The 56123-nt window shown below is 72.0% G+C and carries 47 protein-coding genes and 6 tRNA genes (1 of these 53 running past the window's edge); 24 read left to right on the top strand and 29 right to left on the bottom strand.

The annotated features are described in order from the left end of the window. The 3 genes from PSEJ35_RS0105750 to PSEJ35_RS15515 all read left to right on the top strand — a co-directional run. Positions 1-4, top strand: a tRNA-Ala gene (locus tag PSEJ35_RS0105750); it begins 72 nt to the left of the window's first position. 310 nt (positions 5-314) lie between these two features. Next, positions 315-1328 carry an SGNH/GDSL hydrolase family protein gene (locus PSEJ35_RS15520; protein WP_198014154.1) on the top strand — a complete coding sequence of 338 codons (1014 nt, stop codon included), beginning with the start codon at positions 315-317 and terminating at the stop codon, positions 1326-1328. A 22-nt stretch (positions 1329-1350) separates the two neighbouring features. Continuing rightward, positions 1351-1578, top strand: a complete 228-nt coding sequence (locus PSEJ35_RS15515) for a hypothetical protein (RefSeq protein ID WP_037082526.1) — start codon at positions 1351-1353, stop codon at positions 1576-1578. Between the two features lie 57 nt (positions 1579-1635). Here PSEJ35_RS15515 and PSEJ35_RS15510 read toward each other — a convergent pair whose 3' ends face one another. The 3 genes from PSEJ35_RS15510 to PSEJ35_RS15505 are packed head-to-tail and all read right to left on the bottom strand — an operon-like array spanning position 1636 to position 6532. Further along, complete coding sequence (locus PSEJ35_RS15510) at positions 1636-2319, bottom strand: phosphatase PAP2 family protein (protein WP_051412530.1); 684 nt, start codon at positions 2317-2319, stop codon at positions 1636-1638. Next, positions 2300-3568, bottom strand: a complete 1269-nt coding sequence (ispG, locus tag PSEJ35_RS0105735) for a flavodoxin-dependent (E)-4-hydroxy-3-methylbut-2-enyl-diphosphate synthase (RefSeq protein ID WP_028916957.1) — start codon at positions 3566-3568, stop codon at positions 2300-2302. The genes PSEJ35_RS15510 and ispG overlap by 20 nt, the downstream gene beginning before the upstream one ends. Before the next feature lie 57 nt (positions 3569-3625). Next, on the bottom strand, positions 3626-6532 hold the full coding sequence (locus PSEJ35_RS15505; RefSeq protein ID WP_084635448.1) for an EAL domain-containing protein: 2907 nt from the start codon (positions 6530-6532) through the stop codon (positions 3626-3628). Positions 6533-6729: 197 nt separating this feature from the next. On the opposite strand from PSEJ35_RS15505, the gene PSEJ35_RS0105725 reads away from it, so the two are divergent. The 4 genes from PSEJ35_RS0105725 to PSEJ35_RS0105710 are packed head-to-tail and all read left to right on the top strand — an operon-like array spanning position 6730 to position 10717. Next, on the top strand, positions 6730-7284 hold the full coding sequence (locus PSEJ35_RS0105725; protein WP_028916956.1) for an RNA polymerase sigma factor: 555 nt from the start codon (positions 6730-6732) through the stop codon (positions 7282-7284). Further along, the gene (locus PSEJ35_RS0105720) at positions 7281-8303 is read left to right on the top strand and encodes a hypothetical protein (RefSeq protein WP_028916955.1); all 1023 of its coding nucleotides are present in this window, start codon (positions 7281-7283) and stop codon (positions 8301-8303) included. The genes PSEJ35_RS0105725 and PSEJ35_RS0105720 overlap by 4 nt, the downstream gene beginning before the upstream one ends. A gap of 51 nt (positions 8304-8354) precedes the next feature. Further along, positions 8355-8960: a YigZ family protein gene (locus tag PSEJ35_RS15500; RefSeq protein WP_037082523.1), complete on the top strand. Its 606-nt coding sequence runs from the start codon at positions 8355-8357 to the stop codon at positions 8958-8960. Further along, complete coding sequence (locus PSEJ35_RS0105710) at positions 8960-10717, top strand: ABC transporter transmembrane domain-containing protein (RefSeq protein WP_028917040.1); 1758 nt, start codon at positions 8960-8962, stop codon at positions 10715-10717. Before PSEJ35_RS15500 ends, PSEJ35_RS0105710 begins: the two co-directional genes overlap by 1 nt. Positions 10718-10726: 9 nt before the next feature. On the opposite strand, the gene PSEJ35_RS0105705 is transcribed toward PSEJ35_RS0105710, so the two are convergent. Further along, positions 10727-12358 (bottom strand): acyl-CoA dehydrogenase family protein, encoded by a 1632-nt coding sequence (locus PSEJ35_RS0105705; protein ID WP_028916954.1) that lies wholly within the window; start codon positions 12356-12358, stop codon positions 10727-10729. A 58-nt stretch (positions 12359-12416) separates the two neighbouring features. Continuing rightward, positions 12417-14483 carry an EAL domain-containing protein gene (locus tag PSEJ35_RS0105700; RefSeq protein WP_028916953.1) on the bottom strand — a complete coding sequence of 689 codons (2067 nt, stop codon included), beginning with the start codon at positions 14481-14483 and terminating at the stop codon, positions 12417-12419. Between the two features lie 165 nt (positions 14484-14648). Between PSEJ35_RS0105700 and PSEJ35_RS0105695 the strand changes: the two genes are divergently transcribed. The 6 genes from PSEJ35_RS0105695 (at position 14649) to PSEJ35_RS0105670 (ending at position 18769) form a co-directional block, all read left to right on the top strand. Then, positions 14649-15158 (top strand): CYTH domain-containing protein, encoded by a 510-nt coding sequence (locus PSEJ35_RS0105695; RefSeq protein WP_028916952.1) that lies wholly within the window; start codon positions 14649-14651, stop codon positions 15156-15158. A gap of 48 nt (positions 15159-15206) precedes the next feature. Then, complete coding sequence (locus PSEJ35_RS0105690) at positions 15207-15899, top strand: DsbA family oxidoreductase (RefSeq protein ID WP_028916951.1); 693 nt, start codon at positions 15207-15209, stop codon at positions 15897-15899. Between the two features lie 128 nt (positions 15900-16027). After that, positions 16028-17044 (top strand): beta-N-acetylhexosaminidase, encoded by a 1017-nt coding sequence (nagZ, locus tag PSEJ35_RS0105685; protein WP_028916950.1) that lies wholly within the window; start codon positions 16028-16030, stop codon positions 17042-17044. Between the two features lie 47 nt (positions 17045-17091). Then, on the top strand, positions 17092-17676 hold the full coding sequence (locus PSEJ35_RS0105680) for a hypoxanthine-guanine phosphoribosyltransferase (protein ID WP_028916949.1): 585 nt from the start codon (positions 17092-17094) through the stop codon (positions 17674-17676). Beyond that, positions 17673-18422, top strand: a complete 750-nt coding sequence (locus PSEJ35_RS0105675) for an S-methyl-5'-thioinosine phosphorylase (RefSeq protein WP_028916948.1) — start codon at positions 17673-17675, stop codon at positions 18420-18422. The genes PSEJ35_RS0105680 and PSEJ35_RS0105675 overlap by 4 nt, the downstream gene beginning before the upstream one ends. 140 nt (positions 18423-18562) lie before the next feature. Continuing rightward, positions 18563-18769, top strand: a complete 207-nt coding sequence (locus PSEJ35_RS0105670; RefSeq protein ID WP_013535008.1) for a cold-shock protein — start codon at positions 18563-18565, stop codon at positions 18767-18769. Between the two features lie 81 nt (positions 18770-18850). On the opposite strand, the gene PSEJ35_RS0105665 is transcribed toward PSEJ35_RS0105670, so the two are convergent. From PSEJ35_RS0105665 to PSEJ35_RS0105640, 6 genes are all read right to left on the bottom strand, one after another. Continuing rightward, positions 18851-23794: an alpha-2-macroglobulin gene (locus PSEJ35_RS0105665; RefSeq protein WP_051412529.1), complete on the bottom strand. Its 4944-nt coding sequence runs from the start codon at positions 23792-23794 to the stop codon at positions 18851-18853. Positions 23795-23891: 97 nt separating this feature from the next. Then, the gene (locus tag PSEJ35_RS0105660) at positions 23892-25403 is read right to left on the bottom strand and encodes an ATP-binding protein (protein ID WP_028916946.1); all 1512 of its coding nucleotides are present in this window, start codon (positions 25401-25403) and stop codon (positions 23892-23894) included. A gap of 3 nt (positions 25404-25406) precedes the next feature. After that, positions 25407-25850: a response regulator gene (locus PSEJ35_RS0105655; protein WP_028916945.1), complete on the bottom strand. Its 444-nt coding sequence runs from the start codon at positions 25848-25850 to the stop codon at positions 25407-25409. A gap of 1 nt (position 25851) precedes the next feature. Continuing rightward, positions 25852-27633 carry an ATP-binding protein gene (locus tag PSEJ35_RS15495; RefSeq protein WP_051412543.1) on the bottom strand — a complete coding sequence of 594 codons (1782 nt, stop codon included), beginning with the start codon at positions 27631-27633 and terminating at the stop codon, positions 25852-25854. A 233-nt stretch (positions 27634-27866) separates the two neighbouring features. Next, positions 27867-27941, bottom strand: a tRNA-Val gene (locus PSEJ35_RS0105645). A 168-nt stretch (positions 27942-28109) separates the two neighbouring features. Continuing rightward, entirely contained in the window at positions 28110-29732 is a 1623-nt protein-coding gene (locus PSEJ35_RS0105640; protein ID WP_028916944.1) for an FMN-binding glutamate synthase family protein, read from the bottom strand. Between the two features lie 104 nt (positions 29733-29836). Between PSEJ35_RS0105640 and PSEJ35_RS0105635 the strand changes: the two genes are divergently transcribed. Then, a tRNA-Leu gene (locus PSEJ35_RS0105635) sits at positions 29837-29920 on the top strand. Between the two features lie 62 nt (positions 29921-29982). Further along, positions 29983-30999: a LacI family DNA-binding transcriptional regulator gene (locus tag PSEJ35_RS15490; RefSeq protein ID WP_037082518.1), complete on the top strand. Its 1017-nt coding sequence runs from the start codon at positions 29983-29985 to the stop codon at positions 30997-30999. A 61-nt stretch (positions 31000-31060) separates the two neighbouring features. Here PSEJ35_RS15490 and PSEJ35_RS0105625 read toward each other — a convergent pair. From PSEJ35_RS0105625 to PSEJ35_RS0105565, 13 genes are all read right to left on the bottom strand, one after another. Then, a tRNA-Cys gene (locus PSEJ35_RS0105625) sits at positions 31061-31134 on the bottom strand. A gap of 106 nt (positions 31135-31240) precedes the next feature. Continuing rightward, positions 31241-31316, bottom strand: a tRNA-Gly gene (locus PSEJ35_RS0105620). Positions 31317-31437: 121 nt separating this feature from the next. Further along, positions 31438-31513, bottom strand: a tRNA-Gly gene (locus PSEJ35_RS0105615). Between the two features lie 37 nt (positions 31514-31550). Then, positions 31551-32192, bottom strand: coding sequence for a CDP-diacylglycerol--glycerol-3-phosphate 3-phosphatidyltransferase (pgsA, locus tag PSEJ35_RS0105610; protein WP_028916943.1), 642 nt, complete (start codon positions 32190-32192; stop codon positions 31551-31553). 11 nt (positions 32193-32203) lie between these two features. Next, positions 32204-34066, bottom strand: coding sequence for an excinuclease ABC subunit UvrC (gene uvrC, locus PSEJ35_RS0105605; protein ID WP_028916942.1), 1863 nt, complete (start codon positions 34064-34066; stop codon positions 32204-32206). Further along, the gene (locus PSEJ35_RS0105600) at positions 34063-35478 is read right to left on the bottom strand and encodes a redoxin domain-containing protein (protein ID WP_028916941.1); all 1416 of its coding nucleotides are present in this window, start codon (positions 35476-35478) and stop codon (positions 34063-34065) included. The genes uvrC and PSEJ35_RS0105600 overlap by 4 nt, the downstream gene beginning before the upstream one ends. Further along, complete coding sequence (locus tag PSEJ35_RS0105595; RefSeq protein ID WP_028916940.1) at positions 35475-35963, bottom strand: low molecular weight protein-tyrosine-phosphatase; 489 nt, start codon at positions 35961-35963, stop codon at positions 35475-35477. The genes PSEJ35_RS0105600 and PSEJ35_RS0105595 overlap by 4 nt, the downstream gene beginning before the upstream one ends. Positions 35964-35986: 23 nt before the next feature. Further along, a complete protein-coding gene (kdsB, locus tag PSEJ35_RS0105590; RefSeq protein ID WP_084635456.1) occupies positions 35987-36766 on the bottom strand; it encodes a 3-deoxy-manno-octulosonate cytidylyltransferase in 780 nt (259 codons plus the stop codon). A gap of 141 nt (positions 36767-36907) precedes the next feature. Beyond that, positions 36908-37912 (bottom strand): tetraacyldisaccharide 4'-kinase, encoded by a 1005-nt coding sequence (gene lpxK, locus PSEJ35_RS0105585; protein ID WP_028916938.1) that lies wholly within the window; start codon positions 37910-37912, stop codon positions 36908-36910. Between the two features lie 64 nt (positions 37913-37976). Further along, positions 37977-39725: a lipid A export permease/ATP-binding protein MsbA gene (msbA, locus tag PSEJ35_RS0105580; protein ID WP_028916937.1), complete on the bottom strand. Its 1749-nt coding sequence runs from the start codon at positions 39723-39725 to the stop codon at positions 37977-37979. After that, a complete protein-coding gene (locus PSEJ35_RS0105575; protein ID WP_024868035.1) occupies positions 39722-40141 on the bottom strand; it encodes a biopolymer transporter ExbD in 420 nt (139 codons plus the stop codon). The genes msbA and PSEJ35_RS0105575 overlap by 4 nt, the downstream gene beginning before the upstream one ends. Positions 40142-40149: 8 nt before the next feature. Further along, the gene (locus PSEJ35_RS0105570; RefSeq protein ID WP_037082556.1) at positions 40150-40845 is read right to left on the bottom strand and encodes a MotA/TolQ/ExbB proton channel family protein; all 696 of its coding nucleotides are present in this window, start codon (positions 40843-40845) and stop codon (positions 40150-40152) included. Positions 40846-41110: 265 nt separating this feature from the next. Next, positions 41111-43408 carry a DNA internalization-related competence protein ComEC/Rec2 gene (locus PSEJ35_RS0105565; protein WP_028916935.1) on the bottom strand — a complete coding sequence of 766 codons (2298 nt, stop codon included), beginning with the start codon at positions 43406-43408 and terminating at the stop codon, positions 41111-41113. Between the two features lie 576 nt (positions 43409-43984). Between PSEJ35_RS0105565 and PSEJ35_RS17580 the strand changes: the two genes are divergently transcribed. Both PSEJ35_RS17580 and PSEJ35_RS16595 read left to right on the top strand, forming a co-directional pair. After that, a complete protein-coding gene (locus PSEJ35_RS17580; protein ID WP_028916934.1) occupies positions 43985-44299 on the top strand; it encodes a SelT/SelW/SelH family protein in 315 nt (104 codons plus the stop codon). Between the two features lie 124 nt (positions 44300-44423). Beyond that, positions 44424-44696 (top strand): PspC domain-containing protein, encoded by a 273-nt coding sequence (locus PSEJ35_RS16595; protein WP_084635446.1) that lies wholly within the window; start codon positions 44424-44426, stop codon positions 44694-44696. A 35-nt stretch (positions 44697-44731) separates the two neighbouring features. Here the strand turns inward: PSEJ35_RS16595 and lolD are convergent, their stop codons facing one another. The 5 genes from lolD to PSEJ35_RS0105530 form a co-directional block, all read right to left on the bottom strand. Then, positions 44732-45463: a lipoprotein-releasing ABC transporter ATP-binding protein LolD gene (lolD, locus tag PSEJ35_RS0105550; protein WP_051412526.1), complete on the bottom strand. Its 732-nt coding sequence runs from the start codon at positions 45461-45463 to the stop codon at positions 44732-44734. After that, entirely contained in the window at positions 45456-46697 is a 1242-nt protein-coding gene (locus tag PSEJ35_RS0105545; protein WP_028916932.1) for a lipoprotein-releasing ABC transporter permease subunit, read from the bottom strand. The genes lolD and PSEJ35_RS0105545 overlap by 8 nt, the downstream gene beginning before the upstream one ends. Positions 46698-46742: 45 nt before the next feature. Beyond that, positions 46743-47141, bottom strand: a complete 399-nt coding sequence (locus tag PSEJ35_RS0105540) for a hypothetical protein (protein WP_232207584.1) — start codon at positions 47139-47141, stop codon at positions 46743-46745. 22 nt (positions 47142-47163) lie between these two features. Further along, positions 47164-47442: a succinate dehydrogenase assembly factor 2 gene (locus PSEJ35_RS0105535; protein WP_084635445.1), complete on the bottom strand. Its 279-nt coding sequence runs from the start codon at positions 47440-47442 to the stop codon at positions 47164-47166. Between the two features lie 90 nt (positions 47443-47532). Then, on the bottom strand, positions 47533-48864 hold the full coding sequence (locus PSEJ35_RS0105530; RefSeq protein ID WP_051412525.1) for an MFS transporter: 1332 nt from the start codon (positions 48862-48864) through the stop codon (positions 47533-47535). Between the two features lie 176 nt (positions 48865-49040). Between PSEJ35_RS0105530 and cyoA the strand changes: the two genes are divergently transcribed. From cyoA to PSEJ35_RS0105495, 7 genes are all read left to right on the top strand, one after another. Continuing rightward, positions 49041-50099: a ubiquinol oxidase subunit II gene (gene cyoA / locus PSEJ35_RS0105525; RefSeq protein ID WP_028916928.1), complete on the top strand. Its 1059-nt coding sequence runs from the start codon at positions 49041-49043 to the stop codon at positions 50097-50099. A gap of 56 nt (positions 50100-50155) precedes the next feature. Beyond that, the gene (cyoB, locus tag PSEJ35_RS0105520; protein ID WP_028916927.1) at positions 50156-52168 is read left to right on the top strand and encodes a cytochrome o ubiquinol oxidase subunit I; all 2013 of its coding nucleotides are present in this window, start codon (positions 50156-50158) and stop codon (positions 52166-52168) included. Beyond that, the gene (gene cyoC, locus PSEJ35_RS0105515; RefSeq protein ID WP_028916926.1) at positions 52161-52796 is read left to right on the top strand and encodes a cytochrome o ubiquinol oxidase subunit III; all 636 of its coding nucleotides are present in this window, start codon (positions 52161-52163) and stop codon (positions 52794-52796) included. Before cyoB ends, cyoC begins: the two co-directional genes overlap by 8 nt. Continuing rightward, a complete protein-coding gene (cyoD, locus tag PSEJ35_RS0105510; RefSeq protein ID WP_028916925.1) occupies positions 52793-53209 on the top strand; it encodes a cytochrome o ubiquinol oxidase subunit IV in 417 nt (138 codons plus the stop codon). The genes cyoC and cyoD overlap by 4 nt, the downstream gene beginning before the upstream one ends. Positions 53210-53288: 79 nt before the next feature. Beyond that, a complete protein-coding gene (locus tag PSEJ35_RS15480; protein ID WP_232207583.1) occupies positions 53289-54041 on the top strand; it encodes an SURF1 family protein in 753 nt (250 codons plus the stop codon). Continuing rightward, a complete protein-coding gene (locus PSEJ35_RS0105500; protein ID WP_028916924.1) occupies positions 54019-55398 on the top strand; it encodes an ATP-binding protein in 1380 nt (459 codons plus the stop codon). The genes PSEJ35_RS15480 and PSEJ35_RS0105500 overlap by 23 nt, the downstream gene beginning before the upstream one ends. Next, positions 55391-55951, top strand: coding sequence for a response regulator transcription factor (locus PSEJ35_RS0105495; protein WP_051412524.1), 561 nt, complete (start codon positions 55391-55393; stop codon positions 55949-55951). The genes PSEJ35_RS0105500 and PSEJ35_RS0105495 overlap by 8 nt, the downstream gene beginning before the upstream one ends. The last annotated feature ends 172 nt before the right edge of the window (positions 55952-56123 follow it).

Here is a 56123-nt window from a genome sequence, read left to right as displayed (position 1 = left end):
ACCAAATACCAGAAGGCCCGGGCATTGCCCGGGCCTTCGTCTTTTCCGGCGTCCGCACCGCACGGGCATGCACGCCGCTGATGCAGGATGATGCGCCGGTCACCGGCCATGCCCCTGCCCGCATGAAGCACCTGCTCCTTGCCCTGCTGCTTGCCGCCCCGGCCGGTTTTGCCACGCCGGCGCCGGAGGATGCTCCGGAGTCCGCCCCTGCAGCCCGGCCAGGGCCGCAGGCCGCTTCCGGGGTCGTGGTTTCGCCATGCGCCGATCCCGGGTGCGCTGCGCTTGCCAGGGCTACGGAGGCTGCAGCGGCGCCTGTGCACACCCGCGGTCGCGTGTTGCGCGATGGGCACCGGTACAGCTACCAGTGGCCCGGGCTTTATTTCGAGACCGCATTCCATGGCCGGGCGATCGCTTTCGCCATCGGGCAAGGCGAAGTGATCCTGCACGTGCGCGTCGACGGGGAATCCGTGGCGACCCTGGTCCGCCCCGCGCCCGGGCTGTACCGCGTGGACGGACTGGCCGACGCGGCGCACACCCTGCGCATCGACGTGGCCACCGAGCACCAGGCCGGCCCGCAGCGCTTCGACGGCTTACTCCTGCCCCGGGGAAGCCACGCCCGGCCCCTGCCCCGCCGCGAGGCGCGGATCGAATTCGTCGGCGACTCGCACACCGTCGGCTACGGCAATCTCTCCGGCACCCGCGAATGCAGCGGGGCGGAGGTCTGGGAACGCACCGACAACACCCGCGCCTTCGGCCCGCTGCTGGCGCGCCACTACGACGCCGACTACCGGATCAGCGCCATCTCCGGCCGCGGCGTGGTCCGCAACTACAACGGCGGTCCGGGCCGCACGCTGCCGCAGGCCTGGCCCCATGCGCTGCTGGACGGCGAAGCGGTCGTGGAGGACGACTGGGATCCACAGGCGATCGTGGTCGCCCTGGGCACCAACGACTTCTCCACGCCGCTGCATCCGGGCGAGCGCTGGCCGGACGCGGAGGCGCTGCGCACGGACTTCGTCGCCGGCTACGCCGCGTTCCTGGGCGCGTTGCGCGCGAGGCACCCGGACGCCTACGTGCTGGTGTGGGCGACGTCGCTGCATGAAGGCCGGATCAGCGCGGCGGCGCAGGCCGCTGTCGCGGAGCTGCGGAATGCGGGCGAAGGGCGGATCGGTTTCGTCGAGGTCGACGGCCTGGACATGGGCGGCTGCCACTTCCATCCATCCCTGGCCGACCACGCCCGCATTGCCAGCCTCCTGCGCGCCCATCTCGACGCCCACGCCGGTCCGTGGACATCCGCGCCCGACACCGGGAACTCCCGCCCGGGCCGTTGAGCGTCCACGCCTGACCGGCCTGTTGGTCGCGGGCAACCGCGCTACCCCTCCCCCGGATCCGGTCCTCAACGCCACCTTCGTGCAGTTCGAGGACCTGGGCCAGGGCCGCATCCGCAAGGTCCGCGACTTCCCGGTCGCCTTCACCAACGTCGGCGCGAATCCGGGTGGATCCGCCGCGCTCTCCGGCGCGAAGGCCCCGGCCCTGCTCGACAGGGCGACCGACAAGCTGCTCGACCGCTTCGGCCGCTAGGCAGCGGAAGCCGTGCCCGGTGCAACGCATCGGGCACGCGTCCATCCGGCGGTGGCGCTAGTGGCGCCGCCACGGCCGGCGCGCGCGGAACAGCACCAGGTACACCCCGGAGGTCCAGGCCAGGCCGGCGGCCCAGCCGCCGAGCACGTCGGACGGGTAATGCACGCCCAGGTACATGCGCGACACCCCGACCATGCCGGTGAACAGCGCGGCCACCAGCAGCACCGGCCAGCGCCAGCGCGTATGCCAGGCCAGCAGCACCACGACCGCGGCCAGCGTCGCCGAACCCATCGCGTGGCCACTGGGGAAGCTGAAGGTGGTTTCCGGGGCGATCGAGTCCCACAGCGAGGGCCGCTCGCGCTGGAAGAACTGCTTGGTGCCCAGGTTCAGCAGCGCCGAACCGATGAAGGACACGCTGGCGAACGCCGCCTCGCGCCAGCACCTCGCCAGCAGCAGGCCCAGCGCGATGGCGATGTCCAGCGGCACCACGCCGTAGCGGTAGCCGGCCAGGCTGAACCAGACGAACATCCGGTCCAGCAGCGGCGAGGTCCAGGCGTGCACGCGCAGCAACAGCGCGTCGTCGAAGACCAGCGCCTCCATTTCGTGGATCTCGTCGGCCAGCTCGGCGAACAGCCACAGCGGCAGGAGCACGCCGACGAACAGCAGGAGCAGCGAACGCCAGCGGCCGCGCAGCGCGGCCAGGAGCGACCGGGCCTGAGGCTCAGCCGGCCTTCCGGGCATAGCGCGTGTCGACGTACTCGTCGATCAGGGCCACGAACTCGGCGGCGATGTTCTCGCCCTTGAGCGTGACCTTCTTCTCGCCGTCGACGAACACCGGCGCCGACGGCGCCTCGCCGGTCCCCGGCAGGGAGATGCCAATGTTGGCGTGCCGCGACTCGCCCGGGCCGTTGACCACGCAGCCCATCACCGCCAGCGACAGGTTCTCCGCGCCCGGGTGCGAGATGCGCCATTCCGGCATCTTCGCCCGAACGTGCTCCTGCACGGTCTTGGCCAGCTCCTGGAAGAAGGTGCTGGTGGTGCGGCCGCAGCCCGGGCAGGCGGTGACCATCGGGGTGAAGGCACGCTGGCCGGTGGTCTGCAGCAGTTCCTGCGCAACCACTACCTCGGCGGTGCGCGGCTGGCCCGGTTCCGGGGTCAGCGAGATGCGGATGGTGTCGCCGATGCCTTCCTGCAGCAGCACCGCCAGCGCCGCGCTGGAGGCGACGATGCCCTTGCTGCCGATGCCGGCCTCGGTCAGGCCCAGGTGCAGGGCGTAGTCGCTGCGCGAGGCCAGGTCGCGGTACACCGCGATCAGTTCCTGGACGCCGCTGACCTTGCAGCTGAGCACGATGCGCTCGGCCGGCAGGCCCAGCTCCACCGCGCGGTCGGCCGAGTCCAGCGCCGAGCGGATCAGCGCCTCGCGCAGCACCCGCCCGGCGTCCCACGGTTCGGCGCGCTGGCTGTTCTCGTCCATCAGCCGCGCGGCCAGGGCCTGGTCCAGCGAACCCCAGTTGGCGCCGATGCGCACCGGCTTGCCGTACTCGATCGCCTTCTCGATGATCGAAGCGAACTGGGTGTCCTTCTTCTTGCCGAAGCCGACGTTGCCGGGGTTGATCCGGTACTTGGCCAGGGCCTCGGCACAGGCCGGCTCGGCGGCCAGCAGCTGGTGGCCGTTGTAGTGGAAGTCGCCGATCAGGGGCACGTCGATGCCCATCATCAGCAGCTTCTCGCGGATCCGCGGGATCGCCGCGGCCGCCTCCGGGGTGTTCACGGTCAGGCGCACCAGTTCCGAACCGGCGCGCCACAGCTCGGCCACCTGCTTCACCGAGGACGCCACGTCCGCGGTGTCGGTATTGGTCATCGACTGCACGACTACCGGCGCGCCGCCACCGACGGCGATGCCGCCGACCATGACCTTGCGGGTGGAACGGCGCGGCCAGGGGCCGATCGAGGCGGGGGGCGTGGGCTGGGTGACGGCGTCGTGCTGCATGTGCGCATTCTAGACGCCCGCGGGCAACGGCGCCCGAACCGCGGCTTCCCCGGCGGCTCAGCCCTGGCGGCGCGGCGAGGGCCGGCCGAGCAGGAAGCCCTGCCCGCAGCGACAGCCCAGCTCGGCCAGGATGTCGCGCTGGGCCGCGGTTTCCACGCCCTCGCCCACGGTCTCGATGCCGAGGGTGCCGGCCAGGGCCAGGATCGCGCGGACCAGGGCGAGGCTTTCCTGGCGGCCGCCCTCCCCGTCCAGCCCGGCGACGAAGCTGCGGTCGATCTTCAGGCCGGAGATCGGGAAACGGTGCAGGTAGGACAGCGCCGAGAAGCCGGTGCCGAAGTCGTCCAGCAGGGCCAGCACGCCGTGCTCGCGCAGGGTGTTGAGGATGCGCAGGGTGCGCGGGGCGTCGTCGAGCAGCGCCACCTCGGTGATCTCCACGCGCAGCCGCGCCGGGTCGGCGTCGACCGCGTGCAGCAGGCCGAGCAGGCGGTCGGCGAAGTCCGGCGAGCGGAAGTGCCGCGGCGAGACATTGACCGAGACGTAGCCGGAGCCGTCGCGGGCCAGTTCGCTGATGACCTGTTCGTAGAGCTGCCAGTCGACCTGCTCGATCAGCCCGCTCTCTTCGCCCAGGGCGATGAACCCGGCCGGCGGCAGCAGCCCGCGGCGCTCGTGCTGCCAGCGCAGCAGCGCCTCGTGGCCGACCACCACGCCGTCCTCCAGGCGCACGATCGGCTGGTAGTACGGCAGGAAGTCGCGGTTCTTGATCGCGCGGCGCAGGTCCGCCTCCAGGTCGAGGCTGCGCACCGCCTGCTCGCGCATGGCCTCGTCGAAGATCGCGTAGCAGTCGCGGCCCTCGTTCTTGGCGCGGTACATGGCCGCGTCGGCGTCGCGCAGCAGTTCCTCGCCCGAGTCGTAGCGCGGGTGCCACAGGGCGATGCCCATGCTCGCCGAGGGGAACAGCTCGCGCCCGGCCACCCACAGCGGGCGGCCGATCAGGGCCAGCAGCCGCGGCGCCAGGTCGCGCACGCTGTCGCCGCCGTCGGGGCAGCTGACCAGGATCGCGAACTCGTCGCCGCCCAGGCGCGCGACCACGTCGTCGGCGCGCATCGCCGAAACGATGCGCTTGGCCACCTCCACCAGCAGCTCGTCGCCGGCGGCGTGGCCGATGGAGTCGTTGACCAGCTTGAAGCGGTCCAGGTCCAGGAACAGCACCGCGAACGGCATGCCGTCGCCGTGGCGGGCGCGGTCGATCGTGCTGGCCATGCAGTCCAGCAGGCAGGCGCGGTTCGGCAGCCCGGTCAGCGCGTCGTGCAGGGCCTGGTGGGTGAGCCGCTGTTCGGCGCGCACGCGCTCGGCGATCTGCGCGACCAGCTGCTCGTTGGCCTTTTCCAGCTCCATGGTGCGCTCGATCACGCGCCGTTCCAGCTCGGCGTGGGCGGCGCGCAGGCGCTCCTGGGCGCGCTGCCGGGCCAGGCCGTTGCTGATGTTGTGGGCGACGAACGCCAGCAGCCGCTGGTCGTCGGCGGTGAAGCGGATCCCCGGCGTGTAGCTCTGCACCACGATCACGCCGACCACCTCGCCGTCGCGGTGCAGCGGCACGCCCAGCCAGCTGTAGGCGCGGATCCCGTACCCCTGGACCTCGCCGGCGGCGACCAGGCGGTCGATGCTGTCGCGGTCGGCCAGCAGCGCCTCGCGCTTGCGCAGCACGTATTCGGTCAGGCCGTTGCTGAGCCTGCGGGTCGGGCGGTGGTCGCCGTTCTCGTCGACCGAGTACACGAACTCGATCGACTGCTGGTCCTCGGTGAACAGCGCGATGTAGAAGTTGCGCGCGTAGATCAGCTCGTCGACCGCGGCATGGACCTTGGCGTAGTACTGGTCCAGCGAGTCCGAGCTCATCGCCATCTCGGTGATGCGGAACAGCGCATGCTGCAGGCGTTCGGCGCGCTGGCGCTCGACCACCTCGTCCTGCAGCTCGCGGTTGGCGTACTGCAGCTCGAGGGTGCGCTCGCGCACGCGCCGCTCCAGCTCGGCCTGGGCCTGGCGCCGGTCCAGGGTGGTCAGCACGTGCTGGGCGACGTAGCCCAGCAGGGCGCGATCCTCGTCGGTGTAGCTGGCCGGGCGGTCGTAGCTCTGCACCACGATCGCGCCGCAGACCCGGTCGCCGCGCTTCATCGGCACGCCCAGCCAGTCCTGGCTGTCCGGGCCCTGCGCCTCGCTGGGCGGCATCTGCAGGGTGCGCCGGATCAGGCTGGACGGCCCGCGCAGCGCGCTGCCGTGGCGCAGCAGGGCGAAGGTGAGGCTGTTGGGCATCTCCCGCTCGGTCCACTCGCGCTCCGGGTCGGGCTGGTAGTCGTCGACCTCGTCGGCGAAGTAGATGAAGCGGACCGACTCGCGCTCCTCGTCGTAGGTGACGATGTAGCAGTTGGGCGCGTACATCAGCGAGCCGATGATGTCGTGCAGGCGCTTTAGCATCTCGCCCATCTCGACTTCGGCGCTGGCCAGCTCGGCGATCTCGAACAGCGCCTGCTGCAGGCGCCGCGAGGTCTCCAGCCGTTCCATCCGCGCCCGCGCGCGGGCCGCGTCCATCGTCGAGTCCAGCAGGGCGCGGGCGCCGGCCATCCACGCGGTGGCGCGCGATCGCTCCATCGGCACCGGCAACCGGGCCAGCAGGCACAGGCGCGCGCCTTCCTCGTCGCTCCACGACAGCGCCAGGCTGTCCGGGCCGCCTTCCAGCGGCGAGACCCCGGCCAGCGCCAGTTCCATGCGTTGCGTGGCGCCGGCCAGCGCCGGCGGTTCGGTCAGCACGTGGGTGCCGAGGACGCCGTCGGACCAGCCCAGCGCCACCTCGGCGTCGTCCGGCAGCTGCGCGTGCAGCACCGCCAGCGCGCGCAACAGTGGCGCGCGCGCGGTCGGATACGCCTGCAGCACCGTTCCCGGCGCGTCTTCGGCTGTGCTGGCCTGGTTCATTCAGGTCTGGTCCGGGAACCCCAGCCCCCAGCATAACGTTCCGGCGGCAACTTGCGTGGGGCGGACCCCGTCTCGCCTCCCCGCACGTTGTCCCTCGCATGGAACAGGCCTGCCTTACCCCGTCCCGCCCGCGGCGGCGGCGACCCGGCCGCGCGCCGGCGCTTGCGCGCCGCGTCGCGTCCCGTAGTCTGGTCGCCATGGAGCAGACGGCCGCCGCCGAAGACGAAACCCTGATGCTCGCCTGGGCCGGCGGCGACGCGGCCGCGTTCGAGGCCCTGTACCGGCGCCACCGCGATCCGCTGTTCCGCTTCCTGCTCGGCCAGCTGCGCGACCGCCCGCTGGCCGAGGAGATCTACCAGGACGTATGGCAGCGGGTGATCGCCGCGCGCAGCGGCTGGAAGCCCGAAGCCGCCTTCGCCACCTGGTTGTACCGGATTGCCCATAACCGCCTGAACGATCATTGGCGCGCGCAGCGGCATCGTCCGCCGGCGCCGGCGGACGCCGACCTGCGCACCGCCGCCCTCGCCGACCCCGACGATCCGGAAGGCCTGGCCGGGCGCGAGGAGACCCGCCGGCGACTGCAGGAGGCGCTGGACGAGCTGCCCGAGGAGCAGCGCGAAGCGGTGCTGCTGCGCCTGCAGCAGGAGCTGAGCCTGGAGGAGATCGGCCGGATCACGGGGGTCGGCCGGGAAACGGTCAAGTCGCGGCTGCGTTACGCGCTGGACAAGCTGCGCGCGAGGTTGAACCCATGAACGGCCGACACGAACCCCTGGATCCGGAAGAGCGCGCCCTGGCGCGCCTGCTGGCGGACGCCGAACGGGGCGAGGCCCCGTCGGAGCTGCTGGACGCCCGCATCCTGGCCGCGGCGCGCGATGCGCTGCGCCAGCCTGGCCCCACCGCCGCACCCGCGGGCGGTACGCAAAGGCATTCGCGGCGCCCGCTGCGACGTTGGCCGATGGCCATGGGCCTGGCCGCCACGGTGACCCTGGTGGTAGGCGTGGCCTGGCAGCTGCGCGAGCCGCCGCGGCCCGCCGCCGCCTCCGTGCCCGCGCCGGCGGCGGAAGCCGGGGCGGCCGCGGAAGCCGGAGCGGCCGCGGAGACCGCCGGCGGCGATGCCACGGCGACGGCGCGGCCTTCGTCGCCCATGCCGGCGCAAGCGCCTCCGCCGACCGAAGCCCCCGTAGCCAGCGAAGAGGACGATGCCGGACGCCGCACCGCGGTGGCCGCCGCCAGCGGACGCGTCGCGCAGCGCCAGGAGAAGGCCGCACGCCAGGCCGATGCAGAAGCTGCCGCGGCAGCGGCGCGCGAACAGGCCCAGCAGGCGGCGACGGCTGCGGCCCGCCAGCGCGCTTCGGAACGGGCCGGAAAAGCCGTACGCCAGGCGGCGCAGGCGGCGCCAGCCCCCGCGGCCGCGGCCGCGCCGGCCGCAGCCGGCCTCTACCAGGAACCTTCCCCGCCGCCACCGCCGCCACCGGTGGCCGATACCGGCGCGACGGCCGCACCCGCGGCACGGCTGCCGCCCACCAGCGAAGTGCGCGAGGCGCAGGCCGCGCCCAGGCCGGCCGCGTTCGCCCGGGAACCAGGGCTGTCCACCACCGAGCTCGCCACGCTGGAAGCCGACGCCGCGCTGCCGGCCGACGAGTGGCTGCCGCGCATCCGCCGGCATCGCGACAGCGGCAACGACGCACTGGCGAAGGCCAGCCTGCAGCGCTTCGTGCGCGCCCATCCCGACATCGCCATCCCGGAAGACCTGCAGGCGCTGCTGCACTGACGCCGCTGCGCGCGCAGGGTTGCACCGGGCCGCCGGCTACAATGTCGGCAGATGACCAATACCCTCGCCGCCCCGGCCCGCCACCTTCTCGAAGTACGGCACAGCCGCTTCCTCGCCCAGGCCGCCGCCGTCGCCTCGCCGGCCGCGGCACTGGATTTCATCGCCCAGGTCTCCGATCCGGACGCCACCCACAACTGCTGGGCGTGGCGGATCGGCCAGGACTACCGTTCCAGCGACGACGGCGAACCGGCCGGCACCGCCGGCCGCCCGATCCTCGCCGCGATCGACGGCCAGGGCTACGACCGCGCGGTCGTGGTGGTCACGCGCTGGTTCGGCGGGATCAAGCTGGGCGCCGGCGGCCTGGTCCGCGCCTACGGCGGCGCGGCGGCCGAATGCTTGCGCCTGGCCCAGCGCCAGCCGCTGGTGGCGATGGTCGCGCTGGAACTGGCCTGCCCGTTCGAGGAGCTGGGCACGGTGCACGCGGCGCTGCACGCGCACGCGGCGGAAAAGACCGGCGAGAGCTTCGAGGCCGACGGCGCGCACCTGACCCTGCGCCTGCCCGCGACCGAGGCGCCGGCGCTGCAGGCGCGCCTGCGCGACGCCACCCGCGACCGGGTGCGCTTCACGGTCGGCGAAACCACCACGGAGGCCGGCTGATGTCGGAAGCGAAGGAAAGCCGCCTGCGCCGCATCGGCAGCCTCGGCACGCTGTGGCCGTTCGTGCGCCGCCACCTGGGCCTGTTCGGCGCCTGGCTGGTGGCCCTGGCGGTGTCCTCCACCGCCACCCTGAGCCTGCCGGTGGCGGTGCGCTACATGATCGATCACGGCTTCGCCGGCGGCAGCCAGATCAACCGCGCCTTCGGCCTGCTGTTCGTGGTCGCGGTGGTGCTGGCGGTGGCCACCGCCGCGCGCTTCTTCTTCGTATCGCTGCTGGGCGAGAAGGTCGTGGCCGACCTGCGCGACCGGCTGTACGCGCACCTGATCGGCCTGGACCCGGCCTTCCACGACCGCAGCCGCAGCGGCGAGCTGGTCTCGCGCCTGTCCGCCGACAGCGAGCTGCTGCGCAGCGTGATCGGCACGACCATGTCGGTGGCCCTGCGCAGCACCGTCACCGTGATCGGCTCGCTGGTGATGCTGTTCGTGACCAGCCCGCGCCTGGCCGCGTACTCGCTGGTCGGCATCCCGCTGTCGGTGCTGCCGATCGTCCTGGGCGCGCGGCGCCTGGAGAAGGCCTCGCGCGCCAGCCAGGACCGCGTCGCCGACGCCAACGCGCTGGCCGCCGAGACCCTCGGCGCGGTACGCACGGTGCAGGCCTATGCCCGCGAACCCTACGAACGCGGCCGCTTCGGCGCCGCGCTGGAGGTGGCCGTGGCCACCGCGCGCCGCCGCATCGGCGCGCAGGCGGCGGTGACCGCCGCGGCCATCGTGCTGGTGTTTGGCGCGATCGTGCTGGTGCTGTGGTCCGGCGCCCACGACGTGATCGAAGGCACGATGAGCGCCGGCACGCTGGGCCAGTTCGTGCTGTACGCGCTGATCGGCGGCGGCTCGGTCGGCGCCCTGGCCGAGGTCTGGAACGAGCTGCAGCGCGCCGCCGGCGGCATGGGCCGCATCTCCGAGCTGCTGCAGGAACAGCCGCAGGTGGCCGCCCCGGCCTCGCCGGTGGCGCTGCCGGTGCCGTTGCGCGGCGAGATCCGCTTCGAGCAGGTCGTGTTCCACTACCCCGGGCGGCCGGACGCGCCGGCGCTCGACGGCTTCGACCTGCACGTGCGGCCCGGCGAAACCGTGGCCCTGGTCGGTCCCTCCGGCGCCGGCAAGAGCACCGTGCTGTCGCTGCTGCTGCGCTTCCACGATCCGCAGTCCGGTAGCGTGCGCATCGACGGCATCGACCTGCGCGACACCGACCCCGCGCAGCTGCGTGCCCAGGTCGCGCTGGTGCCGCAGCATCCGGTGCTGTTCGCCACCAGCGCGATGGACAACATCCGCTACGGCCGCCTGGATGCCAGCGACGAGGACGTGCGCGCCGCCGCACGCGCCGCCGAGGCCGACGCCTTCATCGAGGCGCTGCCGCAGGGCTACCACAGCGAACTGGGCGAGCGTGGCACGCGCCTGTCCGGTGGCCAGCAGCAACGCGTGGCGATCGCCCGCGCCCTGCTCAAGGACGCGCCGGTGCTGCTGCTGGACGAGGCCACCAGCGCGCTGGACGCGCAGAGCGAGCGCGCCGTGCAGCACGCGCTGGAGAACCTCATGCGCGGGCGCACCACCCTCGTCGTGGCGCACCGCCTGGCGACGGTGCTGCGCGCCGACCGCATCGTGGTGATGGACCAGGGCCGGATCGTCGCCGAAGGCACCCACGAGCAGCTGCTGGCCCAGGGCGGCCTGTACGCGGAACTGGCGCGGCTGCAGTTCCTCGACTGAGGCGCCGGCTCAGGCCGGCCACGCGCGCGCCAGGATCGCGGCGAAGTCCAGGTCCGGCGGCAGCGTGCCCATCGCCAGGCCGTGTTCGCCGCCGAGGCGGCTGCGCAGGAAGGCTTCGGCCAGCGGACTGCCGTTGGCCGCCAGCACGCTGCCCTGCAGCACCAGGGCCAGCCGTTCCACCAGCAGGCGCGCCTGCGGTTCGAGCATGTCGCGCGCGGCCAGCTGGCCGTGCAGGTGCGTGGCGGCCTGCTCCAGCAACGGATGGCGCCGGGCGGCCTGCTCGAGTCCGGCCTGCAACGCCTGCGCCGCCGCCGGCTCGCGGGCCAGCGCGCGCAGCACGTCCAGGCATTGGATATTCCCGCTGCCTTCCCAGATCGAATTGAGCGGTGCCTGCCGGTACAGCCGCGGCAGGATCGATTCCTCGACGTAACCCGCGCCGCCCAGGCATTCCTGCGCCTCGTTGACCAGCGCCGGCGCGCGACGGCACAGCCAGTACTTGCCGACCGCGGTGGCGACACGGGCGAAGGCCGCGGCCTGCGGATCGGCCGGCGCGGCATCGACCGCGGCGGCCACGCGCAGGGCGAAGGCGGTGGCCGCCTCCGACTCCAGCGCCAGGTCGGCCAGCACGTTGGCCATCAGCGGGTGTTCCACCAGCCGCCGGCCGAACGCGACGCGGTGGCGCGCGTGGTGCAGCGCCTGGGCCAGGGCCATGCGCACCTCGGCGGCGGCGCCGAGCATGCAGTCCAGCCGGGTCAGCATCACCATCTCGATGATGGTGGCCACGCCGCGGCCTTCGGCGCCGACGCGCCAGGCCCGTGCGCCGCAGAACTCGACCTCGCTGGACGCGTTGGCCCAGTCGCCGAGCTTGTCCTTCAGCCGCATCAGCCGGAATGCGTTCCTGCTCCCATCCTCCAGCCGCCGCGGCAGCAGGAAGCAGGTCAGTCCCCCCGGCGCCTGCGCCAGCACCAGGAAGCCGTCGCTCATCGGCGCAGAGAAGAACCACTTGTGCCCGACCAGCCGCCAGGCGTCGCCATCGGGCGTGGCGGTGGTGGCGTTGCTGCGCACGTCCGAGCCGCCCTGCTTCTCGGTCATGCCCATGCCGAGGGTCAGGCCGTCCTTCGCCATGGCGGGAATGTCGCGCGGGTCGTAGGCGGGCGCGGCGGCCTTATGCGCCCAGGCGCGCAGCGCCGGCTCGCGCGCCAGCACCGGCACGGCCGCGTGGGTCATGGTCAGCGGACAGCTGGTGCCGGCCTCGGCCTGGTGGTGCAGGTAGCTGAGCGCGGCGCGGGCCACGTGCGCGCCCGGCCCCGGTTCGTGCCAGGACAGGCCGGCCACCCCGTGCGCCTTGGCCAGCTCCATCAGCCGGTGGTAGGCCGGGTGGAACTCGACCGTGTCGATGCGGCGGCCGTTGCGGTCGTGGGTGCGCAGCCGCGGGCGGTCGCGGTTGGCATCGAAGCCGAGCCGGTACAGCTCGTCGCCGGCCAGGCGCCCGTAGGCCTGCAGGCGTCCGGCGTAACCCTCCGCGCCCGCAGCCGCGACGGCCTCGCGCAGGGCGGCATCGTCCGCCCACAGGTCCCGCGGCTCGAACGGCGGCGGGACGTTGTCGACGTGGTGGGTCTCGAATGGCGGCAACGCGTGCATGGCCGGCTCCGGCTGGAGGGCTGCGCGCGGTCGGGGCGGCACGCGGCCACCCCTGCGCTCAGCCGAACTCGAAGTTCATCTGCGCGCCCACCGGCGCGACGAAATCGCCGGAGACGAAGTCCACGCCGGCGGTGAACAGCTGGCTCATCGCCTGCGCGTCGTCGACCTGCGCGGCGAGGGTCAGGATGCCCTCCTCGCGTGCACGCGCGGTGAGCTCGCGGACCTTGTCCTGGGCCTCGCCCGGCTTGCCGATCTCGTCGGTCAGGCCCGGGTCGATCTTGACGAAGGCCGGCTTGAAGTGGGCCAGCAGCTGGAACGAATCCAGCCCCGAGCCGAACTGCTCCAGGCCTACCCGGCAGCCCAGCGGCGCCACCGCCTCGAGGAACTGCTGGGCGTTGCGCAGGTGGGTGAACACCTTCGCCTCCGGCGCTTCCATCCACAGCCGCTCGCCGGGGACGCCATGCGCCGCCAGTTCGCGCTGGACCAGCGCGGCCAGGTCCGGGGTACCGAAGGACGGCGCGCTGACCCGCACCAGCAACCGGGTCTGGCGCCCGGTGCGCTCGCGCTCGGCCAGCACCGCGATCGCGCGGCGCACCACCCACTGGTCGATCTCGCCGAGCAGGCCGTGTTCCTCGGCGATGCCGAGGAAGTCGGTCGGGCTGACCAGCTCGCCGTTGGCGTCCACCCGCAGGTGCGCCTCGTACAGCTCGCCCGGCTCGCCCTGCAGGTTCATCACCGGCTGCCAGTGCAGGACGAAGCCCTCGCCGGCCAGCGCCTCGCGGATCCGCGCCACCCAGCGGGCGATGCGCTCCTCCTCGGCGCGGTCGGCCGCGCCCGGGTCGAACACCTGCACGCTGTTGCCGCCCAGCTCGGCGGCGGCGCCGAGGCACTGGTTCGCCTTGGCCAGGATCTGCGGCACGCTGGCGATCTTCTCGCCGACCTGCACGCCGCCGATGCTGGCGGTCACCGCCACCGAACGGTCGCCGACGCTGACCACGTGGGTCGCGATCGCCTCGCGCAGCGCATCGGCCGCCGCCCGGGTGCGGGCGTGGTTGCCTTCCAGCAGCAGGGCGAAGCTGTGCTCGCCGAAGCGCGCCGCCTTGACGTCGGCGTCGACCGAATCGCGCACCCGCGCGGCCAGCGCCGCGATCAGCGCGTCGGCGGAATCCAGGCCGATGTCCGGCAGCAGGCGGGCGTAATGGTCCGGTTCGACCAGCAGGAAGCCGTACTGGCCACCGTCGCGGCCGACCACCGCCACCGCGTCCTCGAGCATGCGCAGGAAGGTCGGGCGGTTGAGCAGGCCGGTGACCTGGTCGCGCTGGCGCAGTTCCTCGACCTCGCGGGCCAGCTCCGGGTCCACCTCCTCGCGGCGGCGGAACACCACCTGCACGCAGGACTCGCCTTCATAGGTGGCGGTGGCGAACTCCATCTTCGCCGGGAAGGTGCTGCCGTCGACGTGGCGCGCCTCCATCAGGTACTCGGCCGGCGGCGGCTCGCCCTTGGACAGCGACTTGAGCAGCTGCTTGAAGCCCTCGATGTGCTGCGGGCCGACCAGGTCCAGCAGCGACATGCCTTCCAGTTCGTCGAACGACTCGAACCCGAACATCTCCAGGTAGGCGTCGTTGGCGCGGATGTGCATGCCCTCGTGGATGTAGGCGATCGGGTCGCGCGAGGAGGCGATCAGCGAGTCGCAGCGGCGCTCGGTCTCGCGCAGCTGCGCCTCCAGGCGGCGCAGGCCGCGCCGCGCCTCCAGGTCGGCCCACTCGCGCCGGACCGTCTCCAGCAGGTGTTCCGGACGGTGCTTGAGCACCAGCGCGCGGGCACCGCCGCCAAGCGTGCCCAGCACCGCGGCGTCGTCGATCCGGTCGACCAGCAGCAGCAGCGGCAGGTCCTTGCCGCTGGCCGCGGCCTGGGCGCGGACCTGGTCCAGCGGCATCGAGCGGGACTCGGCGGCCAGCACCAGGTCGATCGGCTGGCTGGCGACCATGTGTTCGAGTTCGGCGGCAGTGGCCGGCCGCAGGGGGCGCACCGCGATGCCGCCGTTGCGCAGGGCACTGACGATCGCTTCGGCATCCTCCACGCGGTCGTCGACGATGAGCAGGCGCATCGCGCTGTCTTTCTGCATTCGGGGAATCGGGGGTGTGTGGAAGTCGGGGGATGCCGGTTTAATACACGATGCCCGTAACAGCGTCCATGATCCTGCGCAATGACAGCGTACTGCGTGGCAACACGCCCGCCGCCGCGTAGCATGTGCCCGCCCCGCTTCCGGGGTGCAGGGCCGGAGGCGGCAGTGGGTATCGAGATCGAGCGCAAGTTCCTGGCGGCCGGCGACGGCTGGCGCGCCGCGGCCGAACGGGTCCAGCCCATGGCCCAGGGCTACCTCAACGACCTGGAGGTCGTCGCCGGCGGCGCGCAGAAGGCCTCGGTGCGGGTCCGGATCGAGGGCGACCAGGCCTTCCTCAACCTCAAGTCTCGCCAGCTGGGGCACACCCGCCAGGAGTTCGACTACCCCATCCCGGTCGCGGACGCCCGCCAGCTGCTGGGCCTGTGCGTGGGCGGACTGGTCGAGAAGAACCGGCACTACGTGCGCCACCAGGGCCACCTGTGGGAGGTGGACGAGTTCCTCGGCGACAACGCCGGCCTGGTGGTGGCGGAACTGGAACTGGCGTCGGCCGACGAGGCCTATGCCCGGCCGGACTGGCTGGGCGCCGAGGTCACCGACGAGCCGCGCTACTACAACCTGGCCCTGGCCGCCTGGCCGTATTCGCGCTGGACCCCGGCCGAACGCGACCAGGCCTGACAGCCGCGCGGCCTTGCGCCGGGCCTGCGCACGCCCCATCTTCCGGCGATGCGCATCGATATCTGGTCCGACGTGGTCTGTCCCTGGTGCTGGATCGGCAAGCACCGCTTCCAGCGTGGCGTGGAGCTGCTGGGCGACGCCGCCCCGCCGCTGGAACTGCACTGGCATCCCTTCCAGCTTGACCCGGACGCCGGCACCGAACCGGTGCCGCTGCTGGAGGCCTACACGGTGAAGTTCGGCGGCCGCGACCGCGCCCGGCAGCTGCTGGCGCAGACCCAGGCCACCGCGCAGGCCGAAGGCCTGCCGATGGACTTCGGCCGTGGCCAGGTGCGGGTCACCACCCTGCCCGCGCACCGGCTGATGTGGCTGGCCGCGCGCGAGGGCGATGCGCAGGCGGTGGCCGAGGCGCTGTTCCGCGCCCACTTCGCCGAAGGCCGCAACCTCGCCGCCACCGACACCCTGGTCGCTGCCGCTGCCGCCGGCGACCTGCCCGCCGCGCGGGTCGAAGCGTTCCTGGCCGGCGACGAAGGCCTGGCCGAGGTCCGCGCGCAGATCGCCCAGGCCCAGGCCATGGGCATCCGCGCCGTGCCGACCTTCGTGATCGACGGCCGCCTCGCCGTCCACGGCGGGCAGACGCCGGAGGTGTTCGCCGGCGCCCTGCGCCAGGCGCTGGGCGACCACGGCGGTACCGGCGGCGGCAGCGGCGGCGCGGTCTGCGGCCCGGACGGCTGCGAGGTCTAGGCGGCGCGCCTCCCGTCGGCCCCCCCCCCGCCTCGCCGCCTGCGGCGTCAACCGGACGTCCACAGGCGTCGGGCGCATCTGCGACAATGGCCCGGCGCGCGGACCGCGCGCGAATGGAGTTCCCCCGCATGCTCGTGATCGGCGTCGCCGGCACCGAACTGACCGCGCAGGAGCGCGACTGGCTGCAGCACGACGCCGTGGCCGGCGTGATCCTGTTCAAGCGCAACTTCGCCTCGCGCGACCAGGTGGCCGAACTGTCGGCCGCGATCCGCGCCGCCGCGCCGCGCCCGCAGCTGGTCTGCGTGGACCAGGAGGGCGGCCGCGTGCAGCGCTTCCGCGACGGCTACACCGAACTGCCGCCGCTGCAGGCCTTCGACGCGCTGTACCGCCGGGACCCCGATGCGGCGCTGAAGCTGGCCGAGGAACACGCCTGGCTGATGGCCAGCGAGATCCGGGCCAGCGGCGTGGACCTGAGCTTCGCCCCGGTGGTCGACCTGGCCCGCGGCAACCGCGCCATCGCCGACCGCGCCTTCAGCGACGACCCGCAGGTGGTCGCCGCATTCACCCGCGCCTACGTGCGCGGCATGCACAGCGTCGGCATGGCCGCCACGCTCAAGCATTTCCCCGGCCACGGCACCGTGCTCGAGGATACCCACTTCGACGACGCGGTCGACCCGCGCCCGCTGGAGGTGCTGCGCGCCGAGGACCTGGTCCCGTTCGCCGCCGGCATCGAGGCGGGCGCCGACGCGGTGATGATGGCCCACGTCGCCTACCCGGCCATCGCGCCCGAGCCGGCCGGCTATTCGCGCTTCTGGATCGAGGACGTGCTGCGCGGCGACGTGGCCAATGGCGGCCTGGGTTTCCGCGGCGTCGTCTTCTCCGACGACATCGGCATGGCCGCGGCGTTCTCCGCCGGCGGGGTGAAGTCGCGCATCGACGCGCACCTGGACGCCGGTTGCGACGTGGTCCTGGTCTGCCATCCCGAACTGGTCGAGGAATCGCTGGGTGCGGTCGAAGGCCGCCGCCTCAACACCGCCGCGCTGACCGGCCTGATCGGCCGCGGCGCGCTGGGCTGGGACGGCCTGCTGGCCGATGCGCGCTACGGCCAGGCGCAGTCGCGCCTGCCCCGCGCCACGCTCGCCTGAGCCACGTTTTGCTGCCTCTTTTCCCTGTTTTCCGGTAGTCTCCCCTGATGTCCGAGCTCCTGATCGCCGAAGTCCTGGAAAAATCCGACCTGCTGGTCGACCGTCCCACGATCGACGCCGCCATCGCGCGCATGGCCGATGAGATCGCCCGCGACTACATCGGCGAAGTACCGCCGCATCGCCTGGGCGACAGCTTCGTCCCGGTGTTCCTCACCGTCATGCACGGCGCCCTGCCCTTCGCCGGCCAGCTGGCGCTGGAACTGGGCGCGCGCGGCCTCGACCTGCAGTTCGATTACCTCCACGCCACCCGCTACCGCGGCCAGAACCAGGGCGGCGAGCTGGTGTGGAAGCACCGTCCCGCCACCGCGCTGTTCGGTCGCCGCGTGCTGATCGCCGACGACATCCTCGACGAAGGCTACACCCTGGCCGAGGTGCGCCGCTGGTGCATCGAGCAGGGCGCCACCGACGTGCGCATCGCCGCGCTGACGGTCAAGGACCACGACCGCTGCGTCGAGGGCCTGTGCGCCAACTACGTCGGCCTGCACCTGCCCGACCGCTATGTGTTCGGCTTCGGCATGGACTACTACGAGCAGGGCCGAAACCTGCCTGGCATCTACGCGCTGAAGGAATGAGCGCGATGGACATCGCCCTGGCGGTGATCGGCGGCACCGGCGTATACCGCCTGGCCGCGCTGGAAGACGTGGAGGCGCGGCACTTCGACACGCCCTACGGCGCGCCCTCCGGCCCGCTGCGCATCGGCCGCCTCGGCGAGGCGCGCGTCGCCTTCCTCGCCCGCCACGGCGAGGGCCATGCCCTGCCGCCGCACCGCGTGAACTACCGCGCCAACCTGCATGCGCTCAAGCAGGCCGGCGCGCACCGCGTGCTCGCGCTGAACACGGTCGGTGGCATCACCGAACGCTTCGGTCCGCGCGTCCTGGCCTGCCCGGACCAGCTGATCGACTACACCTGGGGCCGCGAGTCCACCTTCTGGGACGGCGAAGGCGAAGCCCTGCACGTGGACTTCGGCCATCCCTACAGCACGATGTTCCGGCACAAGGTGCTGGCCGCGGCGAAGGTCACCGGCGTGCGCGTGGTCGACGGCGGCTGCTACGGCGCCACCCAGGGCCCGCGCCTGGAGACCAACGCCGAGATCGCGCGGATGCGCCGCGACGGCTGCGACCTGGTCGGCATGACCGGGATGCCCGAAGCCGGCCTGGCGCGCGAGCTGGGACTGGAATACGCCTGCCTGGCGATCGTCGCCAACTGGGCCGCCGGCTGCGGCGACGCGCAGGAAATCACCCTGGCCGAAGTCCTCGACAACGTGGCCGCCGCCTCGGCCGGACTGCCCGAACTGGTCGCGGAGCTGGCGCGCGGTTGACCCGCGGTGTCATCTGTTGCCGCCGTCAACCTTTGCAGCCGGGGCCACCGCCGGCGATTGTCAGCCGCGTAAAGGCTCCGCATACTCCGCGGCGCGGCAACCGCCGCGCAATCCGTCAATCGCAAGGACTACGCAGCATCATGGCCAACGGTACCGTCAAGTGGTTCAACGACGCCAAGGGATTCGGCTTCATTTCGCCGGAAGATGGCAGCGCTGATGTTTTCGCCCATTTTTCCGCGATCAATGCCAAGGGCTTCCGTTCCCTCCGGGAAGGACAGCGGGTGAGCTACGAGGTCACCCAGGGCCCGAAGGGCGCGCAGGCATCGAACATTACCCCGCTCGACTGATCCTTCGGACGGTCGCGGCGTATGGGCCCCGCCACATGGCGGGGCTTTTTCATTGCCCGCCACGGCGGTGCCCCCTTCCCCTCAGGGCGGCGTCACCGTGATCGAGGCCGGGACCGCCTTGCCGGTGCCGCGCAGCGTCGGCTGGTACATGTCCTCGACCTGCGGCGGCGGCACCGAGTAGGTGCCCGGCGTGACCGCGCGGACCAGGTAGTACAGCCGCGCCTTGCCGCCCTGCCCCAGCGACAGTGCCGCCACGTAGCGGTCGTCGCGGTATTCCTCGTGGCGCAGTTCGGCCTGGCCGGCGCGCTCGGACAGCGCCACGCCCTCGACCTGCACCCCGTCCCACTGGCTGGCGTCGCCGAGGTTGAGGTTCTCCGCTTCCAGGCCCGCCGGCAGCAGGTCGGTCACCAGCGCGTCGGGCATCGGCCGGTCGGCTTCCACGGTCAAGCGCGCGACCAGCACCTGGCCTTCGCGCAGCGTGCCGCCCTTCCACGGCGTGCCATCGGGCAGGAACCACTCGCGGACGATGGCGGCGTGGCGGGTGTCCTCGGCCGGCGCGCTGCGCGGGATGCCGGCCACCTCGATGCTGGCATGGAACGGGCCCCCTTCCGGCTCGAAGCGCACGCCGCGCGCCAGCGTCGCCTGGTCGAGGCTGCGCGCGAACGCGACCGCCGGTTGCAGTTGCGTGGTCGTGCCGGCGGCGTGGTAGCGGCCGGCGACCTTGCGCCCGTCGCCGGCTTCCAGCGCCTTGCCCAGCCGCGCCAGCGCCATCTGTTCCTGGGTGCTGAGCCACAGCCGGCCCTCGCGGTCGCGCCGAGCCTGCAGCGCACGCGCCAGGTCCACGGCGCGCGCGTCGTACTTCGCCTCGGGCCGGCCGCGCTCGTGCAGCAGGGCGACCATCAGCGCATCGTCGCGGATGCGGCTGCCGTAGTCGCCCAGCCACAGCGGACGCTGTTCCGGATCACGGGCAAAGCCTTCGCCGATGGCCGACTCGCCGCGGCGCGTGTCGCCCTGCAGCGCCAGCGCCAGGCCCAGGTGCACCAGCGGCAGGCCGGTGAGGCTGCGCGCGCGCTCCTGGTCGTGCATCGCCCGCAGCGTGCCCAGCGGCGCACGGTTGACCCGCGCCAGCACGTAACCGGCGTAGGCACGGTTGGCGAAGCGCAGGTGCTCGCGGTGTTCACGCCCGTAGAACTGGGCGCCGCCGGACAGCAGGTCTTCGGCGAGCCGGTCCAGTGCCTTCTGCAGTACCGCCTCGGGCACGGCGAAGCCGGCCTCGCGCGCGTCCAGCAGGAAGTCGGCGATGTACGGCGTCAGCATCGGTTCGCCGCCGCCATCGCCACCCCACGGCGAAAAGTGTCCGCTGCCGGTCTGCATCGCCGCCAGCCGCCCCAACGCGCCTTCCAGGCGTGCGCGGCGCGTCTTCGCGTCCAGCCCCGGCACGCCCAGCCGCGTGGCGGTGGCCGCATCCATCAGCAGCGCCGCATAACCCTTGCTGGTGGTCTGCTCGGCGCAACCATAGGGATAGTCGAGCAGGCCCTGCAACGCGCTGGCGGATGGCAGCGGCGGCGTCGCGGTGATGCGCAGGCGCACGTCCACGGTTTCGGGGATCAGGCCTTCGGCCAGCGCCGGGTCCAGCACCAGCGGCGTGCCGGCCTCCAGCACGCGGGTCTGCGTACGCAGGACGCCAGGCCAGGCCGCGCGCACCGGCAGGTCGTAGCGGCGGTCCACCGAGTAGCCGCCGCCGTCCACCCGCACGCGCACCCTGGCCACGGCGTTGCCCGGCAGGGCCTGCAACGGGAACTCCAGCGTCACCTTCGCACCGTCTTCCAGGCGCAGGCGGCGCTGCCCTTCGCCGACCGCGAGCGGGCCTTCGCCTTCCACCTGCACGCGGAACTCGCCGGCCGCGCCGCTGAAGTTCTGCACGTCCAGGCTCACCGCACCGCGGTCGCCGGGTGCCAGCACGCGCGGCATCGCCGCCTCGGCCACCACTGGCGCGCGCACCAGCACCTCGGTGTCGCGCTTGCCATAGCGGTCGTCGGACCAGACCAGTGCCGACAGCCGCAGGGTGCCGTTGAAGTCCGGCAGCGGCAGGCGGACGCGGGCATTGCCCTGCGCGTCCAGCTGCACCGGCCCGGAGAACAGGTCCACGGTCTGCACCCGCGCGGTCGGACGCCGCGCCTGTGGCAGCGCTTCCAGGGCGATGTCGCCGCCGAAGCGCAGGCGCGCGGTGCCGCCGGCGAAGGCCTCGATCACCCGGCCGTAGACGTCGTAGGCATCGGTCGCCAGGCGGCGCTGGGCGAAGAAGTGCGCGGCCGCGTCCGGCACCGGGAAGCGGGTGATGTTGAGGATGCCCACGTCCACCGCCGAGATCGCCAGGTGCGCCCGCTGGCCGGCCAGCTGCGGCACGCTCACCGTCACCGGCAGGGACGTCTGCGGCCGTGCCTGCGCCGGCGCCTTCAGGCCGACCGCGACGCGGCGGTCGTCGCGGCGCATCGGCACGTGGACCACGCCGACGGCACGCGCCGGTGTGACCTGGCGCGTCGCCGAGCCGCCGCGGAACACCAGCGCGGTCACGTAGACGTCGTGGCGCTCCCAGTCGGCGGTGACCGGGATGCGGAAGGTGCCGCTGGCCTTGCCCTCGCCGCCCTTCAGCTCGATGTCGTGCACGTACAGCAGGCGGTCGCTCTCGACCAGCAGCACGCCGCGGCCGGCGTGCGGGGGCGTGACCGTCACTTCCAGGGTGTCGCCGGCGCGGTAGCCGGTGCGGTCCAGGGCCAGCTTGACCTTGTCCGGGCGCGCATCCGGTCCGCGGTTGTCGTCGTTCCAGCTCCAGCCGGCGTGGAAGGGATAGCGCAGGGTCAGGCCGGTGGCCGGGTCGAGCACGTCGATGCGGTATTCGCCCCACTCCACCGGGAAGGAGAAACCGACCGCGCTGCCGCCAGCATCGAGGGTGCGGGTCTCCACGGTCTGGAAGCGGCGGGCGAAGTCGTAGTCCCAGCCGCGGGCGTCATCGAAGCGCCAGTGGTAGTCGCGCAGCTCGCGGACCAGGCTGACCTTCAGCCCCTTGGCCGGCTGCGCCTTGCCGGCCGCGTCCACGCGCACCAGTTCGAAGCGCGCATCGGCGTTGGCGTCGGCGCCGTCCTCCGGATCGAACAGCGGACGCAGGCCGACCAGCGCCGGCGCCGGCCACAGCACCCGCTGCAGGCTGCGGTTCACCGGCCGGCCACCGCTCTCGTGCACGCTGCCGGCCACGGTCACGCGCACCGGCGTATTCGCCTTGGCCGCCTCTTCCGGCAGCGCCAGGCTGGCCTTGAGCCGGCCCTGCGCGTCGAACGTGGTGTCGAGCACCTCGCGCGGCTCGCGCGGCAGCTCCACGGTGGGATCGCCGAAGGCGTAACCCGGCAGGCCTTCCAGCGGCTCGCGCGCCACCGCCAGCGCCAGCTTCGCGGTGAAGCGGTTGCCGGCGGCCGGCGCGCCATACAGGTAGGCGGCCTCGGCCTGCAGTTGCAGGGCCTGCCCCGGCGCCAGCGTGTCCTGCGCCGACAGGTCCAGCTTCATCCGCTCCGGCAGGAACTCCTCGATGCGCAAGGCCATGCCCTCGACCGCCTGCTTCGCCGCCGGATCGGTGCGGAACTCGACCTGCCAGCGCCCGGTGGGCGCGTCGGCGGGGATCTCCTGCTCGAACGCGTAATAGCCCTGCGGACCCGGTTCCAGCCGGGTCTCGCGGAAGGTGCGGCCGTCCGGCTGCTTCAAGCGCAGGAACAGCGACTGCGCGGCGTCGCCGGACGGCGCCAGCGGCCGGCCGTCGCCGTCGCGCAGCAGCGCCGAGACGCGCACCGTTTCGCCGGGGCGATACAGGTCGCGTCCGGACCAGGCGAACACGTCGAACGCGGCCTGCGGCCGTCCGCCGACGGCGAACTCGGACAGGTCCAGCGCCGGCTGGTTGAACGGCAGCAGCGAGATGTCGCGCCCGCGGCGCGCCACCAGCACCTGCCCTGCGTCCAGCCGGTACTCCAGCAGGGCGTTGCCGTTACCGTCGGTCGCCGACTTCAGCAGCGCCTCGCCCTTGGCATCGAGCACGCGCAGCTCCACGCCCTTCAGCGGCTCGCCGTCGCGCAGCGAGGCGGCGTGCACGTACAGGGTGTCGCGGTAGGCGCGGGCGTGCAGGCCGATGTCGCTGACGGTGAAGAAGGCGGTGTCGTGCTGGTCGGAGTAGCGCCCGACCCGGCGCAGGATGGCGAAGTACAGCCCCGGCTGCTGCAGCTCGGCGATGTCCTGCACCGGCAGGTAGTTGAGCACGCGCTCGTTGCGCTCGCCGCCGAGGACGAAACGGTTGAGGTAGACCGGCTCGGCCAGCTCGCGCAGCGGCACGCCGTCGCCGTAGTCCTGGTCCAGCTCCCAGCCGCCACGGCGCCCGCCGCGCTGGAACTGGGCGAAGAAGCGCGGCAGCTGCGCCTCGCGCACGCGCAGGAACTCCACGTCCACTTCGTCCACGTTGACCGACACCACCGGCAGGCCGCGGCTCTCCCGCGCCGGCAGCACGCTGCCCTGCGAGGCGAAACCGGCCACCGGGTCGAGTTCCCCGGTATGGATGGTCCGGGTCAGCGGCTGGCCGAGGGTGGAACCGTCGGCCGCCAGCAGCCCGGCGGGCACGGTCACGGTGTAGTCGCGGGCCGGCTCGACGAAGGGATAGCGCAGCGTGGTGCCGTCGTCGGACAGCGACCAGCCGCTGTCCGCGTCACCGGCCGGTTCGACCTTCAGCAGCGCATCGAAGTCCTGGGTGCCCACCAGCGGCCGCGAGAACTCCAGTGCCAGGGCCAGGCGCCCGCCCTCCTGGTCGGGCCAGGCGCGGACCAGGCCGAAGCCTTCGACCGTGGCGCGCGTGGCCTGCAGCTTCTCGCCACCGGCCTCGGGCAGTTGTCCGCCCGGATCCGGCCGGCACCCCGCCAGGGGCAAGGCCAGCAGCGCCAGCAGCAGCCAGGCCAGTCCGCGTCCATGTCCTGCCATCGCCCCTTTCGCCGCCATGCACACGCTCCCTGTCGCGTTGCCGGCGAGTATAGGCGCGGCCCGGCCACCGCCGCAGGTCGGCGGCCGGCTGCGATGCGAACGCCGGGACGGCGCTTCAGCTGCGCCCGGCGAGGGCGTTGGCCACGGCCTCGAACAGCCGGCCCATGTCCAGTGGCCGGCGCAGCCGCTGCAGCGGCATGGACGGCGGCACCAGCGACGCGTCGAACGGGGCGTTGTCGTCGTCGATCACGATCGCCGGACCGGTGTAGCCGGAGCCGTGCATCGTGGCCAGCAGGTCCTCGGCCGGGAACAGGGTGATGCCGCTGTCGACCACCACCACCGCCGGGGTACCGGTCTCGGCCCAGCGGCGCAGCGCCGCGGCGCCGTCGACCGCCAGGTCCGGCACGTAGCCCTGGCTGGCCAGGGCGTTGCCGACCAGCGACAGGCGCGAGCTCTCGCGGAACACCAGCAGGATGTGCTCGCCCCTGCCGGACACCGGCACCGGCCGCGTCTCCGGCGCCGCTTCCTCCGCCTCCACCGGCGTCGGCAGCCACAGCTGGAAGCGCGTGCCCTGCCCCGGCGCGCTGTGGCACTCGATGTGCCCGCCCAGGCCGTCGACGATGCGCTTGCACGAGACCAGCCCCAGGCCGGTGCCGTTGCTCTTGGTGGTGAAGAACGGGGTGAACAGCTGCTTCAGCGTCGCCTCGTCCATGCCCGTGCCGGTATCGGCCACCACCAGCAGCACGCCGCCGCCGGCTTCCTCCGCGGCCAGTTCCAGGCGGCCGCCATCGGGCATGGCCTGGATGGCGTTGAGGCAGAGGTTGAGCAGGCACTGCTGCAGTTCGGTGAAGTTGGCATCCAGCACCAGGCCGGGATTGGGCTGGCGCACGTCCAGGACCACCTTGCGCGGCAGGCTGCCCTTGAGCAGCAGCTGCACCGCGTGCAGCAGCTGGCCCAGCTCGAAGCGCTCGCTGGCCCGGCGCGAGCCGCGCACGAACGCCAGCATCGACTCGGCCATCTCGTGCCCGCGCCGGCCGCATTCGGCGACCACCGAGGCCAGCTGGTGCAGGCGCGGGTCGTCGCTGCGCTGGGCGATCAGGTCCGGCACGATCAGCAGCGGCTGCAGGATGTTGCGCAGGTCGTGGCTGAGGCCGGCGGCCAGCAGCGACAGGCTCTCCAGGCGCTGGCTGCGCATCAGCTCGGCTTCGGCGCGCGCGCGTTCGGCCTCGGTGCGCGCCTCGCGCAGGGCGCGGTCCACCGCCGCCGGCAGGCGCGCGTTGCTGTGCTTGAGGATGTAGTCGTTGGCGCCCTCGTGCAGCGCCTGCACCGCCACGTCCTCGCCCATGGTCCCGGAGACGAAGATGAAGGGCAGGCGCGGCGACTGCTCGCGGACGATGCGCAGGGCCTCGTGGCCGCTGAAACCGGGCATGGCCAGGTCCGACAGCACGATGTCGGGGTGGAACGTGTCCAGCGCGTCGCGCAGGGCTGCCTCGTCGTCCACGCGCAGGAAGTCCGCGCGCAGGCCGGCGTCCTCCAGCTGCATCTGCAGCAGCTCCGCGTCCTCCGCCGAGTCCTCGACGAACAGGACCCGGAAGCGCTGGTCACGGCTGATGGCGCGCAGCGGCATGGCTCAGCCTTCGTTGCCGGGGGCTTCGTTGATCACCGCCCAGAACTGGCCGAGGGTCTTCACCGCGCCGAAGAACTGGTCCACGTCCACCGGCTTGACCACGTAGGCGTTCACGCCCAGGTCCCAGCTGCACACCAGGTCGCTTTCCTCGCGCGAGGACGACAGGATCACCACCGGCATGCGCTTGAACCTGCCGTCGGCGCGGATCCGCCTCAGCACCTCGAGCCCGTCCATCCGCGGCATGTTGATGTCCAGCAGCAGCACCGCCGGCATCTCGTCGGGACGACCTGCGAACTGGCCGGTGCGCTGCAGGTATTCCATCACCTCCACGCCGTCCTCCACGTGCACGATGGGATTGGCCAGGTTGGCCTCGCGCAGGGCGTCGATCGCCATCTCGGCGTCGGCGGCGCTGTCTTCTGCCAGCAGGATGGTGCGGATCGCGCTCATGTCAGGTTCCGTGGATGGAAGTGTTGAAGGTGGTGTCCGCCGCGGGCAGGACGAAGTGGAAGGTCGCGCCCTCGCCGGGCGCCGACTCGGCCCAGATGCGGCCGCCGTGGCGCTCGACGACCCGGCGCACGCTGGCCAGGCCGATGCCGGTGCCGGGGTAGTCGCTGGCCTTGTGCAGGCGCTGGAACACGCCGAACAGCTTGCCGGCGTAGTCCATGCTGAAGCCCACGCCGTTGTCGTGCACGCTGAAGTGGTGCTCGCCCTCGTCGGTGGTGCGGCAGCTCACCTCGATCACCGCCGGCTCGCTGCGCACGGAATACTTGACCGCGTTGCCGAGCAGGTTGAGCCAGACCTGGCGCATCATGTTCTCGTCGGCCACCACGACCGGCAGCGGCGCGATGCGCCATTCGACCCGGTGCGCCGAGGCGCCCTCCTCGATGTCGGACTGCTGGTTGGCGTCCAGCACCGCGCGGGTGTCCTGGACCAGGGACTGCATGTCCACCGCCTGCAGCTTCATCGCGTTGCGGCCCAGGCGCGAGTACACCAGCAGGTCGTCGATCAGGGTCGACATGCGCCGGGCGGAACTGGAGATCACCTCGAGGTAGTGCCGGGTGCGCTCGTCCTGCGCTTCCCCCAGGTGGCGGGCGAGCTTGTCGGCGAAACCGGCGACGTGGCGCAGCGGCGCGCGCAGGTCGTGCGAGACCGAGTAGCTGAACGCCTCCAGTTCGCGGTTGACCTCGGTGACCTGGGCGATCTTGCCTTCCAGCTGCCGGTTCAGGTCGCCGATGCGCTGCTGCGCGGCCTTCTGCGCGGTGATGTCGCTGACCGTCACCAGGGCGACGTCGTCGTCGCGGTCGGGCACCTGCATGCGCCGGGCGTTGACCAGCATGGTCCGGGTCAGCCCGTCGGCGGTGCGCTGCACATGTTCGTAGTCCCACAGTTCGCGCCCGCGGTTGATGACGTCGGAGAGCCGCTGCCGGATCACCGGGTCCTGCCAGGCACCGTGGCCGATCTCCACGAGCATCCCCTCGACGTTCCCGCTGCCCTCCTCCGCGTAGAGCTCGGCGAAGGCGGCGTTGTGCATCACCATCTTCAACTCCGAGTCCAGCAGCACGATCGGCTCACGCACCGTCTGCATGACCGCCAGCGCACGCTCGCTGGCGCGGCGCAGTTCGCGCTCGGAGGCGTGGCGACGCTGTTCCAGGCGGTACAGCAGGAAGATCACCCCGCCGGCCAACGCCAGCTGGGCCAGCAGCCCGGCGATGCCGGTCCAGCGCGCCTGGCGGCGGCGGGTTTCGGCGTAGGCGGTGCGCTCGGCCAGCAACTCGCCTTCCTTGCGCAGGAAGTCGTCGAACAGGTCGCGCACCTGGTAGCGGCCGTACAGCTCGTCGATCAGCTGCAGGTAGTCCTCGCGGCTCACGCCGGCCGCCATCCGCCTGGCGATCTCCACGCGGCGATGGATGAGCGTCCGCAGGCTGCCGGCCAGGACCTGCTGGGTCGGATTGTCGCGGCTGAGCTGGACCAGTTCGTCCAGGCTGCCGTCGATCTTGGACAGGGTGTTGTCGAGGCGCGAACTCAGGGTCGCGCTGGTGGAACCGGCGCCCATGGCAATGGCGATCGAATCGGCCTCGCGGATCAGCGCCTCCAGCTCGTGGGCCGCGGCCTCCACTTCATGGGTGTGGCGGACCCAGTGGCTGGCTTCCTCGCTGTTGGCGGTCCACTGCCGCGCCAGCAGGAACGGCAGGAGCAGGATCAGGACCACCGCCGAGACCAGCAGCGGCATCCGCCAGCGGACGTAGGATTTGGTGACGCTGTCCCGCAGCAAGCTCTCCCCCTTGATCGTCGCCGTGCGGCATCCGCACGGAACCGCCGGGGCGGATCCGTCCCCGGATGATGATGATGCGGCCGGCGCCCGCGATTGTTAAGGGGAATGTGACGAGGCCGTGTGATGGCGCCTTCGGCGCCGGGGGGCCGCATACGGAAAAGGCCGGCTGAAAGCCGGCCTTTTCTGGTATCTGGTGGGCGGTGCAGGGATCGAACCTGCGACCCTTGCCGTGTGAAGGCAATGCTCTACCGCTGAGCTAACCGCCCGAGGGTTGATCGTCCGCACCAGTGGTGCGGGCTGCGTATGTTAAAGAATGGTCGCGATCCGGTCAACGCCCGGATGCATCGCGCTCCATGCGGCCCCGGGCAGCGGCGCGTCCCGGTGGCTTGCGCGCCATGGAAGCGCTGCGAGGGATCCGCCCCTGCCCCGCGCCGTCAGCCGCTCTTGGTCCGCCGCAAGGCATCCACCCGGCCCGGCGCGGCGAAGGCGTCGCTGCGCGCTTCCGCCCAGAAGTCCCGGAACACGGCGTGGTCCGGGATGCCGCGCAGCAGTTCGCCCGGGCGCAGGTAGCGGTACAGCGAGGCCAGCGAGCGGATCTCCACCGCCGACACGCGCCGCAGGATGTGCTCCGGCCCCAGCTCGGAGGGATGGTTCAGGCCGGCCGCGCACAGCAGGTCGCGCAGCGCGCGCACGGTGTTGGCGTGGAAATGGTGCACGCGCGCGGCCTTGTCGGCCGGGTCCAGGTTCCGCCAGCGACGCGGATCCTGGGTGGCGATGCCGGTCGGGCAGCGGTCGGTATGGCAGCTCAGCGACTGGATGCAGCCCAGCGCGAACATGAAGCCGCGCGCGGCGTTGCACCAGTCCGCCCCCAGCGCGAGGGTGCGGGCGATGTCGAAGGCGCTGGTGATCTTGCCGGCGGCGGCCACCCGCACCTTGTCGCGCAGGTCGACCCCGACCAGGGTGTTGTGGACCAGCAACAGCGCCTCGTGCATCGGCAGGCCGATGTGGTCGATGAACTCGGCCGGCGCCGCGCCCGTGCCGCCCTCGGCGCCGTCGACCACGATGAAGTCCGGCAGGAACCCGCTCTCGACCATGGCCTTGGCGATCCCGAAGAATTCCCAGGGATGGCCGATCGCGAGCTTGAAGCCGACCGGCTTGCCGCCGGCCAGCTCGCGCAGCCGGGCGACGAACTCCAGCAGCCCCAGCGGCGTGTCGAAGGCCGCATGGCTGGCCGGCGAGACGCAGTCCACGCCCATCGGCACGCCGCGCGTCACCGCGATCTCGGCGCTGACCTTGGCCGCCGGCAGCACCCCGCCATGGCCGGGCTTGGCGCCCTGCGAGAGCTTGACCTCGATCATCCGCACCTGCGGCCGCGAAGCCTGCTCGGCGAAACGCACCGGGTCGAAGCGCCCTTGCGCATCGCGGCAGCCGAAGTAGCCCGAGCCGATCTCCCACACCAGGTCGCCGCCGTTCTCCAGGTGGTAGGGCGAAATCGAGCCCTCGCCGGTGTCGTGGTAGAAGCCGCCGCGCCGCGCGCCCTCGTTGAGCGCGCGGATCGCGTTGGCCGACAGCGAGCCGAAGCTCATCGCCGAGATGTTGAAGACGCTGGCCTGGTACGGCTGGGCGGTGTCCGGGCCGACCAGCACCCGGAAGTCGTGGCCCTCGATCCGGGTCGGGGCCAGCGAGTGGTTGATCCATTCGTAGTCCACCGCATAGGCGTCCTGCAGCGTGCCGAACGGGACCACGTCCATCACGTTCTTGGCGCGCCGGTACACCAGCGAGCGCTGCTGGCGCGAGAACGGCGCCGCGTCGGTATCGCTCTCGATGAAATACTGGCGCATCTCCGGACCGACCGACTCCAGCCCGTAACGGAAGTGGGCCAGGATCGGGTAGTTGCGCCGCAGCGTGCTCCGGGTCTGCAGCAGGTCCCAGCTGCCGAGCACGACCAGCACCGCGCCGGTGCCCACGCCCCACCACCAGCCCGGCCAGCGCAGGGCCAGCGGCAGCGAGGCCAGCAGCAGGACCCAGCTGCCGATATAGGCCGAATAACGGTACATGCGTCCTCCCGGTCGCGTTGCGGCGTGCCGGCAGTCTAGCCGCCGGCGCATGCCGGGGGCACCGCAGCCACGGCGCCGCGTCGGTGGCACAATGCGCGGGCCGCGCCCGGGTGGTGAAACTGGTAGACACAGGGGACTTAAAATCCCCCAGCCGCGAGGCTATGCGGGTTCGAGCCCCGCCCCGGGCATGCCTTCGCGGCCGGCGCTATGATGCGCCCGACCGCGGTCGCCTCGCGGACAGGGGGACAGCATGCGCGCCAGGATCGAGGACGTCGCCGCTGCGGCCGGCGTATCGATGAAGACCGTCTCGCGGGTGTTCAACCGCGAACCCAACGTGCGCGAGGAAACCCGGCTGAAGGTCGAAGAGGCCGCGCGCCAGCTGCGCTACCGGCCCAACTCGTCCGCCCGCAGCCTGGCCGGCCGCCGCTCGTACCTGGTCTCGCTGCTGTACGACAACCCGTCATCCAACTACGTGATGGAGATCATCGAGGGCGTGCTGGCGGCGTGCGAACAGGCGCATTACGGCCTGACCCTGCGTCCGGTCGACTTCAGCCGCCGCGGCCACGTCGAATCGGTCGAGGCGCTGGTCAACCAGTACCGTCCCGACGGCCTGGTGCTCACTCCGCCCCTCACCGACGACATGCCGCTGCTGCGCCGCCTGCGCGAGCTCGACGTGCGCTACGCCGGCATCTCCGCCAAGCGCAACAACGCGCGCATCGGCGCCAGCCTCGACGAACGCGGCGCGGTCGCCGACATGATGGCGCACGTGGTCGCGCTGGGGCACCGCCGCATCGGCCACATCACCGGCCACCGCGCCCACGCCGGCCGCGCCTGGCGCCTGGCCGGCTACCTCGACGGACTGCGCGCCGCCGGCATCGAGGCCGATCCGGCGCTGGTGGTCGAGGGTGAGTTCTCCTTCGAATCCGGCATCGCCGGCGCGCGCCAGCTGCTCGACCTGGACGACCCGCCGACCGCGATCTTCGGCGCCAACGACGACACCGCCTGCGGCGTGCTCTACGAGGCCGCCGCGCGCGGCCTGTCGGTGCCGGAGGACCTGTCGGTGTTCGGCTTCGACGACACGCCGATGTCGCGCCAGGTCTGGCCCAGCCTCAGCACCATCCGCCAGCCCAGCCGCGAGATGGGCCGCATCGCCGCGCGCCAGCTGCTGGACGAGATCAGCGGCCACGGCCAGGGCCACGTGGTGCGCGTGCCCTACCAGCTGCAGATCCGGCATTCGACCGGACCGGTGCCGAAGAAGCGGCGCTGAGCGCGGCTGCGGTCCGGCGGGTCCGGAAACGACAAACCCCCGCCGGTGGCGGGGGTCGAAATGGAGGCCTGGGTCGGAATTGAACCGGCGTACGCGGATTTGCAGTCCGCTGCATAACCACTCTGCCACCAGGCCGGTGACTGCGAGCGGAGTGTAAACCTCGACTCCCCCACCCGCCAAAACCCGGCGCCTGGGGCGCCGCTCCCGGCCGCGCCGCAGGCCGGGGACCGGGTTCCAGGATTGGAGCGGGAAACGAGGCTCGAACTCGCGACCTCAACCTTGGCAAGGTTGCGCTCTACCAACTGAGCTATTCCCGCGTTGAATTGTCGTGGCCCCTCCCCGGGGCCCTGGCCGCCTGGGCCAGAAAACAAAACCCCGTCACCGGGGCCTTGTTCCAGGTCCCGGCCGGCGCCGTGGCACCGTCGGGTCCTGCGTGTTTGGAGCGGGAAACGAGGCTCGAACTCGCGACCTCAACCTTGGCAAGGTTGCGCTCTACCAACTGAGCTATTCCCGCTTGGGAGACGCGCATTTTAGGGTTTTTCACCATGCTGTCAACCACCGGCGCGACGTTTTTCCTCCTTCGCGCGCGCCGCCGCGGCCTGCTCGTCCTCGCGCAGCGCCGGCCACGCCGCGTGCAGGTACTGGAAGCCCGACCACAGAGTCAGCACCGCGGCGGCGGCCAGCAGCCAGTCGCCGATGTGGAATACCGGTGCGCCCATCCAGATCTCGGTGCCCGGCTGCAGCGGATGGCGCGGATTGATCGAGTACAGCAGGCACGACAGCGCCACCATCTGCGCCACGGTCTTGATCTTGCCGATCATCGCGACCTTCACGGTGGCCCGCTGGCCCAGCTCGGCCATCCATTCGCGCAGTGCGGACACAGCGATCTCGCGGCCGACGATCACCGAGGCCCAGAACGCCATCCAGGGGGTCGGGTGCCCCTGCACGATCAGGAACAGGGCCACGGCGACCATCAGCTTGTCCGCCACCGGGTCCAGGAAGGCGCCGAAGGCCGAGTACTGGTGGTAGCGGCGCGCGATCCAGCCGTCCAGCCAGTCGGTCACCGCGGCCAGGATGAACACCGCCGCCGCGGCGAAGTTGGTCCATCTGTACGGCAGGTAGAAGACCGCCACCAGCACCGGGATCAGCAGGATCCGGAGCAGGGTCAGCCAGGTCGGGACGGTCAACTTCATTCGAGACGTTTCTATCCGGGATCGGGGGCGGCCAGCCCGTGCAGGGTAGCGTAGATGCGCGCGGCGAGTGCGGCATTGATGCCTTCCACGCGCGCGATCTCCTCCTCGCCGGCCGTCTTCAGGCCGGCCAGGCCACCGAAATGGCGCAGCAGCGCCGCGCGCCGGCGCGGGCCGATACCGGGGATGTCCTCCAGCCGGCTGGTGGTGCGCGCCTTCTGCCGGCGGCCGCGGTGGCCGGTGATGGCGAAGCGGTGAGCCTCGTCGCGCACCTGCTGGATGAACTGCAGCGCCAGCGAGGCGGCGCCGGGGCGGATTTCGCGGCCGTCGGCCAGGACCAGGGTCTCGTCGCCGGCGCGGCGCTGCTCGCCCTTGGACACGCCGACCAGCATCACCCCTTCCACGCCCAGGTCGGCCAGCGCCTCGCGCGCCTGCCTGAGCTGGCCGGCACCGCCGTCGATCAGCAGCACGTCCGGCAGGATCGCATTGGCTGCCTGCCCCGCCGCCTCCGCCTCCAGCGCGCGGCGGAACCGGCGCTCGATGGCCTGGCGCATGGCGGCGTAGTCGTCGCCCGGATCGATCCCGGTGATGTTGTAGCGGCGGTACTGGTTGCGCACCGGGCCGGCCGGGTCGAACACCACGCACGAGGCGACGGTGGCCTCGCCGAGGGTGTGGCTGATGTCGAAGCACTCGATCCGCGACGGCACCTCGCCCAGGCCGAGCAGGTCGCGCAGTCCCTCGCTGCGCGCCTGCTGCGCGCCGCGGCTGGCGACCTCGGTGGCCAGCGCCATCTGCGCGTTGCGCCGCGCCAGGTCGAGGTAGCCGGCGCGCTCGCCGCGCACGCTGGATTTCAGCACGACCTTGCGCCCGGCCGCCTCGGCCAGCGCCACTTCGATCAGGTCCGCCTCGGGAATGGCGCGGTCGAGCACGATCTCCGCCGGCGGCGGCTGTTCGGCGTAGTACTGCGACACGAACGCGGCCAGCACCTCCTCCGCGCTGTCCTCGCCGTTGGTGCGCGGGAAGAACGCGCGGGTACCCAGGTTGCGGCCGTCGCGGAAGGCCAGCAGCAGCACGCACGCGGCGCTGCCCTGCATGGCCACGGCCAGCACGTCCAGGTTGGCGGCGTGGCCGTCGACGTACTGCCGCGCCTGCAGCCCGCGCAGGGTCGCCAGCAGGTCGCGCAGGCGCGCGGCTTCCTCGAACTCGAGCCTGGCGCTGGCCGCCTCCATCGCCGCGGCCAGCTCCTCGCCCAGCTCGTCGCTGCGCCCCTCCAGGAACAGCGAGGCGCGGCGCACCGACTCGGCGTAGTCGGCCGCTTCGACCAAGGCCACGCACGGCGCGCTGCAGCGGCCGATCTGGTACTGCAGGCAGGGTCGGCTGCGGTTGCGGAACACGCTGTCCTCGCAGCTGCGCAGGCGGAACAGCTTGAACATCAGGTCCATCGTCTCGCGCACCGCGCCGGCGCTGGCGTAGGGCCCGAAATAGCGCCCCGGCACCGCGCGCGGGCCGCGGTGGAAGGCCAGCCGCGGCCACTGCTCCTGGGTGAGCAGCACGTAGGGATAGCTCTTGTCGTCGCGCAGCGAGACGTTGTAGCGCGGCGACAGCGACTTGATCAGCTGGTTTTCCAGCAGCAGCGCCTCGGCCTCGGTGCGGGTGACCGTGACCTCCATGCGCGCGATCTGCGCCACCATGGACTGGATGCGCGCGGTCTTGGGCGTGTTGCTGAAGTAGCTGGCGACGCGCCGCCTCAGCGCGCCGGCCTTGCCGACATAGAGCAGGCTGCCGTCGGCCGCGTACATGCGGTAGACGCCGGGCGCGGTGCTCAGCTGGGCGACGAAGGCCTTGCCGTCGAACTCCGGTACCGCGGGAACGCTCATTCGCTGATCGACACGTCGTCCAGTGCGCCGCTGGCGATGTCGTAGCGCAGCACGCTGTGCGCGTCGGTCTCGGCGATCCACACCGCGCCGGCGGCGATGGACAGGCTGGTCGGGCCGTGCAGGCGGCGCGGCAGCACCACCGTGCTCAGCTCGCCGCCGCCCAGGCGCAGGGTGCGCAGCATGCCGTTGCCGCTGTCGGCGATCCACAGCAGCGGCGCGTCGGCGCTGAGCGCGATGCCCAGTGGATGCTGCAACTGGGCGACCGAACGCGGGCCGTCGGCGTCGCCGTACAGCCACACGCCCTGCCCGACCAGGGTCTGCACCAGGTCGCTGCGCAACTGCAGCGAACGCACCGCCGAGCCCAGCGCGTCGCAGACGTAGAGCACCTGCTGCACGGTAGCCAGGCCGGCCGGCTGCGCGAACGCGGCCATCGCCGCGTTGCCGTCGCGCACGTCCAGGCGCCCGGAGCCGGCGCGCAGGCGCAGCTCGTGGCGGCCGAGGTCGTAGCTCCAGATGCGGTTGTCGCCGGCGCTGGCGATGTAGACCTGGGTGCCGGACACGGCCAGGGCCACCGGATGGTTCAGCGGGCTGCGCGCGTTCTCGTTGACCGGGCCTTCGACCGGGTCGCCTGCGCGGCCGGTGCCGCAGAGGGTATCGACGTGCCCGGTGCGCAGGGTGATCCGGCGCAGCGCGTGGTTGCCGGTGTCGGCGATGTAGAGGAACTCGCGTTCCAGGGCCAGGCCCTGCGGCCGGTTGAAGGCGACGTGGTCGCCGGGGCCGTCCATGAAGTCGGCGGTGCCCAGGCCGAACTGGCGCAGCACGCGGCCGTGGTGGTTGCACTCGAGGATGCGGTGGTGGCCGCTGTCGGCGATGAACAGGCGGTCGCCGCTGGCGGCCACGCCGGCCGGGAACAGCAGCGGCAGGCGCGGCTCGGGCGCCGACTCGGCGAACACGGCCAGGTCGTCGTCCAGCGGCCGCGGCAGGCCCTCGACCAGGGCGAACAGCGCCTTCTCCAGGTCGCCGCCGAGGCCGACGAAGCGCTCGCGCTCGTTGCCTTCGGCATCGACCAGGACCAGGGTCGGCCAGGATTCGATGCCGTAGCGCTGCCAGGCCACCCAGTCGGCGTCCAGCAGCACCGGCGCGGACACGCCCAGCCGGCGCATCAGCTTGAGCGAGCGCTGCGGCACCCGTTCGCTGTCGAAGCGCGGCACCTGCACGACCAGCACCTGGATCCGCCCGGGATTGCGCGCCTGCCACTGCGACAGCTCGGCCAGGCGCTGCGCGCACCAGGCCGAGGCGGCGTTGACGAAGGCGAGGACGACCGGACGGCCGCGCAGGTCATGCAGCGAGCTCGCCGGGGCGTTGAGCCACGGCAGTCCGCCGGGCAGTTCCTGGAGGGTGGCCGCGTTCATGGGTCGATTATGCCCAACCCTTGGCCCGTGGACAGTCGTTCGACGACCGCCTGTGCGGCGCTATCGACCAGTCGCCAGACGTGCTCGAAGTCGGACTCGCCGCCGTAGTACGGGTCGGGCACCGCCCGGCCCGGGCCCAGGCCGGCCCAGTCCAGCAGCAGCGCGACCCGCTCGCGGGCCGGTTCGGGGGCCAGGCGGCGCACGTCGCGCAGGTTGTCGGCGTCGGCGCACAGCAGCCAGTCGAACTCCTCGAAGTCCGTCCCGCGGATCTGGCGCGCGCGCAGGCCGGCGATGTCCACGCCGTGGCGCCGCGCGCAGGCGATCGCGCGGCGGTCCGGCGGCTCGCCGGCATGCCAGCCGCCGGTACCCGCGGAATCGACCCGCACCCGCCCCGCCAGCGGCGAGGCCTCGATGCGGGCGCGCAGCGCGCCCTCGGCCAGCGGCGAACGGCAGATGTTGCCCAGGCAGACCACCAGCAGGTTCAGCCGGGGCGCCCCTGCGACCGCCCTCATGCGCCCAGGGCGCGCAGCCGCGCCTCGGCCCGCCCGAGGTCCTCGGGCGTGTCCACGCCGGGCGGGAACGGCTCCGGCGCCAGCGACACGGCGATGCGGTGGCCGGTCTCGAGCACGCGCAGCTGCTCCAGCGACTCGACCCGTTCCAGCACGCCCGGCGGCATCCGCGAGAAGGTCTGCAGGAAGCCGGCGCGGTAGGCGTAGATGCCGATGTGGCGCAGCCAGTGGCCGCCTTCGGGCAGCACGCCGCGGTCGCGGGCGAAGGCGTCGCGCGGCCACGGCAGCGGCGCGCGGCTGAAGTACAGCGCGTCGCCAGAGGCGGCGCGGACCAGCTTCACGGTGTTGGGGTCGAACAGGGTTTCCACGTCGGCCACCGGTTCGGCCAAGGTCGCCATCGGCGCCCCGCTGTCGACCAGGGCGCGCGCCACCTCGCGGATCCCGCCCGGCGGCGCGAACGGTTCGTCGCCCTGCAGGTTGACCACCACGGTCTCGTCGTCCCAGCCGGCGATCGCGGCGCACTCGGCCAGGCGGTCGGTGCCGGAGGCGTGGTCGGGCGAGGTCATCGCCACGCGCACGCCGGCGACACCTTCCACCGCCGCGGCCACGCGCGCATCGTCGGTGGCCAGCCACACCTCGCGAGCGCCGGCGGCCAGCGCGCGGCGCGCCACGTGCAGCACGAGCGGCTGTCCGCCGAGCAGCCGCAGCGGCTTGCCCGGCAGGCGGCTGGCGGCATGGCGCGCGGGGATCGCGACCACGAAATCCAGGGAAGGCTCCATCACATCCTCCATGTCGTGACCGGCATTGTAGGCACGCCCGGCGCCGCGGCCTGGCGATGAAGCGCGGATGCATCCATCGCCAACGCCGCGCCGGCCATGTCGCGCACCGGCTGCCGGAGCGCCTGGGTCAGCCCGGCCGGCTCAGCCCGGCCGGCCCAGCCGTTCCAGCAGGGCGACCCAGAACGCGGCCGGCAGCTCGGCCTCGACCGGCACCATGAAGCAGCGCCCGTCGGCGAAGGCCGCGCACTTCACCGCGTCCTTCTCGGTCATCAGCACCGGCAGGTCATTGCCGAACTGCAGGTCCTCGGGCTTGTAGGCGTGGTGGTCGGGGAAAGCATGCGGCACCACGCCCATGCCCAGCCCGCGCAGCATGTCGAAGAAGCGCTGCGGATTGCCGATGCCGGCCACGGCGTGCACGCGCAGGCCGGCAAAGGAGGCCAGCGGCCGCGAACGGCCGCCGGCCATCGGCACGGCGGTGGTCGCCTGCAGCTGCATCGGCCATTCGCCGAAGCCGGTGCCGCTGCCGCTGGCGCCGTGGCCGAGGTTGACCACGCGGAAGTCGCACAGCCGCCCGCGCGCAGCCGGCTCGCGCAGCGGCCCGGCCGGCAGCATGCGGCCATTGCCGTAGCGGCGCGCGCCGTCGACCACCTCGATCTCCAGGTCGCGGCCCAGGCGGTAGTGCTGCAGGCCGTCGTCGCAGACCACGATGTCGCAGCCGGCCTCGACCAGGGCGCGCGCCGCGGCGTGGCGGTCGCGGTCGACCCGCACCGGCACGGCCAGCCGCCGCGCCATCAGCACCGGCTCGTCGCCGCCCTCGGCGGCGCCGGTGGTGGCGGTGACCCAGGTGGGCCTGTCCTGGTCCTGGCGGCCATAGCCGCGGCTGGCCACGCCCGGCCGCCAGCCGGCGTCGCGCAGCTTCTGGACGACAGCAATCGTCAGCGGGGTCTTGCCGGCGCCGCCGGCGGCGAGGTTGCCGATCACCACGACCGGCGCCTCGACCCTGCGCCTGCGCAGCAGCCCGGTGCGGTACAGCCAGCCGCGCAGGGCCACCGCGCCGGCGTACGCCGGCGCCAGCGCGCGCGCCCACAGCGGCACCGGCACGTCCTCGAACCACCATGCGGGCGTGGCGGGGGCGCCGCGGCTCATGCCCGCCACCCGCGCGCCTTCCTGCAACCTGCTTCCACTCCTGCCTCCCTGCCCGGTGCAAGCCTCATCCGCCGTGACGCTCCCGGAACTGCATGCCATGCAGGTGCGCGTACAGCCCACCTGCGGCCATCAACTGGGCATGGCTGCCCTGCTCCACCAGCCGGCCCTGGTCCAGCACCAGCACCTGGTCGGCGTGTTCGATCGTCGACAGCCGGTGCGCGATCACCAGGGTGGTGCGCTCCGGCATCAGGCGCTGCAGCGCATCCTGCACCAGGCGCTCGGATTCGTTGTCGAGGGCGGCGGTGGCCTCGTCGAGGATCAGGATCGGCGCGTCGCGCAGGATCGCGCGGGCGATCGCCAGGCGCTGGCGCTGGCCGCCGGACAGCAGCGCGCCGTTCTCGCCGATCGGCGTGTCCAGGCCCTGCGGCAGCCGCTCGATGAACTCCCAGGCGTTGGCGGCCTCGGCGGCGGCGCGGATCGCCTCGCGGTCGGCCGGGGCGCCGTAGGCGATGTTGGCGGCGACGGTATCGTCGAACAGCATCACCTTCTGCCCGACCAGGGCGATCTGCCGGCGCAGGTCGGCCAGGCGGTACTCGGCCAGCGGCACGCCGTCGAGGGTGATGCGGCCGCTGCTGGGCTCGTAGAAGCGCGGCACCAGCCGCACCAGGCTGGTCTTGCCCGAGCCGGAACGGCCGACGATGGCGGTGACCGTGCCGGGACGGGCGACGAAGCTGACGTCGTCCAGGGCGAAGCCGGGCTGGTCGCGGTAGCGCAGGCTGACGTGCTCGAAGGCCAGTTCGCCGCGCGCGCGTGCGATCGGCCGGGTGCCGGTGTCGACCTCTTCCTCGCTGTCAATGATCTGGAACAGCCGCTCGGCCGCCGACACGCCGCGCGCCACCGCGGTCTGCACGCTGGTCACCCGGCGCAGCGAGGGGATGATCGCCATCATCGCGGTCATCAGCATGACGAAGTCGCCGGCGTCCAGCCGCCCCTGCAGCGCCTCGCGCGCGGCCACCCAGACGATCGCCGCCAGCGCCAGCGCCGCCAGCAGCTGGACCATCGCCGAGGCGCCGGCGCGGGTGCTCTCGACCTTCATGTTCAGGCCGAGGATGCGGTTGGCCAGGCCGGCGTAGCGGCCGGTCTCCAGCGACTGCGCGCCGTGGATCTTCACGTCCTGCTGCGCGACCAGCGACTGCTCGGCGCTGGCGGCCATGCGGCCCATGCCGTCCTGGATGCCGCCGCTGATGCGCCGGTAGCGCTTGCCCACGTACCACACGATCACGCCGATCAGCGGGGTGATCAGCAGCATGGCGATGGTCACCTTGACGCTGGCCCACAGCATCAGCCCGAGCAGGCCGACGATGGTCAGGCTGTCGGTGACCAGGGTCTTCAGCGCCTCGGAACTGGCCTGGGTCACCTGCTCGGTGTCGAAGTTCAGGCGGCTGACCATCACCGGGGTGGATTCGCTGTCGAAGTGCGCCGACGGCAGGCGCAGGTACTTGGCCAGCACCTGTTCGCGCAGGTCGCGGACCACGCTGCGGCCGGTCCGGGCCATGCCGTAGTCGGTGATGAAGGTGGCCAGGCTGCGCAGCACGAACAGGCCGACGATGGCCAGCGGCAGGAACACCGCGTCCTCGGCGGTGGGCTGCACGAAGTTGTTGGTCAGCGGCTTCATCAGGCGCACGAAGCTGGCGCCGGCGATCGCCTCGACGGCCATGCCGACCAGCGCGGCGGCCAGGAACATCCAGTAGGCGCGGGTGTAGCCGAGGAGGCGCCGGTAGATCGGCCACACCGGTTGCCGGTTGCGGCTCAAGACTGCGGCTCCGGGGCGGTGGCGATGGCGATGCGGCGGAAGCCCAGCTGGGCCAGCGCATCCTGGGCGGTGACCACCGCCTGGTACGGGGTGCGCGCGTCGGCACGCAGCATCACCGGCAGTTCGCGGTCGTCGCCGGCGGCGGCGGCGATGGCCTGCTTCACCGCCTCCACGTCGGTGCGCAGCACCTCCTGCTCGCCGACGAAATAGCGGCCGTCGGCGTTGACCAGGATGTTGAGGGTCTTCGGCGGCGCCGGCTGCTGCGCGCTGGCCACCGGCAGCTGCAGCTGCAGGGTCGAACGTACGTCGAAGGTGGTGGTGATCACGAAGAAGATGATCAGCACCAGGACGACGTCGATCAGCGGGACAAGGTCGATGCCCGGCTCGTCGTAGGCACGCTGGTCGCGGATACGCATGGCAGGCCTCAGCTGCGGGCCGGCGCCGGACGGCCGGCAGCGGCCGCGCGGGCGGCCGCCTGCGCCGCGGCCAGCTGGGCCGGACCGACGGGTGCCTGCGGGCGGGCGCTGTCCAGCGCATCCAGCAGCGCCGTCGCCTCCTGCTCCATCTCGATCACGTAGCCGGCGATGCGGCTGCGGAAGTAGCGGTGGAAGACCAGCGCCGGCACCGCCACGATCATGCCGGTGGCGGTGCACACCAGCGCCTTGCCGATGCCGCCGGCCAGCTGGTTCACGTCGCCGAGGCCGTGGTCGAGGATGCCCAGGAACATCTGGATCATGCCGACCACGGTGCCGAGCAGGCCCAGCAGCGGGCCGGCCGAGGCGATCGTGCCCAGCGCGCTGAGGTAGCGCTCCATGCGGAACACCAGGTGGCGGCCGGTGTCCTCGATACGCTCGCGGATCACGTCACGCGGGCGGTTGCGCACGTCCAGGGCGGCGGCCAGCAGCGCGCCCAGCGGCGAGTTGCGGCGCAGGGATTCGATGTGGGCCGGGTCCAGTTGGCCGCGCGTGGCCCAGTTGCGGACCTCCTCGCCCAGCCGCGGCGGCATGACCTCGGCGCGGCGCAGGCTCCACAGCCGCTCCAGCACGATCGCCAGGGCCGCCACGCCCAGCAGCAGCAACGGCAGCATCGGCCATCCACCGGCCTTGACCAGCTCCCACACCTGAACCACCTCCGGCCACGGCCGCATTACGTCAGCCGTTAGGATGACTGCAAAGCCTGCCCCGGCGCCAGCCCGGCCTGTGCGGAGCGCGGCAGGGCTCACGGTGCGGGCGGGCCCCAGCGGCCGCCGTGGCCTCGGCACATCCATGCCCGTGGCACCGGCCCTCGGCCCTGGCCCCGTCATGCGGAAACGGGTGCGGGCGCCACGGGAGGCGGCATGGATGCTGCCGCCTGCCTGGTGGCTCCCATGACCACCCGGCCTGCCCCTATTGGAGACGCTGCCGGTCCCAGGGTCGGCCCCGCCACGCCCGGCGCTCGCGCACCGCCAGCCCGTCGGCGCCCAGCCAGACCCGGATCGCGCCGGACTGCGGCGTGGCCAGCACTTCGGCGCCGTGCCGCCGCCAGCGCTGCACGACCTCCTCGCGCGGATGCCCGAAGCGGTTGCCGTGCCCCGCCGCCACCAGCGCCAGCCGCGCCCCGGTGGCGTCGACGAAGCGCGGCGACGAGGACCCGGCGCTACCGTGGTGCGCGACGACCACCACCTCCGCGCGCACTTGCGCCGGCTGGCGCAGCAGCCGTGCCTCCACCACCTCGCCGATGTCACCCGGCAACAGCACCGCGCCGTGCGCCGAGGCGACGCGCAGCACGCAGCTGGCTTCATTGCGCAGGTACGGGAAATGCGCCGGGGGATGCAGGAACGAGAACGACACCCCGTCCCAGTCCCACGACTCGCCCGCCCGGCAGGGGCGCTCCGCCTCCACGTCCAGCGGCGCCCCCTCCGGCGCCCGCGACGAGGCGACAGGTACCAGCCGCCGCACTGCTTCCCAGCCGCCGGCGTGGTCGCGGTCGGCGTGGCTGATCACCACCGCGTCCAGGCGGCCGATGCCGAGTGCGCGCAGCGCTGGCAGCACCGCGCGCTCGCCGGCATCCCAGCCATCGCGCGCCGCCGGCCCGGCGTCGTAGAGCAGCACGTGCCCGGCGGTGCGCACCACCACCGCCAGGCCCTGGCCCACGTCCAGCACATGCAGCTCCAGCTCGCCGTGGCGCGGCAGCTCGCGCGGTGGATGCAGCAATGGCAGCCACAGCAGCAGGGCCAGTCCGCGGCCCGGCAGGCCGCGCGGCAGCAGCAGCCAGAACGCCCCCAGCAGCGCCAGCGGCAAGGCCAGGTCGCGGGCTTCCGGCAACCACCACAGCGCGAACGGGCTGGCCGCCAGCTGCCCGAACAGCTCCCAGCTGGGGTCGAAGCACCATGCCGCCGCGCGCCAGGCCCAGCCGCCCCACCCCGCCTGCGCCGCCTCCAGCCCCGTTCCCAGCAGCGACAGCGGCACCACCACCAGGCTCCACCACGGGATCGCCACCAGGTTGGCCAGCGGCCCGGCCAGCGAAGCCTGGTTGAACAGCACCACGCCCAGCGGCAGCAGGCCGAGGGTGGCCACGCCCTGGGCCGAGAGGAACTCGCGCGCCAGGCTGCGCCTTCCCGCCTGCGGCGGCAGGCACCACAGCAGCCAGGCCACGCCGGCGAAGCTCAGCCAGAACCCGGCCTGCAGCACCGCCAGCGGATCGGCGAGCACGATCGCCAGCAACGCCATGCCCAGCACCTGGCCGCTGCCCAGCGGCCGGCGGGCAAGCCGCGCCAATGCCACCACCACGATCATCAGCAGGGTCCGTACCGTGGGCAGGGCGAAGCCGGCCACCGCGGCGTAGATCGCGGCGCCCACCACCGCCCCGACGGCCGCCGCCTGCGCCCGCGGCAGCCATCGCCCCAGCCCCGGCAGCAGCCACCAGGCCGCCAGCGCCAGCCACGCGCCGAAACCCGCCACCAGCCCGACGTGGAAGCCCGAAATCGCGATCAGGTGGGTCAGCCCGACCGCGCGCAATCGCTCCCAGTCCGCATCCTCGAGCGCCCGGGTGTCGCCCAGCGCCAGCGCCCGCACGAAGCGCGACGACTCCGCGGGCACGGCGACGGCGATCCGCTCCGACATCGCCTCGCGCCAGGCGTCGATCCCGCGCGCCGGCGCCCGCTCGCGCGCGTCCTCCGGCAGGCGCACCAGACCGGTCGCGGCAATGCGCTGGGCCAGGGCGTGGCGTTCCATGTCGAAGCCGCCCGGGTTGGCCAGCCCGCGCGGTGCGCGCAGGCGGACGCGCAGCTGCCAGCTGGCACCGGCGTGCAGGCCCATGCGCGGCCCCGGTTCCAGCGCGTCGAAATCGTCGTACCACGCCAGCTGCAGCAGGCGCCCGCGCAGCGGACCGGGCGCATCGGCGTCGACCCGCAGGCGGAAGCGCGTGCGCCGCGCCTCGTGCTCCGGCAGGCCGACGATGCGCCCGCTGAGCTCCACCTCCCGCCCTTCCCAGCGCGCCGGCAGTTGCGCGTCCAGCACCCAGCCGGCGTGCAGCCCGGTCCAGCCCAGCGCCAGCAGGCAGGCGCCGAGCGCCCGCCCCCTCCAGGGCCGCAGCCAGGCAAGCAGGCCAACCGCCACCGCCAGCAGGTTCACGCCCGCCGGCGCGAACGCCGGCAGGAACAGGCAGGCCACCGCGCCGAGCAGCGCGCCCGCCGCGCAGGCCATGCCCAGCGGATGCGGCGCCGAGGCGGCCGGTTGCGCCAGCGTGGCGAGCACGCCGGCGAAGGGGCCGCGCAGCGTGGGGGCGACCCTCAACGCCACGGTCGCCGGCCCCGATGCACTCGTCGCCGGAACGCCGCGCCAGCGCACCGGACGCCGGCCGTCGGGGAATGCCTGCTTCCACGGACGAGCCGACACATCGTTGCGGGCGATGCCACTGCACGCCCGCAATCCACCCGCCAGCAGGCGTTTCGCGCAGCCTGCGTGCCCGCCACCGCTCTTCGCGCGAGGCGGCGCCGTTCCACTCCGTTCCCACCGCATCCTGCGGTCCTGGCCATGGCGCGTCCCTGCTCCCGGCTACCCCGCAGCCTGGCGCGCCGGTCGCAGGTGGCGCCATCGGCGGACAGCGCACCTGCGCGTAGGAATTGCCCGCGGCATACTCGCCGCACGACCGGCGCGCATGCCCTGCGTAGAGCGGGGCCTGCCCCGCTCGCTGCCTTCGCACCCACCAGCACGCCCGATGTGCGAGTCGGGCACGCCCGACCCTGCAAGGGCCCGGCGGCACCGCCCGTGGAGCCTGACGTGACTGCCGATCCCGCCACCGCAACCGCCCACATCGAGATCCACTACTGCACCCAGTGCCGCTGGCTGCTGCGCGCGGCGTGGATGGCGCAGGAGCTGCTGACGACCTTCGAGGCGGAGATCGCCTCGCTGGCGCTGGTCCCCGGCACCGGCGGCGTGTTCGAGGTGCGGGTGGAGGGCGTGCCGGTGTGGTCGCGCGTGGCCGACGGCGGCTTCCCCGGGATCAGCGAGCTCAAGCGCAGGGTGCGGGACCGGATCGCGCCGGAACGCGAACTGGGCCATCTGGATCGCGCGGGGCGCGGACGACGCGAGTAGGCCCGGATCGGCCGATCGGATCTTCCTGACGTAAACCGCCGCCATCGGCCGATAGCCAGCGCCCCGGCGCTGCGCAAGCCTGTACCGGTCTCCTGCCCTGGCAGGTACCCGTGAGGACGCAACGATGACCCGAGGTGCTACCGACCGCTGGGATCTCGCCGGACTGCGCAAGTCGGCGGTGGACATGTGGCTGGCCGGGATCTGCGGCGGCCTGGGCGAACACACGCCGGTGCCGGCCTGGATGTGGCGCGCGCTGTTCCTGGCCACGGCGCTGTGGGGCAGCCCGCTGCTCTACCTGGCGTTCTGGATCGTCATGCCGGAAGGTCGCCTGGAGCCCGACGTCGTGGCACGACGGAAGCAGGCCGCGGCGGACGGCGACGGCCCACCGCCCGGCTGAACCGGGTCCCGTTCCGCCCCGGCCCTGGCGCCGCCCTACCCGATGGCCGGCAACTCGCCCGGGGCCAGTTCGCGCAGCTTGCCCTCGTGCAGCTCCAGCACCCGGTCCAGGCGCCGTGCCAGCCGGCGGTCGTGGGTGACCAGGACCAGGCTGGTGCGCTGCGCGCGGTTGAGCTCGAGCATCAGCGCGAACACGTGGGCGGCGGTCTTCTCGTCGAGGTTGCCGGTGGGTTCGTCACCCAGCACGCAGGCCGGGCGGTTGACCAGGGCACGGGCCACGGCGGCGCGCTGGCGCTCGCCGCCGGACAGCTCGCCGGGCTTGTGGCCGAGGCGGTGGCCAAGGCCGACCGCTTCCAGCAGTTCCTTCGCCCGTCGCGAAGCTTCCTCCACTTCGCCGCCGGACAGCAGCACCGGCATCATCACGTTCTCCAGCGCGGTGAACTCCGGCAGCAGGTGGTGGAACTGGTAGACGAAGCCGAGCGCGCGGTTGCGCAGGCGGCCGCGCTGCGCGTCGGAAAGGTCGGACATCTTCTGCCCGGCGACATAGACCTCGCCAGCGGTGGGCGTATCGAGGCCGCCGAGCAGGTGCAGCAGCGTGCTCTTGCCGGCGCCGGACGCGCCGACGATGGCCACCGTCTCGCCGGCGGCCACCCGCAGGTCCAGGCCGTCGAACACGTGGGTCTTCAGCTTGCCCTCGGCGTAGGTCTTGCCCAGCCCTTCGGCGCGCAGCGCCTCGCCTGCGGCGTGCATGGTCGCGGTCTCATTCATAGCGCAGGGCCTCCGCCGGCTGGGTCCGGGCCGCGCGCCAGGCCGGGTACAGCGTCGCGAGGAAACTCATCACCAGCGCCACCACCAGGGTGGCGACCACGTCGCCGGTCTGCATGTCGGTGGGCAGGCCGGTGATGTAGTAGACGTCCTCCGGCAGCAGGGTGATGTCGAACAGCGCCTCGATGCCGTCGAGGATCCGTTCCAGGTTCCAGGTCAGGGTGACGCCGCCGACGAAGCCCAGCACCGTGCCGATGATGCCGATCAGCGTGCCCTGCACCATGAACACCTGCATCACCCCGCCCGGGGTCAGGCCGAGGGTGCGCAGGATGGCGATGTCGGCCTGCTTGTCGGTGACCAGCATCACCTGCGAGTTCACCAGGGTGAAGGCGCCCATCAGGATGATCAGCGACAGCAGGATGCCCATCACCGTCTTTTCCATCTTCAGCGACTGGTACAGGTTGGCGTTGTCGCGGGTCCAGTCGCTGACCCGGTAGAAGCCCGGCAGTTTCAGCGCCAGGTCGCGGGCCACGTCGAAGGACTGGTTCATGTCGTGCAGCATCAGCCGCACGCCGCTGGCGCCGTCCATGCGCAGCACGCGTTGGAGGTCGCCCATGTGGACGATGGCCAGGCCGCGGTCGATCTCGTTGTGCCCGGCGGAGAACAGGCCGGTCACGGTGAAGCGCTTGTAGCGCGGCATCGCGCCCATCGGCGAGCCCTGGAACTCCGGCAGCATCACCGTCACCTGGTCGCCCACGTCCACGCCCAGCCACAGCGCCAGTTCCTGGCCCAGCAGGATGCTGTAGCTGCCTTCCTGCAGGGTGGCGGCCGAGCCGCGGGTCATCTTCCGCGCCAGCACCGAGACCTTGTCCTCGTACTCGGGCAGCACGCCGCGCACCAGCGCCGGCTGCTTGCGCGGGCCGGACAGCAGCGCCTCGGTCTCGATGAACGGGGCCGCGCCGGCCACCCGCGGATCCTGCACCGCCAGGTCCCAGGCGTGCTTCCAGTCGGCCATCGGCTCGCCATCGGCGACGACGGTGGCATGGGCGGCGAACTGCAGCAGGCGGTCGCGGATCTCCTTCTGGAAGCCGCTCATCACCGCCATGGTGGTGATCAGCACGGTCACGCCCAGGGCGATGCCGAGGATCGAAGCCAGCGAGATGAAGGAGATGAAGCCGTTGCGGCGTTTGGCCCGCAGGTAACGCAGGCCGATGGCCACGGGAACGGGTTTGAACATGGTGACGGGGTTTTCCGCTGCCGGCTCTCCCCGGCGCTCGAGGCGCTATGGTGCCATCGGCCGCGTGGAAGACGAAACGACACGCGCCGCCATGGCCAGCCGCAGTTCACGCCGGCGCGCGGCCGGCAGCGTGTCCGGCCACCAGGCCAGGCGCACGCGGCGCCCCTCCCGGTCGAGGGCATCGAGGAAGGCCAGCGGCCCGCGCCAGCGGACCTGGCAGCCCTGCAGCGGCTGGCCGTCCAGGCTGTCGAGGCACGGCGCGCTGGGCTCCCGCGGCGCCGGCCCCAGGACCAGTTGCCGCGGCGCCCTGCGCGCCTCGCGCCGGGCCAGCTGCAGGCCGCGCGCGGCGGCGGCCACGGCCAGCGGCCAGGCCAGCGGGCGCGGCAGTTCCGAGCACAGCACCGCCAGCGGCGCCAGCCCGGTCAACAGCAGCAGCGCCACCATCAGCCAGCGCGAGGGGCGCCACTCAAGCCGGCAGGGCGCGGATCCTGGCAATGAGGTCGGACAGCTGCGCATCCGGACAGGCCTCGTAGCCCATGAACCAGCGCCAGAGCCTATCGTCCTCGCAGTCCAGCAGCCGTAGGAAAACGCCGCGTTCGGCGTCGGAAGCGGTCGCGTAGGCGTGGTTGAGCCAGCGTTCGAACAGCTGGTCCAGCTCGCGCATGCCGCGCCGGCAACGCCAGCGCAGGCGGCGCAGCTCCATGCCGGTGGGAAGCTCCGGCGGATTCGGGTGTGCATTGTCCATGCGCGTATTGTCGCCGGCCGCGCAGGCGGCCGGTAGCCATGCGGACCCGCAAGCGTCCGGCCGGCGCCGGGGCGACCGGCGCCGGTCGCCTCAGACGGCGGTGGCCTCGCGCTGCTTCAGCCAGCGGTTCACGCCCAGCGCCGCCAGGGTCGCCACCGCGCCGGACAGCAAGTACAGGCCCACGTACGGCAGGCCGAAGTTCGCGCACAGGTACAGCGCCACCAGCGGGGCGAAGGCGGCGCCGATCAGCCAGGCCAGGTCGGTGGTCAGGGCCGCGCCGGTGTAGCGGTAGCGCCCGCCGAAGTTGCGGGTCACCGCGCCGGAGGCCTGGCCGTAGGACAGGCCCAGCAGCAGGAAGCCCAGCAGCAGGAACACCTGCTGCGCCACCGGCCCGCCATTGAGCAGGGTCGGCGCGAAACCGCTGAACACGCCGATCGCCACCGCGGTCGAGGCCAGGGTCTGCACCCGGCCGAGGCGGTCGGCGATCAGGCCCGAGGCCAGCACGCCGCCGATGGCCAGGAAGCCGCCGGCGACCTGCAGCATCAGGAACCGGCTGATGGTCTGGCCGGTGAACAGCTGCGCCCAGGAGATCGGGAAGATGGTGACGATGTGGAACATCGCGTAGCTGGCCAGCGCGGCGAAGGCGCCGATGAACACGTGCCGGCCCTTCTCCCGGAACAGCTCGCCCACCGGTACCGGGTCCAGGTCGCGCTGTTCCATCTGCTGCTCGTACTCGTGGGTCACCACCAGGCGCAGGCGCGAGAACAGTGCCACCACGTTGATCGCCATGGCCGCGAAGAACGGATAGCGCCAGCCCCAGTCGTAGAAGTCGGCGTTGGAGAGACTGGAATACAGGAAGGCGAACAGCGAGGCGGCGACGATGAAGCCCACCGGCGCCCCCAGCTGGCCGAGCATGGCGTACCAGCCGCGGCGGTGCTTGGGCGTGTTCAGCGCCAGCAGCGACGGCAGCCCGTCCCAGGACCCGCCCAGGGCCACGCCCTGGCTGCTGCGGAACAGCGCCAGCAGGACGATGGCGGTGGCCCCCAGGCTCTCGTATCCGGGCAGGAAGGCCATGCCGGCGGTGCTGGTACCCAGCAGGAACAGGGCCACGGTCAGCTTGGTCCCGCGGCTCCAGCGGTCCTGGATCCACAGGAACAGGACCGTGCCCAGCGGGCGGAAGATGAACGCCAGGGCGAACACCGCGAACGACATCAGCGTCGCCTGCAGCGGCTCGGCGAAGGGGAAGAACACCTTCGGGAACACCAGCGCCGAGGCGATGCCGTAGACGAAGAAGTCGAAATATTCGGAGGTCCGGCCGATGATCACGCCGACCGCGATCTCGCCGGGGGCGACCTGGGCGTGGGCCTCGGCATCCTGGCCATGGACGGAAACGGTACTGCTGGACGCGGTGATCGAGGACATCGGTCGTGCCGTACTGGGGCCTGGTCCCGAGGCTACACCGGAACGCGTCGCTGGTGTGCATCCGTTGCCCACGAACCGCGGCGGCCGGCAATAGGACAAAACGCCCAATCGATCCCTTCACGGGCCGGGAGTACAGTGTCATGCGCTGTAACCCCCCCGCAGCCTCCCCTATTCAGATGTCCATCCCCAAGACCCTGCGCCGCCTGCTGATGGCCGCCGGCCTGGCCCTGCCATTGGCCGGATGCAACACGATCCTGCTCAACGCTCCGGGCGACATCGCCCGCCAGCAGGGCAACCTGATCATCATCTCCACCCTGCTGATGCTGATCATCATCGTCCCGGTGATCTCGCTGACGCTGTTCTTTGCCTGGCGCTACCGGGCCAGCAACACCAAGGCCACCTACAAGCCGGACTGGGACCACTCCCTCCAGCTCGAGCTGGTGATCTGGGCCTGCCCGCTGCTGATCATCATCGCCCTGGGCGCGATCACCTGGATCACCACCCACACCCTGGACCCGTACCGCCCGCTCGACCGCATCGCCGAGAACAAGCCGGTGCCGGCGGGCGTGGAGCCGCTGGAGGTCCAGGTCGTGTCGCTGGACTGGAAGTGGCTGTTCGTCTACCCCGAACAGGGCATCGCCACGGTCAACGAACTGGCCGCGCCGGTGGACCGCCCGATCCGCTTCAAGCTCACCTCCTCCACGGTGATGAACGCGTTCTACGTCCCGGCCCTGGCCGGCATGATCTACACCATGCCGGGCATGCAGACCGAGCTGAACGCGGTCATCAGCGACACCGGCGAGTACGAGGGCTTCTCCTCCAACTACAGCGGCGCCGGCTTCTCCGGCATGCGCTTCCGCTTCCATGCCCTGGACCAGGCCGGCTTCGACGGCTGGGTGCAGCAGGTGCGCGCCGGCGGCCGCCTCGACCGCGACGCCTACCTGGAGCTGGAAAAGCCCAGCGAGCGCGAGCCGGTGCGCCACTTCGGCGCCGTCGAGGAAGGCCTGTACGACGCCATCCTCAACCGCTGCGTCGACCCGCGCCGGATGTGCATGCACGAGATGATGGCCATCGACGCCGCCGGCAAGGGCGCCGGCCGCACCGGCATCGAAGGCCTGGAAGCACGCAACCGCGGCGACCTGCGCGGCCGCCCGTACGTGCAGTCGGCCATGTGCGCCGCCGGCGACGCGCCGGCCGCCGGCCTGAACACCTCGCTGTCCCGCCTCGCTCCCTGAGCACGCGCCTGCCGCCACCTTCGCCGGTGGCGGCCTGACGACGGAAGCCCCCGAACATGTCCTCCCCCCATTCCACCTCCGCCCCGTACAACCCGCTCACCGGCTACCTGGGCTGGGAATCGTTCCCGCTGCATGACCCGGTGATCCTCTCGGCCTTCGTCGGCACCTGCGTGGCCGGCCTGGCCGTGCTCGCGCTGATCACCAGGTACAAGCTGTGGGGCACCCTGTGGCGCGACTGGTTCACCAGCATCGACCACAAGAAGATCGGCATCATGTACATGGTGCTGGGCCTGGTGATGCTGCTGCGCGGCTTCGCCGACGCGCTGATGATGCGCGCCCAGCAGGCCATCGCCTTCGGCGACAACCTGGGTTACCTGCCGCCGCACCACTACGACCAGGTGTTCACCGCCCACGGCGTGATCATGATCTTCTTCGTGGCCATGCCGCTGGTCACCGGCCTGATGAACTACCTGGTGCCGCTGCAGATCGGCACCCGCGACGTCGCCTTCCCGTTCCTCAACAACTTCAGTTTCTGGATGACCACCGCCGGCGCGGTGCTGGTCATGCTGTCGCTGTTCGTGGGCGAGTTCGCCAAGACCGGCTGGCTGGCCTACCCGCCGCTGTCGGGGATCGACTACAGCCCGGACGTGGGCGTGGACTACTACATCTGGGCCTTGCAAATCGCAGGCCTCGGAACGCTGCTGTCGGGCGTCAACCTGATCGTGACCATCGTCAAGATGCGCGCGCCGGGCATGACCCTGATGCGCATGCCGGTGTTCACCTGGACCGCGCTGTGCACCAACGTGCTGATCGTGGTCAGCTTCCCGGTGCTGACCGCGGTGCTGGCGCTGCTGGCCCTGGACCGTTACGTGGGGACCAACTTCTTCACGAACGACCTCGGCGGCAACCCGATGATGTACGTGAACCTGATCTGGATCTGGGGCCACCCGGAGGTCTACATCCTGATCCTGCCGGTGTTCGGTGTGTTCTCCGAGATCGTTCCGGCCCTCACCGGCAAGCGCCTGTTCGGCTACACCTCCATGGTGTACGCCACCGTGGTGATCACCGTGCTGTCGTACCTGGTGTGGCTGCACCACTTCTTCACCATGGGGGCGGGCGCGAGCGTCAACTCGTTCTTCGGCATCACCACGATGATCATCTCGATCCCGACGGGCGCGAAGATCTTCAACTGGCTGTTCACCATGTACCGCGGCCGCATCCGCTTCGAGGTGCCGATGCTGTGGACGGTGGGCTTCATGGTCACCTTCGTGGTGGGCGGCATGACCGGCGTGCTGCTGGCCGTCCCGCCGGCCGACTTCGTGCTGCACAACAGCCTGTTCCTGATCGCCCACTTCCACAACGTGATCATCGGCGGCGTGGTGTTCGGCCTGTTCGCCGGCATGACCTTCTGGTTCCCGAAGGCCTTCGGCTTCAAGCTCGACCCGTTCTGGGGCAAGGTCTCGTTCTGGTTCTGGCTGGTCGGCTACTGGTTCGCCTTCACCCCGCTCTACGTGCTGGGCCTGATGGGCGTGACCCGCCGCATGAGCCACTTCACCGACCCGTCGCTGCAGATCTGGTTCCAGATCGCCGCGCTCGGCGCTGGCCTGATCGCCATCGGCATCGCCGCGTTCCTGATCTGCCTGTTCGTCAGCTTCCGCAAGCGCGAGCAGCTGCGCGACGTGACCGGCGACCCGTGGAACGCCCGCAGCCTGGAGTGGTCCACCTCCTCGCCGCCGCCGGAGTACAACTTCGCCTTCACCCCGGTGGTGCACGACAACGACGCGTGGTGGGACATGAAGCAACGCGGTGCCAAGCGCCCGCTGTCCGGGTTCCTGCCGATCCACATGCCGAAGAACACCGCCGCCGGCGTGGTCCTGGCCGGACTGAGCACGGTGATGGGCTTCGCCCTGGTCTGGCACATCTGGTGGCTGGCCGCCGCGTCCTTCGCCGCGACCGTGATCGCCGCCATCGTCCACACCTTCAACTACAACCGCGACTACCACATCCCGGCCGAAACCGTGGCCGCGACCGAGGAAGCGCGCACCCGCCTGCTGGAATCCCATGTCTGACGCCATCGCTCTGAACGCGGCCGGCACCGCCGAGCCGCCCCGGTTCTACGACCTGGCCGGGGAACACCATCCGCAGCAGGGCACCCTGCTCGGCTTCTGGCTGTACCTGATGAGCGACCTGCTCATCTTCGCCTGCCTGTTCGCCGTCTACGGCGTGCTCGGCCGCAGCTACGCCGCCGGCCCCACCGGCGCGGACCTGTTCGACCTGAAGCTGGTGGCAGTCAACACCGCCATGCTGCTGTTCTCGTCGATCACCTACGGCTTCGCCATGCTGGCGATGCAGCGCCGCCACGTGCCGGGCGTGCTGGCCTGGCTGGCCATCACCGGCCTGTTCGGCCTGGCCTTCCTCGGGATCGAGCTGTACGAGTTCTCGCACATGATCCACCAGGGCGCCGGCCCGCAGCGCAGCGCGTTCCTGTCCTCGTTCTTCGCCCTGGTCGGCACCCACGGCCTGCACGTGACCTTCGGCATCGTCTGGCTGGTGGTGCTGATGGTGCAGGTTGGCCGCTTCGGCCTGCATGCGGCCAACCAGCGCCGCCTGCTGTGCCTGTCGATGTTCTGGCATTTCCTCGACGTCGTCTGGATCGGCGTCTTCACCTACGTCTACCTGATGGGAGTGCTGCCATGAGCCATCCCCACGACCCCCACGCCACCTACGGACACGACGAGCACGGCGGCGAGCACGGCCCGCACGCCGAACACGTCGAGGCCGCGCACGGCTCGCTGCGCGACTACGTCACCGGCTTCATCCTGTCGGTGATCCTGACCGCGATCCCGTTCTGGCTGGTCATGGGCGACGTGATCGGCGACTCCGGCACCACCGCGCTGGTAATCCTGGGCTTCGCCGCGGTGCAGATCGTCGTGCACATGGTCTACTTCCTGCACATGAACCCGCGCTCGGAAGGCGGCTGGAACATGCTGGCGCTGATCTTCACCACGGTCTTCGTGGTGATCATCCTGGCCGGCTCGCTGTGGGTCATGTTCCACATGAACGCGAACATGATGCCGATGTCGCCGCACGAGGCGCGGATCCAGCCCTGACGGGCTGCAGCCAGCGGCCGCCATGGCGACCGGTAGTAGCGACCTGCCCTCCTCCACGGACCGCGCACCGCGCGCTCCGTTGGCCTTGGCCGTGCTGGCGGCGGCCTTCGCCGCAGGCCTGGTGCTGTTCGCGGCGCTTGGTATCTGGCAGGTGCAGCGCCTGCACTGGAAGCACGACCTGGTCGCCCGCGTGGACGCGCGCATCCACGCCGCGCCGGTGCCTGCGCCCGGCGCGGCGGAATGGGCCGCCAGCACCCCGAAGGACCAGGAGTACCGCCGCGTGCACGTGCGCGGCGAGTGGCTGCCTGGCCACGACACCCTCGTGCAGGCGGTGACCGAAGCCGGCGCCGGCCGCTGGCTGCTGCGCCCGCTGCGCCGCGACGACGGCAGCGTGGTCCTGGTCAACCTGGGCTTCGTGCCCGAGGACTGGACCGCCGAACCGCCCGCGCCGGGCACGGCCGAAGTGACCGGCCTGCTGCGCCTGTCCGAGCCCGGCGGCGGCTTCCTGCGTGACAACGACCCGGCGCAGGACCGCTGGTTCTCGCGCGACGTGGAGGCGATCGCCGCCCGCCACGGTCTCGGGCCGGTGGCGCCGTGGTTCCTCGATGCCGACGCCGCGTCGGCCGCCCAGGCCGGCACGCCCTGGCCCCGCGGCGGGCTGACGGTGGTACGGTTCCGCGACAACCACCTGGGTTATGCGCTGACCTGGTTCGCGCTGGCCCTGCTGGTGGCTTTCGGGGCCTGGCGCTTCGCACTGGAGGAGGTGCGCGTCCGGCGCCGCTGGCGCCAGCGCAGCACGGAGCCCCTGGATGCCGCCGACGGAAGCCCTTGACCCCGCCGCCAAGCGCAACGCCAACGCGCTGGAATCGGCGCGCACGGACACCACCCGCGGCGCCGGCGTGCGCAGCATGCAGCAGCTGATCCAGCTGCGCTGGATCGCCCTCCTCGGCCAGGTCGCCACCATCGTCTTCGTCCACTACGGCCTGGGCATCGGCCTGCCGCTGGCGAACATGCTCGGCGTGGCCGCCTGCCTGGCGGTATTCAACCTGGCCAGCCTGCTGTACTGGCGCCCGCGCCAGGACGTCGGCGACTTGGCCCTGCTGGCGGCGCTGCTGGTCGACGTGGCCGCGCTGACCGCGCAGCTGTACCTCAGCGGCGGCATCACCAACCCGTTCGTGTTCCTGTTCCTGCTGCAGGTGGCGGTGGGCGCGGTGCTGCTGCCGGCCTGGGCCAGCTGGGTAGTGGTGGCCGCCAGCAGCGTCGGGGTGATGGCGCTGGTGGTGGTGCCCGGCCCGGTGCGGATCGCCGCCGATCCTTCCCAGGGCATGGCCGATCCCTACCTGCAGGGCCTGCTGATCTGCTTCCTGCTGACCGCGGTCCTGGCGGCGCTGTTCATCGGCCGCATCGCCCGGATCCTGCGGGTGCGCGACGCACGCCTGGCCGACCTGCGCCAGCAGGCCGCCGAGGAGGAACACATCGTGCGCATGGGCCTGCTCGCCTCCGGCGCGGCGCACGAACTGGGCACGCCGCTGGCGACGCTGTCGGTGCTGCTGGGCGACTGGCGGCGGATGGAGCCGTTCACCTCGCACCCGGAACTGCAGCAGGACCTGGAGGAGATGCAGACCCAGCTGGCGCGCTGCAAGTCGATCGTCACCGGCATCCTGCTGTCGGCCGGCGATGCCCGCGGCGAGGCGCCGGCGCACACCACCCTCGCCGCCTTCCTCGACGAGCTGGTCAGCGAGTTCACCGCCACCCGCCCGGTGCAGACCCTGGAATACAGGCGCCACCTGCAGCAGGACATCCCGATCGTCTCCGATTCGGGGCTCAAGCAGATGATCAACAACATCCTCGACAACGCGCTGGAAGCGTCGCCGGCGTGGATCGGGATGGAGGTCGGCCTGCAGGGCGAGGACGACGAGATCCTCGTGCTGAAGGTGAGCGACGCCGGAACGGGGTTCACCGGGGAGACCCTGGCCAACTTCGGCAAGCCCTACAATTCGAGCAAGGGACGGCCCGGCGGTGGCCTGGGCCTGTTCCTGTCGCTCAACGTGGCCCGCAGCCTCGGGGGCCGCCTGAGCGCGGCCAACCGCGTGCCATGCGGCGCCGAAGTGGTGCTGGAACTGCCGCTGTCCTCGCTGGCGCTGCCGCAGGACGAGGGCGCCAACCCGGAGGATGCCGACGATGAATGACCCGACCCCCGCCCCGCCGCAGCCGCCGCGCCGGCTGCTGGTCGTCGAGGACGACGCGGCCTTCGCGCGCACCTTGATCCGTTCGTTCGAGCGGCGCGGCTACGAGGTGCGCCACGCGACCGGCAAGGCGGAGCTGGAGGCGGCGCTGGAAGGCTTCGAGCCGGGCTACGCGGTGGTCGACCTGAAGCTGGCCGGCGGCAGTTCGGGCCTGGAGTGCGTGCAGCAGCTGCATGCGCATGATCCGGACATGCTGATCGTGGTGCTGACCGGCTACGCCAGCATCGCCACGGCGGTGGAGGCGATCAAGCTCGGCGCCTGCCACTACCTGGCAAAGCCCTCCAACACCGACGACATCGAGGCGGCCTTCGGCAAGGCCGAAGGCGACGCGCACGTGGGCCTGGGCCACCGGCCGACCTCGATCAAGACCCTGGAGTGGGAACGCATCCACGAGGTGCTGGCGGAGACCGGCTTCAACGTCTCCGAGACCGCGCGCCGCCTGGGCATGCACCGCCGCACCCTGGCCCGCAAGCTGGGCAAGCAGCAGGTCAAGTAACGGCGCAGGCCCCATAGCCCGGCTAAGCGAAGCGCATCCGGGTCCTGGCCGTGCCGCCACTTGCGACGATGGCAGCGACGGCAACGGCAACGGCAACGGCAACGGCAACGGCAACGGCAACGGCAACGGCAACGGCAACGGCAACGGCAACGGCAACGGCAACGGCAACGGC

The sequence above is a fragment of the Pseudoxanthomonas sp. J35 genome (genome assembly GCF_000513995.1).
Taxonomy (GTDB): domain Bacteria; phylum Pseudomonadota; class Gammaproteobacteria; order Xanthomonadales; family Xanthomonadaceae; genus Pseudoxanthomonas.
The sequence above is the reverse complement of the archived record's forward strand: the minus strand, read 5'-3'. Positions and strand labels throughout refer to the sequence as shown.

Coding starts and splice junctions, on each gene's coding strand:
- cyoD (WP_028916925.1), top strand. CDS start 52,793: ATGAGCCATCCCCACGACCCCCACGCCACCTACGGACACGACGAGCAC.
- PSEJ35_RS0105500 (WP_028916924.1), top strand. CDS start 54,019: ATGCCGCCGACGGAAGCCCTTGACCCCGCCGCCAAGCGCAACGCCAAC.
- PSEJ35_RS0105540 (WP_232207584.1), bottom strand. CDS start 47,141: ATGGTGGCGCTGCTGCTGTTGACCGGGCTGGCGCCGCTGGCGGTGCTG.
- PSEJ35_RS15510 (WP_051412530.1), bottom strand. CDS start 2,319: ATGCCCGGAAGGCCGGCTGAGCCTCAGGCCCGGTCGCTCCTGGCCGCG.
- PSEJ35_RS0105640 (WP_028916944.1), bottom strand. CDS start 29,732: ATGTACCGTTATTCGGCCTATATCGGCAGCTGGGTCCTGCTGCTGGCC.
- PSEJ35_RS15505 (WP_084635448.1), bottom strand. CDS start 6,532: ATGAACCAGGCCAGCACAGCCGAAGACGCGCCGGGAACGGTGCTGCAG.
- PSEJ35_RS0105565 (WP_028916935.1), bottom strand. CDS start 43,408: ATGGCCTGCGCGGCGGGCGCGCTGCTCGGCGCGGTGGCCTGCCTGTTC.
- PSEJ35_RS15500 (WP_037082523.1), top strand. CDS start 8,355: ATGACCAATACCCTCGCCGCCCCGGCCCGCCACCTTCTCGAAGTACGG.
- uvrC (WP_028916942.1), bottom strand. CDS start 34,066: ATGAGCGTTCCCGCGGTACCGGAGTTCGACGGCAAGGCCTTCGTCGCC.
- cyoA (WP_028916928.1), top strand. CDS start 49,041: ATGTCCATCCCCAAGACCCTGCGCCGCCTGCTGATGGCCGCCGGCCTG.
- cyoB (WP_028916927.1), top strand. CDS start 50,156: ATGTCCTCCCCCCATTCCACCTCCGCCCCGTACAACCCGCTCACCGGC.
- PSEJ35_RS0105720 (WP_028916955.1), top strand. CDS start 7,281: ATGAACGGCCGACACGAACCCCTGGATCCGGAAGAGCGCGCCCTGGCG.
- PSEJ35_RS0105495 (WP_051412524.1), top strand. CDS start 55,391: ATGAATGACCCGACCCCCGCCCCGCCGCAGCCGCCGCGCCGGCTGCTG.
- PSEJ35_RS0105670 (WP_013535008.1), top strand. CDS start 18,563: ATGGCCAACGGTACCGTCAAGTGGTTCAACGACGCCAAGGGATTCGGC.
- lolD (WP_051412526.1), bottom strand. CDS start 45,463: ATGAATGAGACCGCGACCATGCACGCCGCAGGCGAGGCGCTGCGCGCC.
- pgsA (WP_028916943.1), bottom strand. CDS start 32,192: ATGAAGTTGACCGTCCCGACCTGGCTGACCCTGCTCCGGATCCTGCTG.
- kdsB (WP_084635456.1), bottom strand. CDS start 36,766: ATGGAGCCTTCCCTGGATTTCGTGGTCGCGATCCCCGCGCGCCATGCC.
- nagZ (WP_028916950.1), top strand. CDS start 16,028: ATGCTCGTGATCGGCGTCGCCGGCACCGAACTGACCGCGCAGGAGCGC.
- cyoC (WP_028916926.1), top strand. CDS start 52,161: ATGTCTGACGCCATCGCTCTGAACGCGGCCGGCACCGCCGAGCCGCCC.
- PSEJ35_RS0105665 (WP_051412529.1), bottom strand. CDS start 23,794: ATGGCGGCGAAAGGGGCGATGGCAGGACATGGACGCGGACTGGCCTGG.
- PSEJ35_RS0105675 (WP_028916948.1), top strand. CDS start 17,673: ATGAGCGCGATGGACATCGCCCTGGCGGTGATCGGCGGCACCGGCGTA.
- PSEJ35_RS0105600 (WP_028916941.1), bottom strand. CDS start 35,478: ATGAACGCGGCCACCCTCCAGGAACTGCCCGGCGGACTGCCGTGGCTC.
- PSEJ35_RS0105700 (WP_028916953.1), bottom strand. CDS start 14,483: ATGCAGAAAGACAGCGCGATGCGCCTGCTCATCGTCGACGACCGCGTG.
- PSEJ35_RS0105575 (WP_024868035.1), bottom strand. CDS start 40,141: ATGCGTATCCGCGACCAGCGTGCCTACGACGAGCCGGGCATCGACCTT.
- PSEJ35_RS15490 (WP_037082518.1), top strand. CDS start 29,983: ATGCGCGCCAGGATCGAGGACGTCGCCGCTGCGGCCGGCGTATCGATG.
- PSEJ35_RS0105705 (WP_028916954.1), bottom strand. CDS start 12,358: ATGCACGCGTTGCCGCCATTCGAGACCCACCACGTCGACAACGTCCCG.
- PSEJ35_RS15495 (WP_051412543.1), bottom strand. CDS start 27,633: ATGCCGCTGCTGGTCTCGGCGGTGGTCCTGATCCTGCTCCTGCCGTTC.
- PSEJ35_RS0105680 (WP_028916949.1), top strand. CDS start 17,092: ATGTCCGAGCTCCTGATCGCCGAAGTCCTGGAAAAATCCGACCTGCTG.
- ispG (WP_028916957.1), bottom strand. CDS start 3,568: ATGCAGCACGACGCCGTCACCCAGCCCACGCCCCCCGCCTCGATCGGC.
- PSEJ35_RS0105655 (WP_028916945.1), bottom strand. CDS start 25,850: ATGAGCGCGATCCGCACCATCCTGCTGGCAGAAGACAGCGCCGCCGAC.
- PSEJ35_RS0105710 (WP_028917040.1), top strand. CDS start 8,960: ATGTCGGAAGCGAAGGAAAGCCGCCTGCGCCGCATCGGCAGCCTCGGC.
- PSEJ35_RS0105545 (WP_028916932.1), bottom strand. CDS start 46,697: ATGTTCAAACCCGTTCCCGTGGCCATCGGCCTGCGTTACCTGCGGGCC.
- PSEJ35_RS0105660 (WP_028916946.1), bottom strand. CDS start 25,403: ATGCCGCTGCGCGCCATCAGCCGTGACCAGCGCTTCCGGGTCCTGTTC.
- PSEJ35_RS0105530 (WP_051412525.1), bottom strand. CDS start 48,864: ATGTCCTCGATCACCGCGTCCAGCAGTACCGTTTCCGTCCATGGCCAG.
- lpxK (WP_028916938.1), bottom strand. CDS start 37,912: ATGAGCCGCGGCGCCCCCGCCACGCCCGCATGGTGGTTCGAGGACGTG.
- PSEJ35_RS16595 (WP_084635446.1), top strand. CDS start 44,424: ATGACCCGAGGTGCTACCGACCGCTGGGATCTCGCCGGACTGCGCAAG.
- PSEJ35_RS0105690 (WP_028916951.1), top strand. CDS start 15,207: ATGCGCATCGATATCTGGTCCGACGTGGTCTGTCCCTGGTGCTGGATC.
- PSEJ35_RS0105535 (WP_084635445.1), bottom strand. CDS start 47,442: ATGGACAATGCACACCCGAATCCGCCGGAGCTTCCCACCGGCATGGAG.
- PSEJ35_RS0105725 (WP_028916956.1), top strand. CDS start 6,730: ATGGAGCAGACGGCCGCCGCCGAAGACGAAACCCTGATGCTCGCCTGG.